Here is a 57,671-nt window from a genome sequence, read left to right on the forward strand (position 1 = left end):
GCTGCGATCTTTTGATTTTGACTTTTAAAAGATCGCAGCCTTCGGCAGCTCCTACACCTCAATCAGATGCAGGTATAACCGATGCAATGAAATGGGCGCCCCTGTAGGAGCTGCCGCAGGCTGCGATCTTTTGACTTTTGCCTTCGACAGCTCCTACACCTCAATCAGATGCTTGAGCGGGTTGTAACTGCTTTTCAGGGTCGCCGCGACATCGAGAATGGCCTTCTCGATGCCATTCAAATGCATGCAGGTCAACTCGATGGCCGCGCTCTGGTTGCCCGCCTCTATGTACTCGATCAACCGCAGGTGTTCATCGTCGCGGCAGGCTTCGTGGCTGTCATCATCGAGCGCGGCGGCATACAGCGAGGCCCGGGAAATCAGCTTCTGGAACCAGTCGAGCAATACCGGGTTGTTCAGGCTGCGGGCCAGTTTGATGTGGAACTCGCCGAGCAGGTGTATCAGCCGTTCGTGATCACCGCTTTGATGCGCTTCATCTTCCAGCAGCAGGTGATCGCGCAGGTCCTGGGTCACCGCCGTATCCCGGCGACGGCACAGTTCACTGACGATACCGATCTCGACCAGGCGCCGGGTTTCGAACAGCGAGCGGATCTCCTCGTCACTGGGCAATGACACCGATGCACCTTTATTGGGCTCGGTGGTGACCAACCCATCGGCCTCCAACTGCTTGAGCGCAGCCCGCACAGACGTGCGGCTGACGTTGAACAGCTCGGCCAGCGAGGCTTCGCCCAGCTTCATCCCCGGACGCAACGAGCGCTTGCTGATCGCCTCGTAAACCCCTTGGTAGACGCGGTCGACCGTGGTTTCCAGTTTCTTTTCCGTCATTCATCAACTCCTTGCGCCCTGTGCAAACGACCCTGGCGAATGATCAGCCATTGAAAAAGGGACTTGCACGAGCAGGTTAATCCGGGTATTTCTAAATTGCATCCAGATTTTGCATACAATAATTAGAGGAATGCACCATTATGGGTCATCCAGTTGCAATTGAAGTGCGAAACGTCTCCAAGCGATATTCCGACGACCCCGGGCTGGCGCCAGCCCTCGACAATGTTTCTGTCGACATCGCCGACAACGAATTCTTCACCCTGCTCGGCCCCTCGGGCTGTGGCAAGACCACCCTGCTGCGCACCATTGCCGGCTTCGAGCACGTCAGCGACGGTGAGATCCGCCTCGCGGGCGAGCCGGTCAACGATTTGCCGCCGTTCAAGCGACGGGTCAACACGGTGTTCCAGAGTTACGCGCTGTTTCCGCACATGAGTGTTGCGCAGAATATCGCCTTCGGCCTCGAGATGCAGGGCCTTGATCGCAAACTGATCCCGCAGCGGGTCGAGGAAATGCTCGCGCTGGTGCAAATGCAGCACCTGGCCAGACGCAAACCGGCCGAACTGTCCGGCGGCCAACAGCAAAGGGTGGCTCTGGCCCGGGCCCTGGCGCCGAAACCGAAAGTGCTGTTGCTCGATGAGCCGCTGTCGGCGCTCGACCTCAAGCTGCGCAAGGAAATGCAGGTCGAACTCAAGCGCGTGCAAAAAGAAGCCGGGATCACCTTTATTTTCGTCACCCACGATCAGGAAGAAGCGCTGACCCTGTCCGATCGCATCGCCGTGATGTCCGCCGGCAAGATCCTGCAAATCGGCACGCCCAACGAGATCTACGAGCGTCCGCAGCACCAGTTCGTCGCGCAATTCATCGGCGACATCAACTTCCTCCCCGGGCACCTCAAGCGCGGCCAGCAGAACGAAAAGCTCTTCGTGCCCAACGGCATGCCCGTGGAAATCCCCTGCCCGGCCCAGGGCTTTGACGGCAGCAAGGTGCAACTGGCGTTCCGCCCCGAGCGCTCGCAACTGGTCGAGCCGTCGCAGCCCCACCACCTGCGCGGCGTGATCGAGGCCGTGCTGTATGTCGGCACGGCCACGCTCTATCAGTGCCGCCTGAACAACGACATCAAGGTCATGCTGCGCGAGAACAACGAAGGCCTGAGCCACGGGCGGGTGGTGGGTGATCGCGTCGCGGTCAACCTGCCTCCCCACGCCTGCCTGCTGATGGAGGCCTGAGATGAGCGTCAGCAGCACTTCCCCGGCCCTCAACCGCGCGCTGTTGCTCAGCCCGGTCGTCCTGACCCTGCTGGCCCTGATCGCCATTCCGCTGGGCATCATGGGCTACATCAGCCTGTTGCCGCGCAACGTCTATGGCGGCGTCGACTGGCAGGCCAACTGGCAATTGCAAAGTTATGTGCAGCTGTTCTTCCAGGAAGGTTTCGACGGCGAACTGGAACTGAACTGGGTCTACGCCCAGGCGTTGTTGCGCTCGGTGTTCCAGGCCGGGGGCACCACGGTCCTGTGTTTCCTGTTCGGCTTCCCGGTGGCGTTGTGGATGTCGAGCCTGACGCCGCGCCGGCGCAACCTGATGGTGTTGCTGATCACCATCCCATTCTGGACCAACCTGCTGATTCGCAACTATGCGTGGCTGATCATCCTGCGCGAACACGGCTGGGTCGCCCAGAGCCTCAACGCGCTGTTCCCCCAGGCCGGCGGCATCACCCTGCTCTACAACGATTTCGCGGTCAGCGTCGGCCTGGTCTACAGCTTCCTGCCGTTCATGATCCTGCCGATCTACTCGACCCTGGAGAAACTCGACTGGCGCCTGGTGGAAGCCGCCTACGACCTGGGCGCCAATCGCTGGCATGCGTTGCGGCGGATCATCTTGCCGCTGTCGATGCCGGGGGTGATTGCCGGTGCCTTGCTGGTGTTCGTGCCGAGCCTGGGTGCCTTCATTACCCCGGCGATCCTCGGTGGCGGCAAGACGCTGATGATCGGCAACCTGATCCAGCAGCAGTTCGGCACCGCGCGCAACTGGCCGCTGGGCAGTTCGCTGTCGTTCCTGCTGCTGGGGATCATGTTGCTGTCCCTGGTGCTCTACGCCCTCTATAGCCGCAATGCCGCCAAGACCCAACGCCCAGGAGCCCAAGCATGATTGCCCTGCACCTGAAGAAGCTGCCGCTGACCCGTGAAGTCAGCCTGTTGATGCTGGCCTATCTGTACCTGCCGATTTTCGTGCTGATCGCCTACAGCTTCAACGCCAACCGTTCGGCGACGGTGTGGACCGAGTTTTCGTTCGCCTGGTACGGACGCATCCTGGCCAACCCGTCGATCCAGACCGCGGCGTTGAACTCGATCATCGTCGCCAGCATCGCCACGGTCTGCGCCACGGCGATTGCCCTGCTCGCGGCGCTGGCGACGTACCGGCCGTTCTATGGACAGAAAATGGTCGAAGGCGGGATCAACCTGCCGCTGATCCTGCCGGAAATCGTCACAGCCGTCGCCACCCTGCTGCTGTTCATGGCGCTGGGAATCAAGCTCGGCCTGCTGACGGTGATCATCGCCCACATCGGCTTTTGCATCCCCTTTGCCTACCTGCCGATCCGCGCGCGCCTCAATGACCTGGACAAGAGCCTGCTGGAGGCGGCGAACGACCTGTACGCCAACCCCTGGCAGGTGTTTCGCCGGGTGACCTTGCCGCTGCTGTGGCCGGCGGTGCTGTCCGGTTCGGTGCTGGCGTTCGTGGTCAGCCTCGACGATTTCATCATGACTTTCTTTGTCGCAGGTCCCGGTTCGACCACCTTGCCGGTGTACATCTTCTCGGCGATCAAGGCCGGCGTGACGCCGGAGATCAATGCGATTTCGACCCTGATGCTGGTGATATCCATCGTGCTGGTGGTGCTGGCCTTCTGGCTGGGACAGCGCGGCAAACAACAATGAGCCTGGAGACTTCTTTATGAGCAAGAAAGTGAAAAGCCCCCGTTTTGCTGCTGCCAGTTTCGCCGTTGCCGGTCTGGCCTTGAGTTGCTTCACCGCGTTCGCTGCGTCCAGCGCCCAGGCCGCCGAGCCCAAGGAGCTGTTCTTCTACAACTGGACCGATTATTACCCGGTCGACCTGCTGGCCAAGTTCGAAAAGGAGACCGGCATCAAGGTCACCATGGACGGCTACGACAGCAACGAAACCCTGCTGGCCAAACTGCAGGCCGGCGGCGCGGCGTACGACGTGATCGTGCCATCGCAATCGATCATGCGCACCCTGATCAACCAGGACCTGCTGCTGGAAATCGACGCCTCGACCCTGCCCAACTTCCAGTACGTCAAACCGGCGTTCCGCGACCCGAGCTTCGACCCGGGCCGCAAGTTCTCGGCACCGTACCTGTGGGGCACCACCGGGTTCTCCTATGACAGCGCCCGGGTGCCCGGCGGCAAGCTCGACGACTCGTGGAAAGAGTTCTTCGAGCCGCGCAAGGAACTGCAAGGCCAGCTCGCCGCCCTCGACACCTCCAGCAGCGTGATCAACGCCGCCAGCCACTACCTGAATGTCGACGAGTGCAGCGAAAACCCGCAGGACGCCAAGCGCATCCTCGAACTGCTGCAAAAACAGAAACCCTTCCTGAAGATGTACAGCTCGGACAACACCGTCGACCGCATGGCCTCCGGCGAAGTGATCATGATGCAGAACTGGAACGGCTCCACTGCCCGCGCCACCCTGCAAAAAAGCACCATCAAGTACGTCTATCCGAAGGAAGGCCTGGCGATGTTCCAGGACAACTTCGCCGTACCCAAGAGCGCGCCACACCCCGGCAACGCGAAGATTTTCATCGACTGGATGATGAAACCGGAAAACGCCGCCGCCGTGTCCAACGCCATCGCCTACGACAACGGCATCCAGAGCGACAAGCTGATCGACGCCAAATGGCGGGTGATGGATGCCATCAACATGCCCGACGAATTCGCCTCGCGCCTGCGTCCTGAAAAGGAATGCAGCAACAAGGCGCGGGAGCTGCAGGACCGGATCTGGGCCAAGCTCAAGGGCTGATTGTTTGACTTGAAACCGAGTCGCGGCCATCGCGAGCAAGCTCGCTCCCACAGTGGATCTTCGGCGTTCACAAAGTCCCTGTGGGAGCGAGCTTGCTCGCGATGAGGCCCGTCCAGACACCATAAAAATCGAGGTTTGCAATGAATCAACCCCGCTGGCTACGCAACGTGCGCCCCTATGGCACCCCCGCCGAAGACCTGCTGATCGAAAACGGCCGGTTCACCCAACGTCGCCCAGCTTCGAACGAAGCCCTGGCCGCCACCGACATCGACGGCGAGAACCAGTTGCTCACCCCCGCCCTGGTGGAAAGCCATGTGCACCTGGACAAAACCCTCTGGGGCCAGCCCTGGCGCCCCAACAGCGCAGGTCCGACCCTCAAGGACTACATCGCCAACGAACGGCGCATCCTGCGCGAAGTCACCACACCGATTGCACAACGGGCCGGCGCCCTGCTGGAAAACTGCATCGCCCGCGGCTCGCTGACCATGCGCTGCCACGTCGACATCGACCCGGAGTTCGGCCTGCGGCATGTCGAGGCCATGCAGCAACTGCGCGAACAATACCGCGACCTGATCGACCTGCAACTGGTGGTGTTCCCGCAAACCGGGCTGATCAGCCGCCCCGGCACCGCCGAACTGATGCGCGAAGCCATGGCCCTGGGCGTGGAGAACGTCGGTGGACTGGACCCGTGTGGCATCGACAACGACCCGATTGCCCAACTGGATTTCGTCTTCAAGCTGGCCAGCGAATTTGACCGTGGCGTCGACATTCACCTGCACGACAAGGGCGAGCTGGGCCTGTGGCAGATCGCGCTCATCGCCGACTACACCGAGCGCTTCGGCCGCCAAGGCCGGGTGATGATCAGCCATGCCTACTGCCTCGGCATGCTGCCATGGAGCCAGGTCAAACCGGTGGCCGAGCGCCTGGCGACACTGGGAGTTTCGCTGATGAGTTCGGCCCCGGCCGATTGCGCGGTGCCGCCGTTCCAGGCCCTGCGCGAAGCCGGCGTGAATCTTTGCCTGGGCTCGGACGGCATTCGTGACGCCTGGTCGCCCATGGGCAACGGCGACATGCTGGAGCGCGCGATGCTGCTGGCGTTCCGCTTCGATTTGAACAAGGACGAAGAACTGGCGGCGGCGTTCGACGCGGCAACTGTCAACGGTGCCCAGGCGCTGGGTCGCGCAGCCAATCGCCTGCAGATCGGCCAGCCAGCGGACTTCCTGCTGATGCCCGTGCAAACGTTGGGTGAAGCGGTGGTTTCGCGACCGCCGCGTCAAGTCTATCGTGCGGGTCGCTTGATCGCTGCGGGCGGTCGTTTGCTGGAAAGCCGTCTGTGAAGCGCATCGGCTTGCGGGCCAGTTGCGTGGTCGGCTTCGACGGCACGCAGCATGTGCTGTGGCGCGACGGCGAAGTGGTGTTCGAAGGCTCGCGCATCGAGTTTGTCGGGCGCGGTTATCCGGGCCCGGTGGATCAGTGGATCGATTACGGCAACGCGTTGATCGGCCCCGGTTTCATCGATCTGGATGCCCTTGGCGATCTTGATTCTACGGTACTGACCCTGGACAACGGTGATGAGCGCAACATGGGTCGGATGTGGTCGGCGCAGTATCTGGCGCGCGGATCCCGGGAAAGTTACAGCCCCGAAGAAGAAGTCTTCAAATACCGCTACGCCTTCACGCAACTGATCCGCAACGGCATCACCACGGCCATGCCGATCACCTCGATGTATTACCGCGAGTGGGCCGAGACCTACGACGAGTTCTCGGCGGTGGCCGGCGTGGCGGCCGAGCTGGGACTGCGCACTTACCTGGGCCCCTGCTACATGAGCGGCATGAGTTACTGGCGCGCCGATAGCACCCTGGCGCACCACTGGGACGAAGCCCGGGGCATGGCCGGCCTCGATGCCGCCGAACGGTTTTTCCGGGATTTCGACGGCGCGAACAACGGCCTGATTCGTGGTGCACTGTTGCCCGATCGCATCCAGACCTGCACCCCGGCGCTGCTGCAACGCACTGCCGCGCTGAGCCGGGAACTGAACGCACCGATGCGTTTGCACTGTTGTCAGGGCCTCGGTGAAGTGGCGATGGTCGAGCAACTGCGCGGCACCTCGCCGCTGGGCTGGTTGCAGCAGCTTGGGCTGCTGACCCCACGCAGCCTGCTGCCCCACGGCATCTACACCCACGGCGATGACGACCTGCAACGTATGGTGGATGGCGGCGCGAGCCTGGTGCATTGCCCGGTGGTGTTTGCCCGGGACGGCGAGGCATTGAACTCGTTTGGCCGCTATCGCGCCAAGGGCGTCAACTTCGCCCTCGGTACCGACACCTGGCCGGCGGACTTGCTCGACAACATGCGCCAGGGCCTGAACATCGCCCGGCTGATGGAGGGCGGCAACTCGCTGACCAGCACACTGGATATGTACAACGCTGCGACCCTTGGCGGCGCCAAGGCTCTGGGGCGTGACGATCTCGGCCGACTGGCACCGGGCTGCAAGGCCGACATCAGCGTGTTCAACCTGCGCGGGATGCACCTGGGGCCTTTGTTCGACCCGCTGAAAAATCTTGTACTGGCCGGTCGCGGCGACGACTGCATCGCCAGCTACATCGATGGTCGCTGCGTGATGCAGGACGGCCAGGTCGAGGGCGTCGACTACCCCGCCCTGCAACGCCAGGCCCAACGCCAATTCGAAAAACTGATGCGCAGCCACAGCGACCGGGCCTTCGGCCAACCGGACTGGAAAAGCCTGTTCCAGCCGGCCATCCCGTTCGCCGATGACTACAGCGCACAGACGCCGCTGAGCGCGATCGAGCCTCTCCTTTAGGAAATTCTGCCTATGCAAAGCTTTGACTTCAGCACACTGAGCCCACGGGACAAATACAAGATTCTGATCGGCAGCGTCGTGCCACGACCGATTGCCCTGGTCACCACCGTCGACGGCGAAGGCCGGATCAACGCGGCGCCGTTCAGCTTTTTCAATGCGCTGTCGGCCGATCCGCCAATCCTCGCCCTTGGCGTGGAAAACTACGGCGACCAAAGCCCCAAGGACACCACCCGCAACATCCAGCTCAATCAGGAATTCACCGTGAACATCGTCAGCGACGCGCTGGTGGAGGCCATGAACGTCTGCGCCGTGCCCTTCGCCCCCGGCTTCGACGAACTGACCGCCGCTGGCCTCACCGCCATCCCCGGCACCACGGTCAAATGCCCGCGCATCGGCGAAGCCCCGGTGGCGCTGGAGTGCCGGCGGATGATGGCGCTGTCCATCGGCCAATCCCGGGAGATCATCTTTGGTGAAGTGCTGATGGCGCATGTGCGTGACGAACTGATCGACCCGAAAACCCTGTACATCGATCAGTTGGGGCTGGATGCGATCGGACGCATGGGCGGGCATGGCTATGCGCGCACGCGGGATTACTTCGATTTGCCGACGCGCTCGCTGCAGGCGTGGACGGATGCCCCGGGCGGTGGCGAGCGGTTTTGGCCACTGGCCAAATAGCAGGCATTAACACAAACCCTGTGGGAGCGAGCTTGCTCGCGATAGCGGTCTGTCAGGCAGCGCAGATGTTGACTGTAAAACCGTCATCGCGAGCAAGCTCGCTCCCACAGGCTTGCGGCGTCAGTGAAAATCCCGGCTACGCACAGTGATGCCATCGAGCAACGCACTCAGGTCACTCAAGCGTCCGGCTATCAGATGCCGGACCTCGCCCTCCTTCTCCCAGCGCCCATCGACCTTGAGCAGCTGCGAGCCGACCAGCACCTGGCGCTGGCGCTCGGCCAGGTCTCGCCACACCACCACGTTGACGTTGCCGAACTCGTCCTCGAGGGTGACGAAGGTCACGCCGCTGGCGGTGGCCGGGCGTTGCCGGCCGGTGACCAGCCCGGCGACGCTGACCGGCCGACCGTGCTCGACGTCCAGCAATTCTTTCGAACTGCGGCAGCGCCGTGCCTTCAACTCACCCCGCAACAGGGCCAGCGGATGCGGCCCGAGGGTGGTGCCGACACTGGCGTAATCGGCTTGCAGGTCCTCACCCACGGTAGGTTTGGGCAGCGCCACCACATCCTCCTCCTGGCTCGGCAGGCTGGCAAACAACCCCAGCTGCTTTTGCACCCCCGCCACTTCCCAGCGCGCCCGGTGGCGGTCGCCGGCCAGGCCACGCAACGCGCCGGCATCGGCCAGTTGCTCCTGGGCGCGGGCATCGAGCCGCGCCCGCCCACCGAGGTCGGCGATGTCGGCGAACGCGCCTTGCGAGCGGGCCGCTTCGATGCGTCGGGCATCGTCCTCGCGAAAGCCCTTGATCATGCGTAGCCCCAAGCGAATCGCCGGTTGCGCACCGCTGATCGGTTCCAGGCTGCAGTCCCAGTCACTGGCGCGCACATCCACCGGGCGAACCTGCAAATGATGACGCCGAACGTCCTGCAGAATCTGGTCCGGGCTGTAGAACCCCATCGGCCAGCTGTTGATCAGCGCACAGGCGAAGGCCGCCGGCTCGTGGCATTTCAACCAGCAACTGGCGTACGTCAGCAAGGCAAAGCTGGCGGCGTGGGACTCGGGGAAACCGTAGCTGCCAAAGCCCTTGATCTGCTCGAAGATCTGCGCGGCGAACTCGGCGGTGTAGCCGTTTTTCTTCATGCCGGCGGCCAGCCGCTCCTTGTGCGGTTCGAGCCCGCCATGACGTTTCCAGGCGGCCATGGAGCGGCGTAGCTGATCGGCCTCGCCGGGGCTGTAGTCGGCGGCGACGATGGCGATCTGCATCACCTGCTCCTGAAACAGCGGCACGCCAAGGGTGCGCTTGAGCACCACTTCCAGTTCCGGCGACGGATACGCCTCCGGCTCTTCCTTGTTCCGTCGCCGCAGGTACGGGTGCACCATGCCGCCCTGGATCGGCCCCGGCCGAACGATGGCAACCTCGATCACCAGATCGTAAAACGTCTTGGGCCTGAGCCTCGGCAACATCGACATCTGCGCCCGGGACTCGATCTGGAACACGCCGATGGTGTCGGCCCGACCGATCATTTCGTAGGTGGCCGCATCCTCGGCCGGGATGGTCGCCAGACTCAGGTCCAGGCCCCGGTGCCGGCGCAGCAGATCGAAGCATCGACGAATCGCGCTGAGCATGCCCAGCGCCAGGATATCGACCTTGAGCAGGCCCACGGCGTCGAGATCATCCTTGTCCCACTGGATGATGGTGCGCTCGGCCATGGCGGCATTTTCCACCGGCACCAGACTGTCCAGCGGCTGCTCGGAAATCACGAAACCGCCGGGGTGCTGGGACAAATGCCGGGGGAAGCCGATCAACTGCCCCGTCAGGCTCAGCACCCGGTGCAGCACCGGGCTCTGCGGGTCAAAACCACCTTCGCGCAGGCGCTCGACGGGGGGCGTTTCATCGCTCCAGTGACCGCAGCAATCGGCCAGGGCGTTGATCTGGTCCGGCGGCAAGCCCAATGCCTTGGCCACATCCCGTACCGCACCGGCGGCGTGGTAAGTGCTGACCACCGCCGTCAGCGCGGCGCGGGCCCGGCCATAACGCTGGAACACGTACTGCAAGACTTCTTCGCGGCGTTCATGTTCGAAATCGACATCGATGTCCGGCGGTTCGTTACGTTCCCTGGACAGAAAGCGCTCGAACAGCAACGTGGTGCGATCCGGATCGATTTCGGTGATCCCCAGGGCGAAGCACACTGCCGAGTTGGCGGCAGAACCCCGACCCTGACAAAGAATCTGTTGCTGGCGGGCAAAGCGGACGATGTCGTGGACCGTCAGGAAATAACTTTCATAGCCCAGCTCCGCGATCAGTTGCAGCTCTTTATCGATCTGCACCAACACTTCGTTTTTCGGCCCTTTTGGCCAGCGCCACTCGATGCCTTCCTCGGTCAAATGACGCAGCCACGAGGTGGCCGAGTGCCCTTGCGGCACCAGTTCGCGGGGGTATTGATAACGAAGCTGGCCGAGGTCGAAGGTGCAGCGCCGGGCAATGACCAGCGTTTGCGCCAGCAAGTCTGGCGGGTAAAGCGCCTGCAGCACATCGAGACTGCGCAGATGGCGCTCGCCGTTGGGGTGCAGGCGCAACCCGGCATCGGCCACCGGCAGGTGGTGACGGATAGCGGTCATGGTGTCCTGCAAGGCCCGGCGCCCGCGTGCGTGCATGTGCACATCGCCACTGGCCACGGCGGGAATTCGCAGTTCCCCAGCCAGTGTGAGCAAATCGTTCAGGCGTTGCCCATCGTCCTGACCGCGATGCAACTGCACCGCCAGCCACAGGCGTTCACCGAAGACCTGCTTGAGCCAGTGGCCCTGTGCAAAGGCATCGACAGCGTCCGGCACCCACAACGCCAACAGCCCCGGCAACGGTTCGCCGAAGTCTTCGCGCAGCACCTGATACTGACCTTTCTGCGTACGGCGCCGGGCACGGGTGATCAATCGGCACAGCGCCTGATAGCCCTCGAGGCTCTCCACCAGCAGCACCAGTTTCGGACCGTTCTCGATGCGTATTTCACTGCCGATGATCAGCGGCAACTCCACGGACTTCGCCGCTTGCCAGGCACGAACGATGCCCGCCAGGGTGCATTCGTCGGTGATCGCCAGGGCTTGGTAACCCTGTTTTTTCGCGCGCTGGAACAGTTCGAGGGCACTGGAGGCACCGCGCTGGAAGCTGAAGTTCGACAGGCAGTGCAATTCGGCATAGTCGCGGCTCATGCGAACCAGCCCTGCAACCACAACGGGCCGTCCTCGCCGACCGCCCGGTAGGCCCAGCCCTGTTGGCCGGCACGGGTTTCGATCAGGTAATAGTCGCGGCGTACGTCGTCACCGTCCCACCAACCCGACTCGATACGCTCCGGCCCCATGAGGATGCGCGCCGACCCCTGATGCACGGCCAGCGGCTCGGTCAGCAGCCAGCCCGGCCGCTTCACGGCGCCCAGCGCTGCGCACGGCTGGCTGTCGGCACTGGCCTGCCACGCGCACTCGGGGCGATGATCGGCCTGGAAGCGCAAGCCATGCACCGCGTCATCCCCCAGCCGTGCCCGCAGGCGTTCGCGCAGTTGCTCCCAGGGCAAGGACTGCTGCGGGCGATCGTCGAACAGCTCCTGATGCTGGGGCACGAAGGTCGGCAAATCCTCGGCACACAAGCGAAAGCCGCGCACCGGCGCCTCGACCTGGACTTGCTCCAACCGCCCCCGGGCCAGTTCGAAGAGCATCGCCGGATCACGCTCGGCGCTGAGCAGGCCGACCTTGATCAGCGTATCCGGCAACCCGGCGTGCTCCAGATGCAGGTCGAAACGCTGTACGCCGCTGTCGCGACCGCAGAGGAACGCCGACAGGTCGCCCGTCAACCGGCGCAACGGAAACAGCAGGGCTTGATGGGACTGCACATCGAAATTGAGCTCGATACGCACATCGAAGCGGTCCGGCGGCAGGTAAAAGGCCAGCGCCAGCCGCCGCGTGCCAAGCAACGCATCCAGATGCTTGAGCACCTGGGCCTCGAAACGCCGGGCCAGGCTATGTCGGGGCAACGCCTGCACCTGGCTCAAGGTGCGCAGGCCCATGCGCGACAAGGCCGTGGCAACCTGTGCTTCGAGGCCGATCCGGTCGACGGGCATCTGCCCCAGGTGATGCTGCAAGGCTTGATCATCCGGTACCACCAGGCCGTCATAGGCGTTGGCCAGCACCCGCGCCGCCACCGGGTTGGGCGCGGCCACGATGCGGTGCCGAAACCCCAGTTCGCCGAGCTCACGGCGCAAAAGCGCTTCGAATTGCGGCCAGGCGCCAAACAGGCCAAGACTGGATTCGATCTCGAACACCACGGCCCGGGGGTAATGCACGCTGACCTGGGAACTGAAGCGATAGGCCCAAGCGGCGAGAAACTGCTGCCAGCGCTCGATTTCACTGGCGTCGTATTCAGCCGTGGCAAACCCCTTGCTCAAGGCCTGTGCCGCGCTCATGGACTGGCCGGGACGCAAACCCAGCGCCCGCGCCGCAGCGTTGACGGCCTGCAGCACCCGACGCTGGGCCGGGCCGGTCAGCAACGCCAGGGGTTCATCAGGATCGGTGCGCTGACGCAATGCCGCGTCCAGCGCCAGTTGCGGGAAAACAATGCAGACCCAGCGCATGGCAACCTCAATGCCCCACGGCGAAGGCAATCGGCGCCGAACGGGCCAGGCCGCCACGGCACTTGAGCACGCGCAGCTGTGCCGGCCGGGCATCGATGGCGATGCGCAGGGCTGCCGGCGAAGGGTTGATCGCTTCACTGAGGGGACGATAGGCGAAGGCCAGGGTCTGGCCGGTTTCCGCCGCCACCTGCAAACGACGCAAGGCGCGGTCATCGGCCTTGTGCGGCCAGCACAGCACCGCGCCGCAACTGCCCGAACGCAGGCATTGCTCCGCGGCCCACAGCGCATCGCGCTCGCTGGCCCGGATGATCGACAGCTGACGCAGATCGACCCCGGCGCCCTGCCACGCCTGGGGATACGGCACATAAGGCGGCGCCACCAGCACGATGCGTTCGCCCGCCGCCGACAGCCGTGCCAGCGTCGGCCACACCAGTTGCAACTCACCCACGCCCTGCCCGGCCAGCAGGATTTCCGTCAGCGCCGCCTCCGGCCAGCCGCCGCTGGGCAATGCCGCGTCCAGTGCCGCATGCCCGGTAGGCTGCGGGCTGGCGGCCGGCGGCGCAGGCCGGCCCCTCCAGACCTGGCCGCCATTGAACAGCGTATCCAGCGCAACGACGGCACCCATCAGCCTTGCCTCACCAGGCCACAGAACACGCCTTCGATGGCCAGGTCCTGATCGGCGTGCACAATGATCGGCTGGTAGGCCGGGTTGCGCGGCAGCAGGCGAACCACATCGCCGACCCGCTCGAAGCGCTTGATGGTGACTTCACCGTCGAGACGCGCCACGACGATCTGGCCGTTGAGCGCCTCGGGGTTGCGGTGCACGCCTACCAGATCGCCGTCGAGAATGCCGTCCTCGATCATCGAATCACCGCGCACCCGCAACATGTAGTCCGGCACCCGCGAGAAGATCGACGGATCGAGCAGCAAGCGGCTATGGATTTGCGCATCGACCCCGATCGGCGCACCAGCCGCCACCCGACCAAGCACCGGGATGTCCAGCAACTCGGGACGCGGCGGCTGCCCGAGCAGGCGAATGCCCCGGGCCTGATGCGGGTTGACCTCGATAAACCCGGCTTCGGTCAGCGCCAGCACATGCTTGCGCGCCACACTGCGGGAGGCGAAACCGAACGCCTCGCTGATCTCGGCGAGGCTCGGAGGCTGACCGTGCTCGGCGATGCGATCGCGGATGAAGGTCAGGATGGCGGTACGGCGGGGAGTCAGAGTCGTCATGGAGTACATTTGTACTCTTTCAGCATTTACCTGGCAAGGACTTGTAGGAACTGTCGAGTGAAACGAGGCTGCGATCTCTTGGGACCATAGCAAAAAGATCGCAGCCTGCGGCAGCTCCTACAGGAGGCCGGTTCAATCAGGGAGTCCACCTGCCGCTCGTCGCCTTTCTGAAAAAATCAGCATTTGAAGAAAATAAAAATCCATACAAAAGTATAAAACGCGCACTGACTCCTACAGAAATACTTTACTCAGAATAGCAAGATCATTTCTGTGTGCCGAAAACTAAAACACCGTTTCAAAAAGGAATTCCACGGATCCACATTTGAACCCGCACCCACTAGAACCATTAAGTTCCCCAATCACATGTAGGAGATATCTTAAAAAGCCATAAGAAACCCCCTACAACATCACTTGCACCCAACGCCAAAATCAACTAATCAATACCCGACAGCAAACCACAAACAAAAACGAACTAAAAAAACAACCTCAGGGCGATACCAGCCAATGACTAAAAACATTTTACCCAGAGTGCTCTCCCTAACCTCCATATTCATCAAAGAACAACTAAAAGAACCCATCGCCTTTTTCTGGATCATGATATCCCCTTGTGCAATGTTCTATTTTTTTGCAACAACCAGGCAAGACCCCAACTATTTCTCCAGCAATTACATTACGATTTCGGCATGGTTTTATGCCTACATCTCTTCAAGTGTCGCACTATTCGGATTCGCCTTTTACATAATTGGAAGAAGGGAAAGCGGATTCACTAGATCATTCATTTACTCCAGGGAATCAAAACTGATTTTTCTTTTATCGCACTTCATTGCCTACTCGCTAATATCAATATCTTATTGCGCAACCTTTTACTTGACGACCAAGCTTCCATTTGGAAACTACGCCCTCAATGAACTACTGAATCTCGCACTACGCTTTTACATCTGCTTTATCATGTTTTGTGCTCTCGGGGCTGCCTTCTCATTGCTACCGATCAATTTCCAGAACTCGAACACTTTGCTTTCCATTTTTTCGTTCTGCATGTTGATCCTCGGTGTAATGAGTGCCAGTAGACCAACCCCCATCACCGACGTATTGAACCTCGCAAACCCACTGACACTTGCAAGCCAAATAATGGAACAAGGCCTTGAATCCAACAAACTCATCACAGCTGCAATAGTTCTTTTGTTTATTTTTGTACTGTACAAAACGTTCAAACACCTAAGAATCAATCCCGTATGGAGCCGGTACTGATGAAAAAATTCACGGCGCAGAACATTGACTTCTCCTATACAGACACGCCCCTCTTGACCCGGGCATCTCTTGAGGTTGCTCAAGGCGACATTGTCGGCATTCTGGGGCCCAACGGATCTGGAAAAACAACTTTTTTCGATATCGTCTGCGACCTTAAAAAAGCAAAATCCGGCTTCATAAAAAACGACTTCAGTCGCTTTTTATACCTTTCCCAAATCATCTCCACGCCCCCACCGCTGCGCATGCGTGACATTTTTAAAATGGTATCTGCGCTGTCATCAAACGAGCCCATGACGCAAGATAAAACCCTGAAAAAACTAAGTACCTGGAGCCCAGCGATAGTTGACCGATACCAGGACATATGGAACAAAAAATCATCGCTATGCAGCTACGGAGAGACACGCTGGTTCTTTACGCTTTCCCTTCTTTCAATTTCTGCAGACTTTGTGATTCTCGACGAACCTACTGCCGGTGTAGATCCCGAATTTCGTCACTATATTTGGCAATGTCTTCACGGCGCTGCCAGGGAGGGCACCGCCATTCTGGTTTCCTCGCACAATGTTGATGAAGTCATTAACCATTGTGATTATTTTTATATGATCAGCCAGCAACGCTTCAATCGCTTTAACAACGGCCGTGAGTTCATGCAAAAGTATGGAGTAAAGACTGTGGACGATGCGTTTATCCGGGCCGTTACTGAACCTGTATTCGCAACATAAACCACTGGAAGCGCACGCGGGGGAGCTGCCGCAGACCGCGACCACTCCCGATGAGGAATGGAATTCGATTCAGTCGGTAAGTCCAGCCAGATACGCCCACGGATAAATCCCCCGCTCATGCCCATCGTTGAAGACCAGTTGCAGGCCATAGCCCTGCGGGTTCAGTTCGATAACGCACACCCGGGCATCCACCAACGGCGCCATCCCCCGCAGCCGAAACGCCCGACACTGCGAACACGGGCACTGCCGGCGCAACTCGGCGTGGTCCAGCAGTTGTTCACGACCATCGGGCCAGTTCAGTCGCAACTGCTGTTTGATACGGGAATTGCCAATCGCCAGCGGATTCATTGCAGTTGACTCAAGGCAATGCGCACGGCCTTGCGCACTTCCGGGTCGCCGTCGTGTTGTGCGGCCTGCAATGGCGCAATGGCCCGTGGGTCGTTCAGTTCGCCGAGGGCCAGCGCGGCTTCCTTGCGCAGGTTGCTGATGCGGTGGCCGAGGGTGTCGATCAGCGCTTCGAGCGCCGGTCCATAACGCAAGCGACCGAGGCTGCGGGTGGCGCGCAGACGCACCTGCCAGTAATCGTCACCCAAGGCGTTGACCAAGGCCGGGCCGGCGTCGGGGTGGCCGACCTTGCCCAGGGTGGTGGCGGCTTCTTCGCGGACTTGCCAGGCAGCGTCCCGCAAGGCCTGGCGCAGGGCTGGCAGCACCTGGGCGTCAGACGCCAGGCCCAGCGCCCCGGTGGCGGCCCGCCGCACGTCGGTGTCCGGGTCGGCGCTGGCCAGTCGCGCCAGTGCCGGCAAGGCATCAAGCTGCTTGAGCCAGCCGAGTACGCCCACCGCCTCGCGGCGCACGCTGGCGCTTTCATCGCCCAATGCAGCGGCAGCCGCTGCGGCGGCATCGGGGCAACGCAACTCGCGCAACGCCCGGAACGCGGCAATGCGTACGCCGCTGTCGGCATGCCCGGTCCACGGCAGAATGACCCGGCCCGCCGCTTCGCTCTTGAGCAGGCTGAGGCTTTGCGCAGCGGCCGCCTGCACCGCCGGGGATGGATCCGTCAGGGCCTGGCACAAGGCTTCGACCACGGGCGCGTCCTCCCAGGCTTCCAGCAACCGGGCGGCTTCAGCGCGGACCTCGGCTATCGGGTCTTCGGCCAGTCGATCGATCAACCACAGCAGGCCGTCCGGCTCCTCGAGATCGGCCAGTTCGATCAGCGCGATCCGGCGTACGCCGGGGTCGTCATCGGTCAGACGTGGTTGCAGGGCCAGAATGTCGTCGTTATCGGTTACATGAAATAGAGAGGTCATAGGGCAAATCGCGGCAGTTTGTTTTCAGGGGGAAGTCCGAGCGGGTTCAGGCGCGGCAGTTGCCGGCCGTCTTCGTGCCGCAGGAGTTCGAGGCAATGGCGCTTCAGATGCGAGAATTCAGGGCGGGTCATCAGCTCCGTGCTGCGCGGCCGGGGGAAGTCCAGGCGCAGGTCTTCGATGATTCGCCCGGGGCGCGAGCTCATGACCAGCAAGCGGTCGGCGAGGAACAGCGCTTCGTCGATGTCATGGGTGACAAACACCACGGTGGTGCGGATGCGCGTCCAGATGTCCAGCAACAGTTCCTGCATGTTCAACCGGGTCAGGGCATCGAGGGCGCCGAAGGGCTCGTCCATCAGCAACAGGCGCGGACGGTTGACCAGCACCCGGGCGATTTCGACCCGCTGCTGCATGCCGCCGGACAGTTGGTCGGGCCAGCGCCCGGCAAACCCTTCGAGGCCCACCAGGGCGAGGATTTCATCCGCCGCCTTGTGCCGTTCGGACCTGCCGATGCCTTGCATTTTCAAGCCGAACGCCACGTTGTCACGCACCGTGCGCCACGGAAACAGCGTGTGCTGCTGGAACACCATGCCCCGTTGTGGCGATGGTCCCGACACCGGCGCGCCATCCACGTTCAAGCTGCCGGTACGCGGTTGCAGGTGGCCGGCCAGCGCCCCGAGCAAGGTGGATTTACCGCAACCGGACGGCCCGAGGATGCACACGAACTGCCCCGGTTCGATCTGGCAGTCGAGGCCCTGCACCGCTTCGAAAGCCCCGTGGCCCTCGCCCAGGCTGATCGACAACCCACGGATATCGATACGTCCTTCCAGGTGTTGAAAAACGCTCATCAGGCTTTTCCTCGCGGTCGGTGCCAAGGCGTGAAGAGCCCGCCCAGGCGTTTGATCAACAGGCTGCTGCCCATGCCGAGCACGCCGATCAGCAACATGCCGACGACGATGTCGGCGTAGTTCTGGATGGTGTAGGACTCCCAGGTGTAATAGCCGATGCCGAATTGGCCGGAGATCATTTCCGCCGTCACCAGGCAGAACCATGAGGTGCCCATGCCGATGGCCAGGCCGGTGATGATGCTCGGCGCCGCGCCTGGCAGAACGACCTCCAGCAGGATGGCCCGGCGCCCTGCCCCGAGGCTTTTCGCCGAGGCGATCAGCCGTGGGTCGACGCCTTCGACGCCATGCACGGTGTTGAGCAGGATCGGGAACAGGGCGCCGGTGAAGGTGATGAACACCATCGACAGTTCCGACGAAGGAAACATCAGGATCGCCAGGGGAATCCAGGCCACGGCCGGAATCGGCCGCAGGACTTCCAGGGGCGGCAGCAACAGATCTTCGGCCCATTTCGAGCGGCCGATGGCCAGGCCCAGGGCCACGCCTATGATCAGCGCCGCGAGGTAGCCGGCGAATACCCGGCCGAGACTGCTGCCCAGGTGCTGGACGAGTTTGCCCGAGTCGCCGAGGCCAAGAGCGGCTTCAATGACCGCCAAGGGTGTCGGGACGTTGGCGAAGGTCACCAGGCCGAGGTTCCAGTGGTGGCTGGCGGCGAGTTGCCAGAACAGCAGGCAGAGCAGCAGTGAAGCGGCTCTGGGGATCCAGCGTAAGAATGATCCGGACATACACATTTCCCGATGGCAATCACAACCCTTGTAGGAGCTGCCGAAGGCTGCGATCTTTTGACGGCTTCACGATTGCCGAAGAGCAAGATCAAAAGATCGCAGCCTTCGGCAGCTCCTACAGGGAACCGTGGTGTTTGGGGGTTAGCGGGCGGCCACGGCCTGGGTCGTGGCATCGGTGAAGTCGAATACCTTCCCGCCCTGGGCGGTGGCGAACTGTTGGGCCTGGCCTTTGAGCAGGAACGCGCTCAGCCGCCCTTTCCCGTCGGTGGCAAACCACGCCTGATCCGCCAGCAACTTGATCCCGCTGTCGCTGGCCTGGGTGTACACCGCGCGGATGTTCTTGCCTTCCTGTTTCAACGCTGTCAGCGCGGTAAATGCCGATTCCGCCGAGGCGTACTGACGGACTTTCGGCTCGCCACGCACCCAGATTTCCGCCACATGGCTGAAGTCGGTGATGGCTTTGCCGCTTGCCGCATCGACGGCCTTGAGCGGCGTCTGCTGGTAATTTCCAAGCTGCGCGCTGTAGTCCAGGTTCGAAGCCTTGAAGGCGGCGCGGATGTACTGGTCGTCGATGAAGGTGTTGAGATCGAGCCCGCGATCGGCCTTCTTCAAGAGCTTGAGGGTATCGATGGCGGTGCCCACGGCCTGGCGGTATTCCGGCTTCCAGCTCAGGTCGCGGGTCTGCACGCCGAGGGGGCCATGGAACAGGTAGTTGACCTCGGCATCGACCCCGGTGACCTTGGCGATCAACTCGCTGTATTTCTCCGGTTCAGCCGCCAGCAACTGGTTGGCTTCGATGCTCGCCCGCAGGTAGGCGACGACGATTTCCGGGTACTTTTTCGCATAGGCCTGATCCACCAGCGCACCGTGGAAGGTCGGCGCATCGGCCTGGGAGCCGTCATAGATCTTGCGGGCGAAACCACGGCTGGGGAACAGCTCGGCGAAGGGTACGAAGTCGGCGTGAGCATCGATCTTGCCGGCCTGCAACGCGGAGCCGGCGACTTCCGGCGGCTGGGCGATGATGTTCACGTCCTTGAGCGGGTCCCAGCCCTGGGCCGCGACAGCGCGCAGCAGCATGCCATGGGCGGTGGAAGCGAACGGCACGGAAATCGTCTTGCCCTTGAGTTCGGCCAGCGACTGCACGCCCGACGCGCTCGGCACCACGATGCCGTTGCCACTGCCCTTGGTGCTGCCCGACAACACGCTGATGAACAGGCTGTGCTTGCCCGCCGTTTCGAAGGCCACGCCGTTGAACGCGCCGGGGAAATCAGCCATGGCGCCGAAGTCGAGTTTGCCGGCGACCATCTCATTGGTCAGCGGTGCGCCGCTGGTGAAGTTTTTCCACTGCACCTCGTATTGGGCGTCTTTGTAAGGGCCGTCGTGGGGCAGGTATTTGTCCAGCAGGCCGAGCTCGCGTATCAACAGGCCGCCGGCGGCGCAGTTGATGGTGGTGTCCTGGGTGCCGATGGCAATGCGGATGGTTTCGGCCGAGGCCGACAGGGTGAAGGAAGCCAGTACCAGACCGGCCAAAGCTGCACGCAACATCATGAGTGTTTCCCCTCGAATCATTTATTGGATGTTCGTCTCCGCCACGATCAGGGCGTGGTGGGAAACGAGGGGTGTTCTGGATCAGGCGTCCGGTGGTTGCCGGATGGCGTTTTGGGTTGTTTGAACTCGATTCACTGTGGGAGCGAGCCTGCTCGCGAAGGCGTCCGATCAGTCATTGAGGTGTCGCCTGTGCCGGCCTCTTCGCGAGCAGGCTCGCTCCCACAGGGACGGTGTTTCAGCGCAGCAGGTACGGGATTTCGACTTTCACCGCCCCGGTCGGGCAGTCCTTTTCACAGGGCATGCAGTACCAGCATTCGTCGAACGCCATGTAGGCCTTTTGCGTGGCCGGGTTGATCGCCAGCAGGTCCATCGGGCAAACGTCGACGCACACGGTGCAGCCTTTGTGGGCGATGCATTTGTCCTCATCGACCGTGACCGGTGCGTTGGAGCGGAAGAAGATTTCCTGGGGTTGGTAAGCCATGTTCGGTCTCTCTTTTGTGGTCGGCATCAAGCCGCATCGGCACCGACCCGCAGCCGGTCGTAAGCCTGCATCTCGTCGGCATCCAGCGGGATGATGTAAGGCTCGACGGCTTTCCTGAAACTGCTCATCAAACCGTTTTCGTCCTTCTTCAGATGGCAATGGCAGAACCAGTCGCGGTCGTTGCGTTGCGGGTGATCGACGCGATGGTGGTAAAGCCCCCAGCGGCTTTCGGCGCGGAACAATGAAGCGCGGGCGGCCATTTCGGCGCAGTCGCGGATCATGCTGACTTCCATGGCGCGCATCAGTTCGTGGGCGTTGTGGGCCTTGATCTGGTCGAGGTCGCGCTGGATATCGCTGAAGCGTTGCAGGCCGATCTGCATCTTCTTCGTCACTTTCGGCGGTTGCAGGTAGTCGTTGACGAAGCGCCGCAGCTTGTACTCGACCTGGGCCGGTGGCAGGCCGTGTTCGCGGTCCAGCGGTGCATAGACCCGCTGTTTTTCGCTTTCGATCTGCGCGGCATCCAGCGCGGAAAACTCACGCCCGGCGACAAAGTCCGCCGCGTTGTTGCCGGCAAACCAGCCATAGGTGAACGCACCGAGCATGTAGTTGTGCGGCACCGCCGCCATGTCACCGGCCGAGTACAAGCCCTTGACCGAGGTCTCGGCCTTCTCGTTGACCCACACCCCCGACGCCGAATGCCCACTGCAAAAGCCGATTTCCGAGATGTGCATCTCAACCATCTGCGTGCGGTAGTCGGTGCCGCGATTGGCATGGAACTGGCCACGGCTCGGACGCTCGTTGCTGTGCAGGATCTCTTCGATGTTCTGGATGGTTTCCTCGGCCAGGTGATCGAGCTTGAGGAACACCGGGCCGTTGCCGCTCTCCAGCTCCTGATGGAACTCCCACATCATCTGCCCGCTCCAGTAGTCGCACTCGATGAAGCGTTCGCCCTTGTTGTTGGCGGTGTAACCACCCAGGGGACCGGTGACGTAGGCGCAGGCCGGGCCGTTGTAATCCTTGATCAGCGGGTTGATCTGAAAGCATTCAAGGTTCGCCAGCTCGGCCCCGGCGTGGTAGGCCATCGAGTAGCCGTCGCCGGCATTGGTCGGGTTTTCGTAGGTGCCCATCAGGTAGCCCGAGGACGGCAGACCCAGGCGTCCGGCGGCACCGCAAGCGAGGATGACCGCCTTGGCCTTGATCACATGGAAGTCCGCCGTGCGGCAATCGAAACCCATCACGCCGTTGACCGCGCCCTCTTCATCCGTCAGCAAACGCGTGCACACCAGTCGATTGGTGATGCTTACCCGAGCGCGCTTCAACTGCCGGTACAGGACTTTCTTGATGTCGTGTCCTTCCGGCATCGGCAACACGTAAGCGCCCATGTGGTGGACCTTTTTCACCGCGTAGTCGCCGGTTTCGTCCTTCTCGAATTTCACGCCCCAGCGGTCCAGCTGCTCGATGGTTTCGAAGCTGTGGGTGGCATAGGCGTACACCGCCGCCTGGTTGACGATGCCGTCGTTGGCGATGGTGATTTCCTTGGTGTATTGCTCCGGTGTCGAGTGGCCGGGAATGATCGCGTTGTTCAGGCCGTCCATACCCATGCTGATCGCGCCGCTGCGCTTGACGTTGGCCTTGTCGATCAACAACACCCGCAGGTCGCGGTTGCGCTCCTTGGCCTTGATCGCCGCCATGGGGCCGGCGGTGCCGCCGCCGATCACGACGATGTCGTATTCCTGCTCCAACGTGCTGCGCGTCATGCCTGATCCCCTTTTTGCCGGTCGATCCGCAGGCGGTACTGGAAGGCATCGCCACGGTAGTAAAGGTGTTCGAAGTCCACTGGCCGGCCTTCGGCGTCGTGGGTCAGACGCTCGATGCGCATGATCGGCGAGCCGGGTTCGACGTTCAGCGCCTGGGTCAGGTCGCTGTCGGCCAGTACCGCATCGATGGCCAGGTCAGCGTGACCGAGCGCCAGGCCGCAGTCGTTTTCCAGGATCAGGAAAATGTCGCGGGTGACCAGGTCGGCTTTTTCCAGGCGCTCACCAACAGCTTTGGGCAGGTAGGTGATTTCCAGGGAAATCGGCTCGCGATTGATCAGGCGCACCCGTTTGATCTGCGCCACGACCTCGCCTTCTTCGACCTGCAAACGCTCGGCGACCAACTTGTCGGCAGCAATGAACTTGAAGCTGCGCAGGCGGTTGATCACCTCATAGCCGCGACCGGTCATGGACTCGGCCAGGCCTTGCAGGGTGCTGACGTTCTGGAAGGTTTTCGGCTTGGCGACGAAAGTGCCCTTGCCGTGGATCTTGAAGATCAGCCCTTCCTTTTGCAGGTCACCCAAGGCCTGGCGCACGGTGATGCGGCTGACCTTGAACAAGGCGCCAAGCTCGCTTTCGGAAGGCATCTGGCTGTCTTGCGGGTATTCGCCGTCGAGGATGCGGGCGCGCAGCACGTCTCGCAGCTGGGTGTGCAGCGGGACGCTGCTCAGGGATAGAACGTTATCGGGCATGGCAGATCACTTGTTATAACGAGTTATGACGTGATCTTAGAGAGGTTATGACACGCTTGAGAAATACCGAATGCGCATAAGGTTAGATTCACCACCGTCCCTGTGGGAGCGAGCCTGCTCGCGAAAGCGGAGTGTCAGCCAACAAAATATTGCCTGACACAATGTCTTCGCGAGCAGGCTCGCTCCCACAGGGGATAGTGTTTGGTCTGAGTTAGTGCCGCTTGAGAATCCGGTCCATCACCCAATCGGTCTTCAGCGCCTCTGCGGCCACCGCCGGATGCTGCGCCTCACCACGAATATGCGCATTCATGCCCAACACGTGGTGCCACTGAATGTGCGCGTGATGCTCGATGGTCAGGCTGAGATCCTCGTCGGCGTGCAGCTCGACCGGGTGCTCGTCGAACACCGAAAAGCTGATCCGGCCTTGACTGCCAATCACTTCGACCCGGTCTACGCGGCGATCGGCGACGAAGTTCCAGCAGCCCATCCCCAGTGCCCCGCTGGCAAACCGCCAAGTGGCGCTGACGGCATCTTCGGCCGCGTACAAACCGGCCTGCCGTGCGGTGAATCCGGCGACTTCGACGATATCGCCGAACAGGTACTGAAACAGGTCCAGGCCATGGCTGGCCAGATCGGCAAAATAGCCACCACCGGCAATCGCCGGATCGGTACGCCAGTTGTTCGCGCCCGCAAGATCCGCTGCCGCCGGGGCTTTGGTGAGGGTCCAGCTCAAGTGCCGGACCTCGCCGATCCGCCCCTCCTCCAGCCATTGCCGCACCTGCCGGAAGCGTGGCAGCGAACGCCGGTAATAGGACACGAACAGATGCAACCCGGCATCGGCAAACACTTGCTGCATCTCGCGACTTTGCCCGGCGTTGAGCGCCATCGGTTTCTCGACGCAGCAATGCTTGCCGGCGGCGGCCACCTGCAAGGCATAGGCGTGATGGCTGTCGGGCGGTGTGGCGATGTATACGGCGTCGACCTCGGGATCGTTGATCAGCGCTTGCGCATCGGTATAAACCCGCGCGATGCCGTGGCGCGCGGCGTAATCGGTGACGGCTTCCAGGCGCCGCCCCATCACCGCCACCAGCGCCGATCCGGGCGCCTTGTAGAAGGCCGGCGCGCTTTTGCGTTCAGCGACACTGCCACAACCGATCATGCCCCAGCGCACCAGGTTCATAGGCTCTCCTTGCCGTTCAGTCGATACGCAATGCGCGCAGGTCCAGTCGACCGTCCTTGAGCGGCGGGCACCAGTAGTAGCCACCGGTGACCGGACGGCTGATGCGGTACAGGCCGTCGGTGATGCCGTCTTCCAGGCCACTCATGCGGCGCAGCTGGGCTTCGAAGGCGTCGAGGGAGAAACCGAAGGCCAGGAACATCAGGCCGGCGCGGTCACCTTCGATCCACGGCATCGAGCGGCGCACCACGAAGGCCTCGGGCGCAAAACTTTCCTGGGCGGTGCGTTTGACGTGGGCGGAAACCGGCGCATCGTCGATCTCTTCGTTATCGCTCAGGCGGCGGCCCATGATGTTGTCTTTCTCATCCGCCGACAGCCCATGGAAACCTTTCAAGTCATGCTGCCACTGCTGGATCGCGGCGAAGCTGCCACCCACCGTGCCGTCCGCGCCTTCAGCCACCAGTGCAGCGGCTACTGCGGCTTCATCGTGCGGGTTTTCGGTGCCATCTTCGTAGCCGGTCAGGTCATGGCCAGTCATGTGGCGGAAGGTTTCGTTCATCTGCACCAGGCGCAACGCCGGGGCCAATGCCGCTGTGATGGCGTTGCTGCGGTTGAGCAACTCGCCACGGTCTTCACCGTGCAGCCAGCACCAGAGCGCGTGTTGGGTCGACGGATTGTCGACGCCGACGCCCGTCAGCGCCGGGAACGGCCGCAGACCTTCGATCTGCCCGTCCAGCGCCTTGACCAGGGACTCGCCGAAGCCGACCACCACCGACTTGCCGTCCACCAGCCCTTGCAGGCTATCGAGCGCGGCCGGTAGTGCAGCGACGGATTCGAGCGCGAAGAACATATGGCGGGCTTGAGGAGGAACGGGGGTGGCGAGAATGCCCGGCTGGTAATGACTCATATGAACTCCTTGAAAAAGAGCATGGAGTTTACCCGGTGTGTGAGGTTTTGTGTGCCGTTGGAGGTCAGGAACCTGTGGCGAAGGGGCTTGCCCTCTCACCACAGAAGCCGCTCACCACAGAAGGATCAAACCACGCCGGGGCTTTCGCTGCGGAACGCACTCGGGCTCATGCCGGTCCAGCGCTTGAACGCCCGGCGAAAGCTGCGTACGTCGCTGTAGCCGACTTCCTCGGTGATGCGTTCGATGGACATGTCCGGGTTGGCCAGCAGGCTCATGGTGCGGGCCTGGCGCACTTGTTCCAGCAGCGCTTCGAACGTCAGCGCGTGTTCGGTGAGGCGGCGACGCAAGGTGCGGCTGCTCATGTTCAGGTCGCTGGCGATTTTCTCGATGTGGCTGCCCTCGGTCAGGTCCCGGGCAATCGCCCGTTCCACCGCCTGGATCAGGTCCATTTTCTGGTGCACCTGCGCGGCTTCCAGTTCGAGAAGCTTCACGGCCTGACGCAGGGCCAGGGAGTGGTGATTGGGTAATTGGACGTCCAGCCAATGCCCATCGATCACCATGCGGTTTTGCAGGCAACCGAAACGCACATCCGGCCCCAGCAGGCGCGAATATTCGCCGAGATAGTCCGGCGCCGCATGGATGAATTGCACGGCCATCGGCTTGAAATCCGCCCCGACCAGGGCCCGGCCGTACACCAGCAGGCTGGCGAAAAACTCCTCGACCGCGAACAACTGCACGTCGGCGAACGGCAAGCGGCATTCGACGTCGACAAACACCCGGTCACCCGCCTCCTCCACACTGGACACGACAATGCCGCCCGAGGTGTGTTGATGGCGAATGCCCAGTTCAAAGGCATCGCGCAGGGTCTTGCACAGCGACAACACATGCCCCAACAGCCCCAGCGTGCCGAGCACGTTCTGCGCGCCGACCCACAGGCCCAGCCCCTGATTGGGCAAGGCCTTGAGCGCACGCTGAATCATGGCCACGGCCTGGCGATAGGAAATACGCTGCGCCGGATCCTGAAGGTCTTCAAAGTCAAACCCCAACCCTCGGCACAGGCTCTGGGGGTCGATGCCTTTGTGCTCGGCGACTTCGGCCAGGGTTTGCAGGAGAAACGGCGACACCAGCGCCAATTCGAAGGTGGGATCGGTCACTTTCATTTGCATGGGGCCATACATTCCGGGACGAGCATCATTCTTATTTTTGTAACCGGTTATGTCGAAGGAAGTTAGCACAGCGTTTGAAGGCTGTCCGCAGAAGTCCCCCTAAATGGCCGCCAATACCCTGCCTTGCAGGGCGCGGACAGCTTATTTCTATGGGGCGGCCCTCGTAGGGATGCCGGACAGCCCGCTAACAATAATAATGAGTACACCCATGATCGCGACTCGCACGACACTTCCCCTGATGGTCATCAGCCTGGCCGGCGTCTGCGCCCTGCAACCGGCCCTGGCCACCGAGGCTGGCGTGGACAACATCGGCCCCGGCACCGACGGCTTTTTCATGTTGCCGCTGTCGCCCGACAGCCTTCCGGACAACATGGTTGCGTTCAACCTCTACTACAACCACTACAAGGCCACGAAGCTGAACATCAGCTCCCTCGGCGGCAAGGTGCCGAACGTCGAAATCGAATCCACGGCCGTCATTCCGCGCCTGGATTACCTCAGCCCGGTGCGGGTGTTTGGCGGCCGGCTGGCCGGCTACATCGCCCAGCCTTGGCTCAAGCAGGAAGTCTCGGTGTTCGGCCTGCCGCAGGACACCCGCGAAGGCATGGGCGACACCACCATCGCGCCGATCATTCTCTGGGACATGGGCCCGAACCTGACCCTCGGCGCCGCCATTGAAGTCACGGTGCCGACCGGCGAATACAGTGTCGATCGCCTGGCCAACACCAGCAACAACTTCTACACCTACAAACCACTGTTCTCCTTCACCTGGCTGCCGACGGACAGAACCGAGGTGTCGATGAAGACCACCTACAGTTTCAACGAGAAAAACAAGGACACCGATTACAAGTCGGGGCAGATTTTCCACATCGACTATTCCGCCAGTTTCAAGATCACCGACGACCTGATGTTCGGGCTGAACGGCTACTACCTCAAGCAAACCACCGATGACAAACAGTTCGGCCACACCGTGCAGTTCAACGGCCAGGACGTGAACGACGGGGTGCGCGGCCAGGTGTTTGCGATTGGTCCGGCGCTGCACTGGACCTTTCTCAAGTACGCCAGCGCGGAGATTCGCTGGGCCAAGGAGTTCGACGTGGAAAACCGGCCTGAAGGGGAAATGCTCTGGGCCAAGGTCAGTATTCCGTATGCGTTTTGACTGAGCTGACGCCTTCGCGAGCAGGCTCGCTCCCACATTTGGAATGCATTTCCCTGTGGGAGCGAGCCTGCTCGCGAAGGCGTCGGAACAATCACCCAACAAATATCAGGAATACACCGGCCAGCTATCCACAATCTTCCCACCCCGAACCGCCAGCAGATCCCCAAACTGCAACAACACCGCCTCCGTCTGGGCAGGCCGCAAGAACACCTGGTCCTCAACACCAAGCCCCACCGCCGCCGAACCATTGACCATCTCCTGATTCGAACTGCGGCCATACACACCATTGCTCTGCAACCCCGGTGGCGATTCGAACTCCGCCATCCAGTTGCCGCCGTAGATAAAAAACGTCTCGAGCTGATTGGTGTCCCACCAGGAAAACAGCCTGGACTTGTCGTCCAGCGCCGGAATGTTCACCGCCCCGGTGCTTTTCAGCACCGGCGTGGCGATGTAAGCGGCCGGCACATGCTCCACCAGTGACGGCAAGTCATAGTGAGTGGGCTTGAGCATCGCCGTCCCCACCGACACTTCGCTGCTGAGCTGCTCTTGCTCATGCATGCGATAACTCGGGCTGCCGGCCGTATTGAGGGTCAATCCTTCTCGCCATAAACCGGGGTATTGCTGACGGGTGAAATCGACGCAGCGCTGGTAGATCACCATCACCTTGGCGAACAGCTCTTCGGGCGAACCCAGAATCCCCGGCACGCCCATGCCCACGAACGGGTCATAGCCCATGAACCCGGCGAACGCCAGGTGCTGCGGGTGCTGGCTGATGAGCGTCAGCATCTGCCCCAGTACGCCCAGGTCGCTGATACCGCCGCGATGCAGCCCGACATCCAGTTCGATGTTCACCCGCACGCGCGTGCCCAGCCCCTGAGCCAGGGCGAGGTATTGCTGCAAACGCTCCGGCGTATCGAGCAGCCATTGCAATTGCTTCGAAGGGTCGAAAAACCCTTTGTGCGACTGATAGAACAACTGCGCCGAACGCACGGGCAGCGGCTTGCCCAACAGAATGTCAGCCTCGGGAAACTGCACGGCGTCATGATTGAGAAAGGGCTGGTGAAACGACATCAGGCGTTGCGTACCGGCGCGCTGGATGATGTAGGCCAGAAGCCCCGGTGCCGGCAGCGATTTTTCCACCAGCCGCAGGTGTTTGCCGCCACGCTTGACCGATTGCATCACCACGTCGACGTTGTGATCCAGCCGATCAAGGTCGATCAGCATCACCGGACGCATCGGCCCGTGGTCCTTGAGCTCGCGGTTGAGCAGGCGGAAATAGTCGCTGTAGGGCGCACCTCGGTCACCCGGCCGCAGCCACGCCCCGACACCCGCCAACAAGGCGCCGACGCCTGCGGCACCCAACATGAAATTACGGCGATTGACGGCCATCAGCTCACCCCCAGGATCGATGACAAATGCGCATTGAGGAATTTGCCGCTGGGGTCGAGTGCCTGCCGCACCTGGATGAACTCCTGCCAGCGCGGGTACAGCGGCTGCAGGTTTTTCGCGTTCAGCGTGTGCAACTTGCCCCAATGCGGCCGGCCGTTGTACTTCCAGAAAATCGGCTCGATGGCGGCGAAGAAGTTGTGATGATCCATCTGGTAGTGCTGGTGGACCGAAATCGAACAGCTGTCGCGGCCTTCGAACATGCTCAAGGGAATGTCATCGGCCTTGACGTAACGGTATTCGATCGGAAACCAGGTGCGCAGGTCTTTGTCCTGGATCAGCTTGAGGATCTCGCGCAAACAGGCCGGGCCGTATTCGGCCGGCACGGAGTATTCCATTTCGTTGAAGCGTACCGTGCGCACGTTGGCGTAGATGTCGAACGAGTCGCCCACCCGGTCATCGAAGCTGGCCAGGTGGCGCAGGTTATTGAGCATCGTGCGGCGCAGGTCCGGGAAGTCGCTGGCGTACTTGTCAATCTTCTCGATCAAGGTGACAAACTCGTTGCCGCCCTCCTCATCCGCCGGGACCGGCGGTGTGGCCGGGTCGGTGGTTTCGTTCAGGGCGATCGACAAGGCGTAGTCGGAATGGGTCACCACGAGCATTTCCCAGTGCTGGTTTTCCCGGGTGTTCTTGTCCAGGTCTTCGAGCAACTCTTCGGTTTTGGCGATCCACTGCCGCTCCCGCAAGCGATACGCCGGGCGGTTTTGCAGGCGCACCCGGGTCGCCACGCCCAACGCCCCCAGGGACACCCTGGCGGCGCTGAACACCTCAGGATGACGATTGGCATCGCAATCCAGCACCTCGCCGTCGGCGGTCACCAATTGCAAGCCGCAGACATGCGCCGAATAGGATTGAAAGTGCTTGCCGGTACCGTGGGTCGAGGTCGAAATCGCGCCGGCGAGGGTCTGGTAATCGATGTCGGCCATGTTTTGCAGGGCCTGGCCGATATCCTTGAGCGGTGTGCCCATGCGCGACATCGGCGTGCCGGCGGCGAACTCGGCTTGCAGGGTTTTCGGATCGTGATCGAGCAACCCCGAGAAATAGCTCAGCGACAGCAAGGTGCCGTCGGTGGGCACCAGCGCGCTGAAGGAATGCGCCGAACCCACCGGTCGGATCTTGCCGGGGGCCTGACGTACCACTTGGGTCAATTCATCCAGGTTCTTGGGCGCCAGCCGCGCCGCCGGCAGGCAATTCTGGCCGCCCGACCAGTTGCGCCAGGGAATCAACCGTGGCGCGCGCAGCAGCTCGGCCAGTGCCGGGGCTGAGCCGAGCGCGGTAAAGGCGCCGATGACGCTCGCCCGTTGCAACAACTGACGCCGTGTCAGGTCCATCGTCATGAATCGCACCCTGCCGTTCTTGTTATTGGATTTGCTGGCCGGACATGAAGGCAATCAGCGCCAGGAACTGTTCCTGCGAACACTGCATGCACATGCCCATTGGCGGCATGCCGTTGTAGCCGTTGATCGCGTGATCGAGCAGCGTGTCGGCGCCCTGCAGCACCCGTGGCGCCCAGGCCTTGATGTCGCCGGTCAGTGGTGCCCCGGCCGCCGGGTTGGCGTGGCAAAGCTTGCAGCTGTTGTCGTAGACCTGGGCCAGCTCGGCGTCGGCGGGCCTCGCGGCACCAGCTTCGCTGCGGGTCGGCTTTTCGGCTCTTCGCCGCACCCCGCCAGCAACGCCGCAAAGACACCCACCGCCAAGGCCAAACAAAGGCTAGGCTTTTCAGTTAATCGGCTTGCCCGCATGGCTGTCCTCTCATGGGCTGCCCGGTTGGCCGGGTGCAGCTTTTTTGTTGTGCTCAAGGAGAGCTCAACACTAAGGCACTCCACCCGGGCGGGTTGAGGGCATTGGGGGCCAACAAGGGGCGCTTCTGAGGCCATGACGGAGGGCGCCGATAAACCCAAGGACGGCAAAAACGCTGAGATGAGTCATGACAAGGGTTGCTGAGGTCTGCTAAAACGATTCATCAGTGCATCACCCAATCCAGAGGGGTAACGACATGACCACAGCCGATATTCTCCAGAACCTGTTCCCGAGCCCCGCCGACATCCCGGAAAAGTACCGCCTCGACGGCCAGACCGAACAGCGTGAGTACCTGGTCGATGGCGTACTGAGAACCTGGAACGGGCCACTGGCCCAGGTCCGCAGCCCGGTGTACCTGACCGGTGCCAATGGCGACGAACAAGTGATACTCGGCAGCACGCCGCTGCTCGATGCCGACACCGCATTGACCGCCCTCGACGCTGCCGTGCGCGCCTACGACCGTGGCCAGGGATTGTGGCCGACCATGCGCGTCGCCGAGCGCATCCAGCACGTCGAAACCTTCCTCGGGCGCATGCGCGAGCAGCGCGACGCCGTGGTCAAGTTGCTGATGTGGGAAATCGGCAAGAACCTCAAGGACTCGGAAAAGGAGTTCGACCGCACCTGCGACTACATTGTCGACACCATCAACGCGCTGAAAGAGCTCGACCGCCGCTCCAGCCGTTTCGAACTGGAACAGGACACCCTCGGCCAGATCCGTCGCGTGCCGCTGGGCGTCGCCCTGTGCATGGGGCCTTACAACTATCCGCTGAACGAAACCTTCACCACGCTGATCCCGGCGTTGATCATGGGCAACACCGTGGTGTTCAAACCGGCGAAACTCGGCGTGCTGCTGATTCGCCCCCTGCTGGAAGCCTTCCGCGACAGTTTCCCGGCCGGGGTGATCAACGTCATCTATGGCAGCGGCCGCGAAACGGTCAGTGCGTTGATGGCCAGCGGCAAGATCGACATCTTTGCCTTCATCGGCACCAACAAGGCCGCCAGCGACCTGAAAAAACTCCATCCCAAACCCCACCGCTTGCGCGCGGCGCTGGGCCTGGATGCGAAGAATCCGGGCATCGTCCTGCCGGAAGTGGACCTGGACAATGCGGTCAGTGAAGCGGTGACCGGGTCGCTGTCCTTCAATGGCCAGCGCTGTACGGCCCTGAAGATCCTGTTTGTCCACGAAGACGTGGTCGAGTCTTTCATCGACAAATTCAATGCCAGGCTCGCCAACCTCAAGCCCGGCATGCCCTGGGAAAGTGGCGTCGCCCTGACGCCCCTGCCGGAATCGGGCAAGGTCGACTACCTGCATGCACTGGTGGCGGATGCCGAGAGCAAAGGCGCCAGGGTGGTCAACCCCAACGGTGGCGAGGCCCGTGCGTCGTTCTTCTACCCGGCGGTGCTGTACCCGGTTACGCCGCAGATGCGCGTTTATCAGGAAGAGCAGTTCGGCCCGGTCATCCCCATCGTGCCGTACCGTCATCTGGATACCGTGATCGACTACGTGCTGGAGTCGGACTTCGGCCAGCAGTTGAGCATCTTCGGCACCAATCCGGTGGCGGTCGGCCGGCTGGTGGACACCTTTGCCAACCAGGTCGGACGCATCAACCTCAATGCCCAATGCCAGCGTGGCCCGGACACCTACCCCTTCAATGGTCGCAAGAACTCGGCCGAAGGCACCCTGTCGGTGCATGACGCACTGCGGGTGTTTTCGATCCGCACGCTGGTGGCCACCAAGTTCCAGGAGACCAACAAGGACCTGATCAGCGAGATCATCAGTGGCCGCAGTTCGAGCTTCCTGACCACCGACTACATCTTCTGAGGAGAGCCAGCCTGAGTACATCCAGAGCCGATCGACTGCCACCGCTGCTGCGCCGATTGCTGCGTCCGTTGCTGGACCCGTACCGACGCTACCGCCATGCCCGGGTGATCCATGCGGTGCGGGTGTCGCTCGGCTTGCTGGCGACGATCCTGCTGACCACCGGGATCAAACTGCCCCACGGTGAATGGGCGTCGGTGACCATGCTGGTGGTGATCGGCGGTTTGCAGCACCACGGCAACATCGGCAAGAAAGCCGCCGAGCGTGCCATCGGCACCTTGATCGGCGCCGGTGTCGGCCTGGCGTTGGTGGCACAACAGGCCTGGCTCGGAATGCCCTGGCTGACCTATTTCGCGATGTCGGTGGTCTGCGGGTTCTTCTCGTATCACGCCATCGGCAAGGGCGGCTACACCGCGCTGCTGTCGGCGATTACCGTGTTCATCGTCGCGGGGCATGGCGACAACCCGGTCACCGATGGCTTGTGGCGCGGGGTGGATATCCTGATCGGCATTGCCTTGGCCCTGGCGTTTTCCTTCGCCCTGCCGCTGTACGCGGTGTATTCCTGGCGCTACAACCTGGCCGATGCCCTGCGTGATTGCGCGAAAGTCTATGGGCGCATCATTGACGGCCAGGCCATCACCGCCGATGAACACCTCAAGCTCATGACGCGCCTGAATGCGGCGATGGTGCAACTGCGCTCACTGATGCCGTCGGTGTCCAAGGAAGTGAAGATTTCCATGACCGAGCTCGATGCCATCCAGCGCAACCTGCGCATGTGCGTCAGCACCCTGGAAATCCTTGGCAATACCCGACCGGACGCCAATGACCCCGAGGCCATGACGCTCCTGCAAACGGCATTGAAAGCCGAACATCGACAGATCCGCGTGCAATTGATCGGCATGGCCCGGGCGTTGAAATCAGGCGCCGCCCAGCGCCTCGATCGGCCCATGGAGGTGCCGCTGGTCAGCCTCGATGCACCGGTCTACAACAGGCTGGATGGCTATCGCCTGCTGACTCAACAACTGGCCGCCAACATCGGCGAGATGCGCCAGCGCCTGGCCAGGAGCGCGCCGCACTGGAACATCTGACGCCGGCGAAGCGGGTTACGGCGTCACCGTGCGCCGAAACTTGAGTGACCAGCCTTGTTGCATACCGGCGGCGGCCAGCAGGATTGCCGCGACGCCGATCCACTGCAGCGGCTCCAGACGATGGCCGAAGGCAAACCAGTCGACGAAAATCGCCGCAATCGGATAGATGAAGGACAGCGCCCCCGTCAGCGCAGTCGGCAGTTTTTGAATGGCGCCGTACAGCAACACATACATCACACCGGTGTGCACCATGCCCAGTGTCACCAGGCTGGCCCATGCGCTCGGCGCCTGCGGCAGTGTCGACAGATTGGCGAATGGCGCGAGCAACAACACGCCGGTGCTGACCTGGATCAGCGCAATCAGGTGCGGTGGCGTCCCCGTCAAACGCTTGATGATCAGCGCGGCAATCGCATAGAGAAACGCCGCGCCCAATGCCAGGGCAATGCCCGTCAGGTAATCGCTGCCGCTCTCGCCCTGGCTGCCATGGGCACTGACGATGGCCAGCATTCCGAGAAACGACACGCCCAGCCAGACCATTTTCTGTGCGGTGATCTTTTCGTTGAGAAACAGCGCCGCCAGCCCGACGAGCATGAACGGCTGAACGTTATAGACGGCGGTACCGATGGCAATCGACGCCCGGGAATAGGACGCGAACAACAACACCCAGTTGCCGACAATCGCCACCCCGCTGAGCACGGCGAGCAAAAACGTGGTGCGGGTCAGAATGCCAGGGCGCAGAAAGCCGAAGGCGGCGCAAATCAGCAGCAAGGTGCCGGCACCGAACAGGCAGCGCCAGAACACCACATCCAGCACCGGTTGCCCGGACACCAGCACGAACCAACCGATGGTGCCGGAGATCAGCATGGCGGCCGTCATTTCAAACGAACCGCGGCGTAGATTTTTGTCCATCATCAGACTCCTCTGTTTGTGGCCAAAGTATGCCAATGCACCACAGCGCCACTCCATAGCAAAAAGCAGGCTAAACTCTGATTCAGCCTTTTTTATGAAGGCAGTTTCGAAAAAATGCCTAACAGAGGGTTTCGCCATGACCGATGACATCGACCAAGTGCTGATCACGGCCCTGATGGAAGACTCGCGACGCTCGCTCAAGGCCCTGGCGCAAATCAGCGGCCTGTCCTCCCCCAGTGTTGCCGAACGCCTGCGCCGCCTGGAAGAACGTGGCGTGCTCAAGGGCTACACCGTTGAAATCGACCCGAAAAGCTTCGGTTATCAACTCCAGGCTATCGTGCGTATTCGCCCGTTGCCGGGCCAGTTGCAAGAGGTGGAACGGCAAATCATGGCCATTCCCGAATTCACCGAGTGCGACAAGGTGACCGGCGACGACTGTTTCATCGCACGCCTGCACGTGCGCTCGATGGAACAACTGGACACCCTGCTCGACCGCCTCAACACCCACGCTGAAACCAACACGGCCATCGTCAAGAAAACCCCGGTCAAGCGCCGGTTGCCGCCCATGGCGTGAGTGATATTTGCTTCAGGCTGAAGTAGATTGATGGTTTCCGGCGAAGGATTGACGGCATGAAAACTCAGACAATGCTACTGATCGCAATGATGCTTGCGGGTTGTGGCACGATTCAGACGGTAGTGCGCAGTGACGAAGTGGCCTCGAAAAGTCTCAAGAAACAAAAGAGCTACTGCGGTGCGGTACCGCGAATCTACAGCGGCGTGACCTACGACTTTTGCATGCTGAACGCGCCCCTCGAAAACGGTCGGGATGCGCAGGTACATGGCCCCGCCCCCGCCATCGTACTGCTCGACGCGGTCGTGTCCGGGGCGATGGATACCTTGCTGCTGCCCTATACCATCTACCGTCAGCAAGCCGACGGCAGCATTGTCATTACCGAGTAATCCTGGATTCCAGGCAATAAAAAACCCGCCTGAGCGGGTTTTTTTACTTCAAGACCGACGATCAATCATCACGGCCCATGATGCCAAACAGCTGCAACAGGCTGACGAACAGGTTGTAGATCGATACATACAGGCTGATGGTAGCCATGATGTAGTTGCGCTCGCCGCCGTGAATGATGGCGCTGGTCTGGAACAGAATGCAGACCGAGGAGAACAGCACGAAACCTGCGCTGATTGCCAGTTGCAGACCGCTGATCTGGAAGAAGAAGCTCGCCAGCGTCGCACCCAGCAGCACAAAGAAGCCTGCCGTGATGAAACCGCCGAGGAAGCTCATGTCCTTGCGGGTGATCAGCACATAGGCCGACAGGCCGCCGAACACCAGCGCGGTCATCGCGAAGGCCGAGCTGACCACTTCAGCGCCGCCCTGCATACCCAGGTAACGGTTGAGGATCGGACCGAGCAGGAAACCCATGAAACCGGTCAGGGCAAATGCCGACACCAGGCCCCAGGCCGAATCACGGAGTTTGTTGGTGAGGAAGAAAAGACCGTAGAAGCCGATCAGCACCACGAAGATATTCGGGTAGCCAACACGCATCTGCTGGGCAACGTAGGCCGTCACACCGCTGAATGCGAGGGTCAGGGCGAGCAAGCCGTATGTGTTGCGCAGGACGCGGCTAACCTCTAGCTGCTCAGCCTGCACGCTGTTATTAACTGCGTAATCCTGTTCGCGCATGGCGACACTCCTGTTGGTTTGAAACGTTCAGTCGCAAAGATCATAACAGACGCTCTGTAACTAGCTATGCAGAGAGTTTGACAGTGTGTTTCATTCAGGTATTATGGCGCCCGCAACGCAAACGGAGGTGTGGCCGAGTGGTTTAAGGCAACGGTCTTGAAAACCGTCGACTGTAACAGGTCCATGAGTTCGAATCCCATCGCCTCCGCCATCTTTATACGACAAAGCCCTGATTATTCAGGGCTTTGTCGTTTCTGGGGTTTGGTAAAGTTTCCCAGCCCACACTTCAGCCCACTCCTTTGCAGCAGCAAACTGGCAGATGCCCAAGCGTATCGATACAAGCGTAGCACCCCTGACTCCACCCAAAAAAAGACGGCCCGAAGGCCGCCAAAGTACTGCATGGAGTTAGTTTGCGGGTGGCTGCTCAGGATGCTTGCCGGCGTGCACCGGCGGTAGCAGCCATGCCGCGAGTGCCGGTAGCAACAGGATGGCGCCCCAGACATTGACCAGGAACATGAACGCCAACAGCACGCCCATGTCGGCCTGGAACTTGAGGGTGGAAAACACCCATGTGGACACGGACACCGTCATTGTCATGGCGGTGAACAACGAGGCAGTGCCACGCTGCTTCAGCGCTTCGACAAACGCCTGACGCAGGTCCGAATGACGTGAATGCATTTCGTGCTTGATCCGCTCGAACAAGTAAATGCCGTAATCCACGCCGACCCCGACGCCCAGGGCCACCACCGGTAGCGTGTTGACCTTGAGACCGATACCCAGCCATGCCATCAACCCGTTGCACAGCACCGTGACCAGCGCCAGCGGAAGGATGATGCACAGGGTGATACGCAGCGAGCGAAAGCTCAGCAGGCAGAGTAAGGTCACCGAGCCGAAAAGCGCGAGATTCACCCACTTGTCCGCCGCCTCGACCGCCTCATTGGTCGCGGCCATTACCCCGACATTGCCACTGGCCAGTTGAAAACGAAGGTCATCGCCGTCGTGGGTTACCTTGAACGCCTTGATCCTTTCGATGATGTTGCTGATAGTCGAGGCCTGGTGATCTTCGGTGTACAGCGAGATCGGCATGGCACTGCAGGTGGAGTTCATCAGTTCATTGCCAAGGCGCGTGGCGAAACCCACGCCTTGGGCAATTTGCGCCTGCTCCTCGGGAATGGTGCGCCATTTGATGAAGGTTTCCGCGTAGCCCTGGGTGATCTGCCCGACATAGCCCGCCAGCCCTCGCACCGTACCGACGCCCGGGGTCTGCTTCATCTCGAATTCGAAATCTTCGACTTTGCCCAGAATGTTGCGATCAACACAGGGCGACTCGTTGCCCTTTGCCTCAACCACCACCTGCAACAGGTCAACGCCGATGGCGAAGTTACGGGTGACCATCGCCACGTCCTGGTTATAACGCGAATCGGCACGCAGCTCCGGGACACCCTGCCCCGTGTCTCCCACCTTCAACTTTCCCGCCTGCCACATGCCGACGCCGAGCAGAACCATCGCAATCAGGATGACCGGCACACTGCCCTTGCGGGTTGCCAATCCCCCCAGGTGCTCCCACAACCAGTCCCCAGAGGTTTCCTTGCCCCGCAGGCGCTCGGCATCCCTGGCCGAAATACGCATGTAAGACAGCAGGATCGGCAACAGCAGTTTGTTGGTGAGGATCATCAGGCTGACCCCCAACGTCGCGGTGATGGCCAGTTCCCGCACCATCTCGATCTGCACGAAGGCGATTACCAGAAACCCCAGTGCATTGGCCAGCAGCGCCATGGCACCTGGAATGAAGAGTTTCTGGAAGCAATTGCGCGAAGCGGTAATGCTGTCGTGACCGCGCAATACCTCCAGTTTCCAGGCGTTGGTCATCTGCACCGCATGGGAGACACCAATGGAGAAAATCAGGAACGGCACCAAAATCGACATGGGGTCGAGTGCCAGTCCCAACAACGGCAGCAGACCCAGTAGCCATACCACCGGGACCATGGCGCAAACCAACGCCCAGGACGTCAGCATCAGCGAGCCGCAATACCAATAAAGCAACAGTGCGGTGATCACGAAGGCCACGGCGAAGAACAGCAGCACCCCGGCGGCACCGTCCGCGATATCCCCGGTCGACTTGGCGAAGCCAATGATGTGCACACTGATGCCATCTTTTTCGTGTTTGGCGCGAATCGCCTCCAGGGACTGGCTGACCGCTTGCAGATCCAGGCGCAAACCGGTCTCCGGGTCCACTTCCTGCAAGTTCGCCACCACCATGGCGGCGCTCAAGTCATTGGAGACGATACGGCCGACCCAATCGGACTTCAGCACATTTTCGCGCACCGCCTTCAGTTGCTCTGGAGTACCGGAGAAGTCGGCCGCAACAATGTTGCCGCCCCTGAAGCCATCTTCTACGACCTCGTTGTAGCGCACATTGGAGGTGAACAACGAAGTGACCGAGCTACGCTCGACGCCCTTGATGTAGAAAACTTCCTCGGTGACCTGATGCAAGCTCTCCATGAATCCGGGGTCGAAGATCTCGCCCTTTTCGTTCTTCAACGCCAGCAATACTTTGTTGGCGCCGCCGAAAACCGACTGATACTTGAGAAAGGACTGCATGTACTCATGCTGCAGCGGGATCATCTTGGAAAAGCCCGCCTCCACACGCAGCCGTGTGGCGGTGAAGGTAAACAGCAGCGTCAATAGAATGAAAAAAATCAGAAGCGGGCGACGCAAGTGAAAAATCCACCAGGACACCCGACCGACCAGACTACGGGAGAAGTGGTGGCGGTCGAGCACCTGAACGTCGCCCACAAGCTCGAGCCCCTGATTGTCGTGGTACTTACTCATAGAAACCTCAATTGGCTGTCGCTTGCGTCAAGCTCAGAGACTGAACACCGGCATCGCCCACGGCCAGGGCTCCGCCGGTCACCGCAACTATCTGCGAGAGCCCGCCACGGGCGGCGTGACTCAACTCAAAGCTTTTGCCATCGTCGTTACTCAGTGCCAGCAACCCGGCATTGCCGACCAGGGCGATACGCCCGTCAGGCAAAACCTGCCCCCCTTGCAGTGCAACCTTGGCGTCCAGGGGAATCAGCTGCCAGGTATCTCCCCGGTCGTTTGAGCGATACAGATTGCCGCGCATGCCGAAAGCCAACAGCGCACCACTTGGCGTCTGCAGTCCGCCAAAAAAAGAACCCTCGTAAGGAGATTGCAACGCTTCCCAGTTCAGCCCCAGGTCACGCGAGCGCAGCAGGGTGCCGGATTCGCCGAAAAGGAACAGGTCACCACCGACCTTCAGCACTTTGGCGATGTGCCGATCAAAGTCCTCCCCCATCACCGTTTTCTTGCTCCAGCTCAAGCCAGCGTCGACGGATTCCAGATAGTGACCGAATGCGCCATAGGCGACGAAATGCTGGCCGCCCAGGTAGGTGACACCGAGCAGCGAATCATGACCGATACCGTCCACCCCTACGGCTGTCCACTGCTGACCGCCATCGGTGGTGCGCAACAGGGTCGCGCCATGTCCAACGGCGATACCCAGTCGGTCGTTGGCGAAAGCAAGCCCGGTCAGGGTTCGATCGGCTGACGTATGAATGCCCTGCCAATGTTGCCCGTCATCCGCGGAACGAAGGATCCAGCCGCGCTCGCCGGCACTGAACAGTTGACTGCCCACGCGCTGGATATCGAGCAGGATGATTCGCTGTGAATTGATCCCGGTCTGGATCGAGCCAGGCGTCTCGGCATGTACAGCAGATGCCGCGATGAGTGCCGCCCACAACACCCTGTGAACGGACTTGCCCAAAATAGCCATTGGCCGCTCCTCTCTTGTATTTGTAATCGACGACCCGCAATCGGGTCGCCTTGAGACTGCCTGAGGGCTTAGTGACCAGCGCGACGCAGAGCATCGGGCTGGAAGTCGGCCTGACGCCCCTTGACGCCGAACTTCCAGGGTTGCTTGACCTCATTGTCCATGCCCGAGACCATGTAGTTGCCGTTGCTCAGGTCATGGAAGATGTTGGCGCGGTACCACGGCACACCGACGTCATAGAACTGGATCATCGGGTGCACGCCAATGCGCCATAGCTGGCCGCGAGTGTCGTAGGCGTCTTCGAGCAACACGGTCCAGCTGTCCTCGTCGAGATACATCACGCGCTTGCCGTAGATATGCTTCTGCCCGGCCTTGAGCGTGCCCTCGACGACCCAGGTACGGTGGAGTTCGTAGCGCATCAGGTCGGCATTGACGGTGCCTTTTTGCAGGATGTTTTCGTATTTCAGCGACTTATCGGACAACTTGTAGTCGTTGTACGGAACATAGATTTCCTGCTTTCCGACCAGTTTCCAGTCATAGCGGTCGGGCGCGCCGTTATAGCCGTCGTACTGGTCGGTCACCCGCATGCTCTCGGTGCCATCGCTGACGTTGTCATACGCCAGATCCGGCGCGCGGCGCACACGACGGGCACCGGCGTTGTAGATCCAGGCCGAGCGCGCTTCCTTGACCTGGTCCACCGGTTCACGCACCAGGTAGACCGTGCCCTGCAACGTGGCCGGTTCGAGGAAGTAGCCCAGGAAGGAAAACAGGTGGTTGTCCATACTGCGATCCATGTTCTGGTCGAACACGCGGTTCTCGCGGAAACCAACCTTGTAGAACTCGCCGCTGCTACGTACCGGGAACCAGTGATAGGTCCGCTCGAAGCCACCGCCCAAGTAGCGAACCAAGTGGTTCCAGATTGCTTCCTGACCATTCTTCGGGATCGGGAACGGTATGTTCGAGCCATTGAGGTTGCTCAGACCGAAACCCTGCAACTCGACCTGAGTGGACTGAGTCTTGGCCTTGGCGGTGACTTCAGCCGGCAGTGCGGCGGTGCGCCGGGTCTGGTAGATCGGCATCTTGAAGTTGTCATACTTCTTCAACAAAGCCAGGGTGCCGGGCGACAGCTTGTCTTTGTATTGATCGGCGTTGGCCGCGGTGATCACCATCTGCGGCTTGTCTTGCGGGAACGGATCAACGTAGCCCTTCTCCGGACTCCAGCCTGCCGGAGGAGCCGTCAGGCCGCCCTGCCAGGCTGGAATGCTGCCATCGGCATTGCCGGCCTTCTCGGCGCCAACCGGAGTGAGGTCGCTACCAAGGCGAGCAGCCTCTGCATCGGTCAATTTGGCGAAAGCGTCGTTCCCGCCAAGCAACAGTGCGATGGCAATAGCCAGGGCACGCGGGGTGTGGCAAGTCTTTATTGTTTTCATGCCTTGTTCCTCATCAGAACTTGTAGCTGTAATTCATCGAGTAGTAGTCCCGGTCACGCAACGGGTCGTACTTGGCGTCGTTGTTGTACGTCACATAGTTGAACTCCAGGCTGTGGGCCTTCAGGTAGTCGAAACGAACGCCGGCACCGACGGTAAACCGGCCTTCGTTGAACTGGCCGTCCATCGAAACCCCTTCCACGTCCTGCCCCAGAAACAAACTCGGGTAAGTGCTGACGCCTACGCCCAACAGGTCCGGGTACTCCAGTTGCCCTCGCAATCTGTAGCCCCAGGCGAAGTCGGTGATGTAACCGTCGTTCTTGCAGCCGTCGGGTTGCGGGTTGGTCGCAGTGCCGCAGAGGTTCCCGCCATAGCTGGGAGCCGAACCCGGGCCAAAGATGAAACCGCGACCGTAACGTATGTCGCTGTCACCCTGAGGGATGTCGTTCCACTGGAAGGCAACTTCGCCGGCCACCTGCAGGCTCGAGGCGCCCAGAACGTTGGGGAACAGGTTGATGCCGTTGATCTGCAGCTGGGTTTTATCGAAGCGGTCATACCCGGTGATATAGGCATTCGGGCCAGCGGCTCGCGCGCCCGCACCTTGCGGCCCCACCCCTTGGGCAGCGGCGGCAAGCAGGTCGTTGCCGTTACGTTGTACCGGCGTGTTTGGCGAGTAGCTCAGTTCCGCACCGACCGACCAACTGGCCAACGTGGTGGCGGCGCTCAGGCCATACAGGTGGATGTCTTCGGGATATTCCCAGAAGGCAGTCGTCGAGGTCGCACCGAACGGCAGATTTTCATGGACCTGCACCGGGTTGAGGAAGGGTGCGCGCGCCCCGGCGGGAATCCGGCCCCAATCGCCGCTTTGGGCGGAAATGATCGGCGTACGCGAGTGGATGGTCATGGCGTAGGCACCGAGCTCGGTGTCGATCGATTCGACCAGATAGTGCAGCGCCACACCCCATTGCCCCGAATCCCGGGCTTCATCGCCAGTGCTCAGCGGGACGTTCATGCCATTGCGAAAGCCGACCGGGTTGCTGACGTTAGGCAGCGACGTGGCCATGGTGCAACCACCCGGATGAGTCGAAATGATGGTTTCGGTGGTCGACCAGTAGTTGCCACAGCCCTCAACGGCAGTAGGCTCCCACTTGAACTGGTAGAACGCATCCAGCGACAGCCCGTCACTCAAACCGAAGCTGCCGGAAATCATCCACACCGGCAGCAACGCTTCCTTGATCTCGGTGCCCGGACGGCGCAGTGAAGGAACGTCGATCGGGTTGATCTGGTTGAGCCCCTGAACAAAGATGCTCTCGCCCCAGTTCAGCACCTGACGACCCAGGCGCACCTGCAGCGGGTGATCGTCCAGGTGGTAGGTGTCGTAGACATAGGCGTCGAGCAGGTAAACGCCTTTGTTCCTTTGCAGGTCGTCAAAGCCGTTATCGGACAATGGCTTTTTCTGGTAACCGTTGGCCTGGTTGCCAAAGTGCACGTCTTCGTCTTCCAGCGCCTGGTCGTACCAGCCCTTCACGCGCAGCATGCCGCCCATGTCGCCGTTGTGCAGGTTCAGTTCGGTGAGGAACTTGCCGATGGTAGAAAACCGGTCGCCGCGATCGTAGTTGAGGTTGCCGCCATCGGTATTGGAACCGCCCAGGCCGTCGGTCTTGCCGATCACCTGTCCGTCGAGTCGACTGTACAACTCGTTATCACGCCCTTCGGCGCGCCAGCTGCTGCCAACGGAAAGTGTGGTGTCGAGGCTCCCCGACCAACCGCTCTCGGTATCAAAATTGAATGCCTGGGCATTGCCGGCGCCCACTCCGAGAATTCCAAGCACGACTGCCTGACCAAGCTGATGCCGGACAAAGCCTGTTTGTGGCGAACTTATTCTTATCATTGTTCACATTCCTAAATAATCCCGACGCTACGGTTCAACCCACCACTCTTTGGCTCCTGGATTTCCCTGTGAAAAAACCTCCCTCCCCAACCACCCGGCCGCCAGAGACTGGCCGGACAAGTAAACATTGACTGCGCAGCGCTTAACCCTCCCGAGATGGGAGGGGGTTGGGAGGGAGGCAGGAAAGGGAGTCACACAGCACTGGCGAATGGGAAATGCAGGCGCACGCCGCTGCCAGCTGTTGCGCACAACAGCCGGAGCGAATCAAGCAGGAAGGGAGAAACAGCCGGGTCGCAAAGGCTGTCCACAAGAGTTCATCGATGACTTGGCAGTTGCCGGCTCAAGTCATCCATGGTCGATTGCGCCCGGAGATGGGTCGCTCAACCAACACGCCGCGAACTGCCCTGCCAGAACGGTTCACGCAGTTCACTCTTGAGCACCTTGCCAGCGCCCGAGAGTGGTAACGCAGCACGGAACTCCACGCTTTTCGGCGCCTTGTAGCCGGCGATTTGACGCTTGCAATGGGCGATCAATTCTTCGCCATTCGGTTCGGTGCCAGGCTTGAGTACCACCACGGCATGCACCGCCTCGCCCCATTGCTCGCTAGGGATCCCGATCACCGCGCACATGGCGATATCCGGGTGGCTGCACAAGGCATTCTCGACCTCCGCCGAGAACACGTTTTCGCCACCGGTGACGATCATGTCCTTGAGGCGGTCGACAATGAAGATGTAGCCATTTTCGTCCATCCTGGCCCCGTCCCCCGTACGCAACCAGCCATCGCCAGGCAGAGCCGACAGGGTTTGCTCGGGTTTATTCAGGTACCCGCTCATTGCATTCGGGCCCCGAACGACGATTTCACCGATGCTGCCACGTGGCACCTCACGGCCATCGTCGTCGACGATCTTGACTTCCACCGCCCGGGTGGCACGACCACAGGAGCGCAACATGCCGGCAGCAGCGGCCTCCGCGGTGTGCTGAGCCGGGCCGAGCAGAGAAACGATGGGCGACATCTCCGTCTGGCCATAAGCCTGGAACAGCTGCAGTTGCGGCAGCATGGCCTGCAGGCTCCACAGCGTCTGCTCCTGAATGGGCGAAGCGCCATACACCAGGTGCTGCAACGAGGACAGGTCGTAATCGTCCACCTCGGGATGATTGATCAACAACTGAATCATGGTCGGCACCAGCATGGCCACCTGAATGCCGTGACGCTGAATCGCCGCCATCGCTTCGGCCGGCTGGAACGCCGGCAGTATGACGTGAGTCGCGCCTTCGAGCACACCGACATAACCGGTGGACATGTCCGCCAGATGGAACATCGGTGCTGCGCGCAGCATGACCGAATCAGGCGGTACCAGGCCCTCGACATCCAGCGCAATCTGGCTGCTCCAGAAGGCCGTATGACTGATCATCACGCCCTTGGGGAAACCCGTGGTGCCGCCGGTATAGAACACACCAAGGAGTGAATCGCCGCCACGTCGGGCATCCTCCATGGGCGAGGCCCGGGCAATCAGCGTTTCGTAATCCAGCATCCCATCCGGCGTGGTGCCGTCACCGACGTAGATGACATGACGCAACGAAGGAACCTGCCTGGATAACCGCAGACCGATGTCCTTGAAGGTCTCGTCAACCAACAGTACCGAGGTTTGCGAATCGGTCAGCGCATACGCGTTCTCCTCCGCACTCCAGCGTGTGTTGCAAAGATTGAGAACGGCATCGGCCCAGGGTACGGCGAAGCAATATTCGAGGTAACGATCAGAGTTCAAACCCAGCATGGCGACGCAATCGCCGCTCTGTACGCCAAGCTCACGCAACGCCCCGGCCAGTCTCGCAACACGCTCGACAAACTGGCGCAGAGTGCGACTGCGATCGCCGTAGATCGTCATTAATCGCTCGGGCGCGCACTGTAGATTACGGTGCAAGGGCTGAGTGAAGTACATGGTCTCTCCTGAAGTTGCAGCTATTGTTATTGTCCGTGCCTTGACGGCAGGAGACGGCAATGCCGGGCGCTCACCGCTTGGGGGCAGGAGCATTGCAGGTCTGGAGCCATCAGCGCTCACATGAACCCTGCATGCACGGTTTCACCACCGTTACCCGGCACCCTACCCCAAGGTGAAAACTGGCAACCCTCCCATCTAGGGAGGGGTGGTGGCGCGGTTCAACGGTTCAATACCTGGACTTTTGCGAGGATGCCAAGGCGATACTGCGTTAGTTAAGCAACCCGACTTGCCGCGCCTTGCTCACTGCATCCTCGCGAGAAAAGGCACCCAACTTGCCGAAGATATTCTTCAGGTGCCACTTGATGGTTCCAGGCGAAAGATCGAGGGCCTTGGCGATGCTCTTGGTTGACAGCCCACGGGCCAGATGTTCGACCACTTCAAGCTCACGGGGCGAGAGGATATCGCTGCCGGGCGCAGGTGCCCGACCACCCTCACCTGTCCCGCTCGAGAGGCTCTGCGAATCGGCGCCGTGCATCAGACAGTGTTGAATGTAGTCACGCTCCAGCGCTGTCAGTGCATCGACACTAAGCGATTGCAGCAGGCGCAGCCCCACCGTTCCTTCATCAAGAAACACCCGGAACATCCCGTATTCGCAGGCATTGCGCAGTGCCGTGGACATGTGGCGCTGGGCCTCTTGTGGTTCATGGAGCGCTGTCCTGGCAATAGCGACACGGATTCGCAGCACGGTAGCTGGTTGTAACTGCCCCCACTCCTGACAGACCAGTGCCCAGCTTTCCCCTACCTCGATCGCGCATCGATAGTCGCCTTCGGCCAGGGCCAAGGCCGTGTGTGCCATTGCGCAGGCCAGGGGGATCTCCGCCCAGGCACAACCGCGCTTGTCCAGGTAAGGCATGGCCAGCGCGCGCAGTCTGCGAAACAGCTCGCGCGCGCGGGCCAGATCATGCTGATGGCAGGCAATACGTATCTGCTCGGCAAAACGCCACGCCTGCAGGCGATCAAGGCCAATGCTTTCGGCGATCTCGCCCAATCGATCGAGGGTGGCGTGGGCCGCCTCCAGCCTGCCCGCAGCACACTGCAAATGCGCCTGGGCAAGGTAGGTATACAAAATGCAGTCAGAGGTCCCCAGGACCTCGGCGACCCCGAAGCAGCCTTCAACGTAGTCCTCGGCGGCTTCCAGGCTGTTCAAGTGATAGCAGGTCAAGGCCAGGGTAGACTTGATGAAGATGGCGACATCCTGCGCCAGTGACTCGTTGCGCGTCACTTGCACCAGGACACCTTCGAGATCGCGCCGGGCCTGGTTCATATCGCCCTGGACAAAAAAACTGAGGCCACACAGCGCATCGAAAAACGGTCGGGCCCGAGGGCCTTGCGCGCGCCGGAGCAGACCCCGCGTGCTGTAGACCAGATCCCGTACAAACACTGTTCGACCCGCCTTGAGCAATGCCACGCCACCAAGGGTATAGAGCATCAGCAGGTGAAAGTTGCGCTGGCTGGGCGGCTGCGCCATCAAGGGCTCGAGCAGCGCCAGTACAGCTGTCGTATCGTCCCTCCTGAGCAGGTACATAGCCCTCAGCAATTGCAACTCAGTGTCTATTTCCGGCCGGCTGACTTCCGGGTGAGCTTCGATCGAGGCGAGTGTGAGCTCGAATCTCTCCATGCGATTGCAGGTGAGTTCTGCCCAGGCAACCGCCAGGAGCAGGTCAATCTGCTTGGACCAGGCTTCACGCGGCAACTCGTCGGCCAACTGCAGCAGTTGTGCAAAATGCGCGTCACCGATCAACGACCTCGCCGCCCGTGCCAGCAACTGCACGCTGCCCTCAAGATCCCGGGCTGCCTGAGCATGACGAATCGCCTCGACGTACAAACCGTGGTCGGCAAACCATTGGCTGGCGGCATGATTGACCCGAATCACCTCCACAACCGGCAGCTCATTGCGGCGCCGTTGCAGATACCCGGAAAACATCTGGTGGAAACGGAACCACTGCAGGCGACCCTCAAGGTCGATCGGCAACAGGAACAGATTCTGCTCGAGCAATATGTCAAGCACCGCCGCGTTTTCCGGGCTGCCCGTCAATGCGACGCACAGCTCGCGATTGAATCGTCGACAGGTCGAAACCTGGACCATGGCAGCGATTTGCCCGGCAGAAAGCACACGACTGATGCAGTCATCCAGGTAGGCATCGAGACCTGATTCATCGATCGCCATGACCATGCCGCCACAGGCTCGCAGGCTCTGTTCAAAATTACCGCTGTGGCGAAGTGACAGGACACCGATCTGCAGGCCCGCGGCCCAACCGTCCGTCAGCTCATAAAGACGTTGTTGCTGCTCGCCGGACAGGTTTTCTAGACCGTTGAGCTCAAGCAGACTGAACTGTTCCTCGGCCGTCAGGCGCAAGTCGGCAAAATCAATCTGGGTCAACTGCCCCTTGATGCCGATCGCCAACAGATTGAGCGCCGGACGCTGGCGTGTGGTGATCACCAGATGGAAGTTGTCCGGCGCCAGATCGATCAGGCGCTGGATCATCGCCAATGCCGGCTGCGCAGTGAGGAAATGCAGGTCTTCGAGGAATAGATAAATCGATCGAGGATGCTCGTAGAGCGCGTTGACCAGCAGCGACAGCAACACCTCCAGCGAACGCTGGTCAGTGCGCTCGCTCAGGCCAATGATGTCGTCGCCGACAGCCAGGCCCGCGGCCCCCAGGCTGGCGACCAGATACGCCGCCCAGAGCGTCTCGTCGTCGGCCCCCAGGTTGAACCAGGCGACGTCCAGCCCCGCACCGATCAAGCGCTGGCGCCATTGCGCCGCCAGTGTGCTCTTGCCACTGCCCGCAGGCCCCAGGATCAAGGTCAACTTGCGCTCGCGCCCTGCCTCGATCAGTTCCAGCAGACGCTCACGCGGCAGCGACCGGGGATCGATTCGGGGCGGCGACCATTTGGTGCGGATGAGTATCGTGTTGGAGGATTTCATAAGGCTAGCGAACCAATGAACTGCTCATGTCACGCTTGATGAATTCTAGCTCGCTGGAGTTCCTGCGCGAGGAAGGACGAGATGATCGGTGCAACGGTTTGCGCCCGGGCCACCAGGAACAGATGGCCATCGCCGATCACATGCAACTGCGAATTGGGAATGCGCCTGGCCAACAGGCGCATGTTGGGCAGCGGAATGATCGGGTCGTCATCGCCGGCCAGAATCAGGGTCGGCTGATGGATCCGATGCAGCCAGTGAATGCTGGTCCAGCCCAGGCCCGCCAACAGTTGCAGGTAGTAACCGCGCCTGCCGCCGGAACGCACCTTGCTGGCGAACGCTTGTGCCAGTGCCGGGTCATGGCGAAAAGCACCGCCATAGATGTCCGGCGCGATCCGCGCGCCGTAGGACGGCTGAATGTAACGGCGCGGAGTGGCCATCCTCCACAGCACTTTGGGTTTGGCTGGCAGCATGGCCATGCCCGCACACGTGGCGGCCAGGATCAGTTTCTTGCAACGCTGCGGAAAATCGTGGGCGAACTGTTGTGCCAGCGCTCCGCCCCAGGACACGCCGATCACGTTGACCTGGCCAACGTCCAGATAATCGAGCATGCGCGAAACCCGTTTCGCCAGGTCAGAAAACCGGTAAGGCAAGCTCGGCAGGGAGGAGCCGCCGACGCCGGGCACGTCGAAGGCGATCACTTCCATGTCCGGATCAAGCGCCCGGACGAATGGAAACAAAAGCTCCAGGTTGGCGCCAATGCCATTGAAGACTAGCAACGGCGGCAGATCGGCCTTGCCTGGACGAATGGCAACGCGCAGATGCCCGCCATCCAGTTCGATGGTGCGATAGACAAAGGGCTGTGACATGTTACGGAGGTTCCTTCTGCGGCGCCGGGCCAAGGGATCTGGAACGTGGACAGGACGGGACGCAAGCGCCCGTCCGGCTACAGCGAGTCAGCGCACGTGCACGTAGGTGCCAGGAGCCGCTTCAGCCGCGACGTAAGCCTTGTTGCCAAGCTTGACGGGGGCCTTCCTGCTCTGACCGGAGCGTGCTTGCAACCAGGCCAGCCAGTGAGTCCACCAGGAGCCGGTCTCTTTACTGGAACCTTCCAGCCAATCCTGGGCATCAACCGGCAGGCTGCTGCCGGTCATGAAGCGGGCCTTGGGGTTACCCGGCGGGTTGAGGATGCTCTGGATATGCCCGCTGTTGGACACCACGAACTCACCCTGGCCGCCGAACAGGTGCATCGAGCGGTAGCACGCATCCCATGGGGTGATGTGGTCGGTCAGGCCCGCCATGCAATAGAAATCGCTGGTGACCTGCTTGAGATCTATTGGAGTGCCGCAGACCTCCAGGGCGCCAGCACGGGCCAACGGGTTGGTCTGGTACATCTCGATGAATTCGCCGTGCAGCGCGGCCGGCAGGTTGGTGGTGTCGTTGTTCCAGTAGAGGACATCGAATGCAGGCGGCTCGTTACCGAGCAGGTAGTTGTTGATCCAGTAGCTCCAGATCAGGTCATTGGGGCGCATCCAGGCGAAGACTTTTGCCAGCTCACGACCTTCCAGCACACCCGCTTGATAAGAACGGCGCTTGGCCGCCTCCAGGGTTTTCTCATCAGCGAACAGCGAGACCTGGGTGTCGGGGCGAATATCGAGCATGCTGACCACCAGGGTGAAGGCATTCACCTTGCTCTCGCCCAGTGCCGCGTAGTGGCCCAAAAGCGATGACATGGTGCTGCCTCCGGAGCACGCGCCAAAGGTGTTCAAATCAGTGCTGCCGGTAATCGCCAGCACTGCGTCGACCGCCTCTTTCAGGGCTTCGACATAGGTGGACAAGCCCCACTCGCGCTGCGCCTTGCCCGGATTGCGCCAACTGACGGCAAAGGTCTGGATGCCACTGTCGAGAAGAAAACCAATCAGGCTCTTCTGCGGCGCCAAATCAAACAGGTAGAACTTGTTGATCTGGGGCGGCACCACCAGTAACGGGCGCTCCAGCACCTGCTCGCTTCGAGGTTTGTACTGAATCAGCTCCAGCACCTCGTTTCGAAACACCACCGCGCCAGGCGTCGTACCCAGATTGCCGCCCACCTCGAAAGCCGTCTTGTCCACCTGGCTGGGCATGCCACCGTTTTCAATCAGATCGCGGGTCAAGTGCGCGAATCCATCCAGAATGCTCTTGCCACCGGTTTCGAAGAAACGCTTGAGGGCCGCAGGGTTGGCCAGGGTGTTGGTCGGCGCCATCGCCTCGGCCAGCAGGTTGATGACGAACTGGCCACGGCTGGCATCCTGATCGCTGAGGTTGCTGCTACTGATCCAGTCGTTCATTTCCCGGCACCAGGCCAGATAGGCTCGCATATAGCGACGATACAGCGGGTTGCCCTGCCAGGCTGGCTCATCGAAACGCTTGTCCCCCGCCGCCGGCTTGAGATCCGAACGGTCGAGCAGGATGTTTTTCAGTTCCATGCCGAACGCCGCCATGTGTCGGGCGCTGTGCACGGGTTGCTTCAACACTTGTTGCAGGACCATGCGAGCGCTGCTGAGTATGTCGCGCCCGCGAGGGCCGAATGCTGGATTCAGGCTAAGCGTGTGCTTGGCGGCTTGCAGGGAGAGCTCTTTATCATTTTTGTCCATTGTGACACCCCATGCTTGACACTAGGCCCCTTGGTGGATCGGGGCCTTGATCGCTTCGTGGAAGTAACTCGAATCACAGACAGGCTCACAGGGGACGCGCGTCTTCCTTGAGCATGGCGGCAGCCTTTTCACCGATCATGATGGTCGGCGCGTTGGTATTGCCCCCGGGAATGGTCGGCATGATCGAGGCGTCGGCAATCCGCAGGCCTTCGACACCGCGCACTCGCAGACGCGCATCGACCACGGCCAGCGGGTCACTGTCAGGGCCCATCTTGCAGCTGCCTACCGGGTGATACTGGGTATCCGCGCGACGGCGTATGTCCTGCTCGATCTGCCGGTCGTCATTCCAGTCGACGGGATAGATCAGTTGCGGCCCGAAACGGGCGAAATGGGTGGACTCGAGGATCCGGGCCTGGGTCTTCGCCGCCTGTATCAGCAACTCGATGTCTTCCCGTCGATCGAAAAAGCGTGGATCGATGACCGGCGCGTCGAGCGGATTGCGGCTGCGCAGGGTCACGGTGCCTGTGCTTTTCGGGCGCAGTACCTCGATATGGCAGCTGTAGCCATAACCCCAATGCAAGTGACGACCATGGTCGTCGACCACGGCGGTGACGAAGACCATCTGCAGGTCCGGTTTGTCCAGCGCCGGATCGGAACGCAGGAAGGCGCCGGCCTCGGCGAAATTGGTGGTCAGCATGCCGCTGCGCTTGCTCGCCCACTCCACGGCAGCCGCCGCCAGCTTGACGCTGGAACCCACGGTGAGGCCCAGGCAACCCTCCGGATGACTGACCTTGTACGGCACCGTGTAGTCGATATGATCCTGCAGGTTCTGGCCTACGCCTGGCAGGTCCACCAGCACCGGGATACCCAGCCGCGTCAACTCCTCGGCCGGCCCGATGCCCGACAGCATCAAGGCCTGTGGAGTACCAAAGGCGCCAGCGGCGAGAATCACTTCACGGCGGGCACGCACTTCCTGCACATCCTTGCCGTTGTGGTAACGCACACCCACGCAGCGCTTGCCCTCGAAGATCAGGCTGTGGAACGGAGCGTTGAGGTAAAGCTGAAGATTTTTCCGATCAAGGATCGGCCACAGGTAGCCCTTGGCCGCGCTGCAGCGTTCTCCGTCCTTCTGGGTCACCTGGTAGCGGAAACAACCGTCCTGCTGGCGACCGTTGTAGTCGTCAGTACGCTCGATGCCCTGCTCCTCGGCGGCGTTCATGAAGACTTCGCACAGCGGGCTCGGCGACTTCAGTTCAGCGACATTCAGCGGGCCGCCAGCGCCATGGAACTCGGTCTCGCCAAAGCGCTCGTTGTGTTCCGACTTCTTGAAGTACGGAAGAACCTCCTCATAACTCCAGCCGGGGTTGCCGAGGTTCTCCCAATGGTCATAGTCCCAGCGATGGCCGCGGACGTAGACCATGCCGTTGATCGAACTGGACCCGCCCAACGCCTTGCCACGCGGCTGGTAACCCTTGCGCCCGTTGAGCCCCGGCTGGGGCACGGTTTCGTAGGACCAGTTATGGAAGCCTTCGCGCATCATCACCACTACGCCCGGTGGTGCCTGAATCAACACTTTCTTGTCACTGCCACCGGCCTCGAGCAGGCAAACACTGACCTGAGGATCTTCACTGAGGCGCGCCGCCACCGGACAGCCACCCGAGCCGCCACCCACCACCACGTAATCGAACACATTCTGACTCATATCAATCTTCCTCAAGACTTCACATCCGCATCCGGCTTGCCCAGGTAAAACGCCAGCGCCAGGCTCTGCAGCCGGCCGCCAAAGGGTGGATGGAAGAGATGGGTGGGAAACCAGGTACGCCTCTTGAACACGGTGCGCGCGTGACTGAGCTCGCGAAACCCTTCTTCTGCGTGATAGTTGCCCATACCGGAATTACCCGTGCCACCGAAAGGAGCACCGTGGTTGAAAGCGTGCCAGCCCCAATCGTTGATGGTCACGCCGCCGGAATGGGTCCGTTTGAGCAATCGATCGATGCTCGTCGTGTCAGTTGAAAAAATGTACAGCGCCAGGGGACGTTGTCCGCTGTTGATGTGGGCCACCACACCGGTGAGGCTGTCATAACCCAATACCGGCAGCAGCGGGCCGAAAATCTCTTCCTGCATCACCCGCATTTCCGGCGTCACACCCGTCAGGATGTGCAACGGCATCCTGCGCCCCGGGGCAACCTCGCCACAGACAATGATCCGGGCGCCCTTGGCCCGCGCATCTTCAAGCAGGCCCTGGAGACGCTGAAACTGACGATCATCGATGATCGAACTGTAGTCATCGTTAGCGGCCGGCTGCGCGCCGTACAGCGCCTGAAACTGACCGCGGACTTCGCCGACGAAGCGCTCGATATCGTCCTGGGGAACCAGGGCGTAGTCCGGTGCGATGCAGATCTGCCCGCCATTGGTGCCCTTGCCGTGAACGATACGTCGCGCGGCATCGCTCAGGTTGTAGTCAGCCAGCACCACCGCAGGCGACTTGCCACCCAACTCCAGTGTCACCGGCGTCAGGTTGGCTGCGGCGGCACGCATGACCAGACGCCCGACCCCGGGGGACCCGGTGAAGATGATGTGGTCGAATGGCAGCGAAGAGAAAAAGCCCGGGTCTTCAAGCTCACCACCGACCAGGGCCACTTGCGAGTCGTCGAACACCTCTGCCAGCAGACGCTTGAGGACCTCGTTGGTGTGCGGGTTGAACTCGGACATCTTGAGCATCACCCGGTTGCCTGCGGCGAGCGCACTGACCAGACCCGCAATGGCGATGTAAACCGGAAAATTCCATGCCGATATGACCCCCACCACGCCTTTCGCCTGATACTCCACCCACAACTGATTGCCCTTGAACAGCAGCTCTGTGGGGCGTCGGCTTGGCTTCATCCAGCTCCCCAGATGCTTGAGGGTGTGATTGATGTGCAAGATGCAACCCATCAGGTCCAGGAACTTGGTGTCGACGGCGGAGCGATGGCCAAAATCGGCGCTCATCGCCGCGACAATGGCGTCCTGGTAACGCCGAAGCTGGGTGCGCAGTGCGATCAGATTGGCCTGGCGCTCAGCCAGCGAGGAATGAGGTTGAGCACGGAAAGCCTCACGCTGGGTATTGAACACGCGGGCCACTCGCTGAACCGCCATTTCCTGGATCATGCCTTGATTCCTCTGAACTGAAGACCACCAACACCCACTGTCGCGTTCAACCATGCAGGTATCGCTGCGTGAACAGAGGGTATGGCCGTCACTGTGGACTTCAAATAGCCGAAGACATCAAAGCTATTGCACTTGACCTCAGTTGCTGGCCGCCTTGCCTGGCACGACACTCGGGTGAAATCTTCGTCGCGCCAATAAAAATGCCACCCGGAGGTGGCATTGATGGGTTACTGCTGCTTCTGCTGCCGCGCGTTCTCTTCGATCTGCGCATCCACCCGCTTGCGTACCTGGTCGATACTGAAGCTGGCCGGTTTCTGGCTGGGCGGGTACTCGACGAAAGTTTGCAGGAACTTCGCGGCTTTCATCGTGGCCACACCAAGCAGGTAAGCGTTCTTGATTATCCAGTCGTAGTACTGATTGGAAACAACGTCCGCCCTTTCATAAGGGTCCATGCGCAAGTTGAAGATCTTCGGCGCCCGCAGACAGACGAAAGGTTCGCTCCAGACCTCGAAACCTCCTGGCTTGCGTTGCTCGCAGAACACCGCCTTCCAGTCACCGAAACGCGACGCGACCAGCACGCCGTCGTCGTTGAAGTAGTAGAACTCCTTGCGCGCACCGCTCTTGGCCTTGCCGGTCAAATAGTCGAGCTGGTTGTAGCCGTCCAGGTGCACCTTGAAGTTCTTGCCCGCAAAATTCGCCCCCTTGAGCAGGCGCTCCTTGACGTCGGTATCACCCGCTACCGCCAGCAAGGTCGGGAACCAGTCGAGACCGGAGAACATTTCAGTGGACACTTCACCCGCCTTGATCTTGCCCGGCCAACGAACCATCGCCGGCACACGGAACCCGCCTTCCCAGTTGGAGTTTTTTTCGTTGCGGAACGGTGTGGTTGCCGCGTCCGGCCAGGAAAACTGATTCGGACCATTGTCGGTGGTGTAGACGACAATGGTGTTGTCGGCGATCTTCAGGTCGTCGAGGGTTTTCAGCAGTTTGCCGACGTCACCATCGTGCTCGATCATGCCGTCCGCGTACTCGTTGCCGGGCATGCCACTCTGGCCTTTCATCGAGTCGCGCACATGGGTAAACAGGTGCATGCGGGTGGTGTTCATCCACACGAAAAACGGTTTGTCTGCCTTGACTTGTCTCTCCATGAACGCTTGAGCAGCGGCGGTGGTTTCGTCGTCGATGGTTTCCATGCGCTTGGCGGTCAATGCGCCGGTGTCTTCAATCTTGCCATCGGCATAGGAATGGATGACCCCACGCGGTGTCGCTGCCTTGACAAAGTCCGGATCATCTTTAGGCCAATTGGCACGCTCGGGTTCTTCTTCGGCGTTGAGGTGGTACAGGTTGCCGAAGAACTCGTCAAAACCGTGATTGCTCGGCAGGAATTCATCGCGATCGCCCAGGTGGTTCTTGCCGAACTGACCGGTCGAATAGCCCCGAGCCTTGAGTGCCTGAGCAATGGTAATGTCGCGCGCCTGCAGGCCGACTGGCGCACCGGGCATTCCGACTTTGGTCAGGCCCGTACGCAACGGCGTCTGGCCGGTGATGAACGAAGAGCGTCCTGCGGTGCAACTGTTCTCCGCGTAGTAGTCGGTGAACATCATGCCTTCGTTGGCAATGCGATCGATGTTCGGTGTCTTGTAGCCGACCACGCCATGGCTATAGGCACTGATGTTGGTCTGGCCGATATCGTCGCCGAAGATCACCAGAATGTTGGGTTTATCCGCTGCCCCGGCTGTCGCCGAAAGGCCTATCAACGAGACGCCCACCAGGGCCATCCGCGACAACCACGCGCGCTTGTCTTTCATGATTTGTCCTTGTTGTTTTGACTGAATGCTTCGGATTGTCCGGACAGCGGTGGCGCTTAAATTCCGGTCAGACCGCCGCTACAGATCAACGTCTGGCCACTGACATAGTCGGACTCGGGGATGCAGAACATGTACACCGAGCCGGCAGCTTCTTGCGGGGTGCCGGCACGCCCCAACGGAATGCTGCGCTCTAGCATGGTCATCAGGTCAGGGTTGATACCGACCTTGATCTCGCGACCTTCGATCTCGGCGGTGGCGTTACCGTCGGCAGTGGCTTCGGTCAGACGAGTCTTGATAAAGCCGTAGGCCACGCAGTTGACGGTGGTGTTCAGGCGCCCCCACTCCTTGGCCAGCGTCATGGTCATGCCGGTGATACCGGCCTTGGCGGTGGAATAGTTGGCCTGACCGGCATTACCGAACAGCCCGGCAACAGAGGAAATGTTCACCACTTTGCGAATGTTACGCAGGCCGGCGTCCTGTTCAGCCTTGACCAGGTTGCGGATGACCGGCTGCGCCGCGCGCAGGATGCGAAATGGCGCGGTAAGGTGCACATCGAGCATGGCGTACCACTGCTCGTCAGTCATCTTCTGGATCACGCTGTCCCAGGTGTAGCCCGCGTTGTTGACGATGATGTCCAGCCCCTTGTAATGCTCGACCGCGGTGCCGACGAAGCGCTCGGCGAAGTCGGGCGCCGAAACGCTGCCGATACAGGCGACGGCTTCACCGCCCATGGCCTTGATGGCCTCGACCACTTCCTGAGCCGGCTCGGCGTCAAGGTCATTGACCACCACGCGGGCACCATCGGCTGCCAGCTTCAAGGCGATGGCGCGGCCGATGCCACGACCGGAACCGGTAATCAGGGCAACTTTACCTTCGAGTTTCTTGCTCATCTGTTTCTTCCGCAAAAGGTTGAAAAAAGGGGTTAGCCAATGGCGATGGCGATCAATGCGTCGCCGACGATCTTGACTTGGCCGTATTGGTTGACCGTGGCCACCTCGACCCTGGCGCAACGTTCGCCGTTGACCTCGACGATCTCGGTTACCTGGCCCTTGCAGGTGATGACGTGCCCCAGGTGAGTGATGCCCTGGAAGCGCACGCCAAAGCTGCGCAGCCGGCTTTGCGGTACCCACTGGGTCAGCAGGCGACCCAGCCAGGCCATACTCAACATGCCGTGGGCAAACACGTCCGGCATGCCGGCCTTGCGGGCGAAATCCACGTCGATGTGAATCGGGTTGAGG

47 protein-coding genes, 1 tRNA gene and 1 pseudogene (1 of these 49 running past the window's edge) are annotated in these 57,671 nt (G+C 61.0%); 14 read left to right on the forward strand and 35 right to left on the reverse strand.

The genetic code is table 11. The features are described from left to right. Positions 1-153: 153 nt before the first annotated feature. Positions 154-843: a GntR family transcriptional regulator gene (locus PMI26_RS19040; RefSeq protein WP_007973313.1), complete on the reverse strand. Its 690-nt coding sequence runs from the start codon at positions 841-843 to the stop codon at positions 154-156. Between the two features lie 140 nt (positions 844-983). On the opposite strand from PMI26_RS19040, the gene PMI26_RS19035 reads away from it, so the two are divergent. The 7 genes from PMI26_RS19035 to PMI26_RS19005 all read left to right on the forward strand — a co-directional run bounded on the left by PMI26_RS19035 (position 984) and on the right by PMI26_RS19005 (position 8,368). Further along, positions 984-2,069 (forward strand): ABC transporter ATP-binding protein, encoded by a 1,086-nt coding sequence (locus tag PMI26_RS19035; RefSeq protein WP_007973315.1) that lies wholly within the window; start codon positions 984-986, stop codon positions 2,067-2,069. A gap of 1 nt (position 2,070) precedes the next feature. Continuing rightward, complete coding sequence (locus tag PMI26_RS19030) at positions 2,071-2,988, forward strand: ABC transporter permease (protein WP_007973317.1); 918 nt, start codon at positions 2,071-2,073, stop codon at positions 2,986-2,988. Next, complete coding sequence (locus tag PMI26_RS19025) at positions 2,985-3,773, forward strand: ABC transporter permease (protein ID WP_007973320.1); 789 nt, start codon at positions 2,985-2,987, stop codon at positions 3,771-3,773. The genes PMI26_RS19030 and PMI26_RS19025 overlap by 4 nt, the downstream gene beginning before the upstream one ends. A 16-nt stretch (positions 3,774-3,789) precedes the next feature. After that, positions 3,790-4,872, forward strand: a complete 1,083-nt coding sequence (locus PMI26_RS19020; protein WP_007973321.1) for an extracellular solute-binding protein — start codon at positions 3,790-3,792, stop codon at positions 4,870-4,872. 140 nt (positions 4,873-5,012) lie between these two features. Next, entirely contained in the window at positions 5,013-6,209 is a 1,197-nt protein-coding gene (locus tag PMI26_RS19015) for an amidohydrolase family protein (RefSeq protein WP_007973322.1), read from the forward strand. After that, positions 6,206-7,693, forward strand: coding sequence for an amidohydrolase family protein (locus PMI26_RS19010; RefSeq protein WP_007973323.1), 1,488 nt, complete (start codon positions 6,206-6,208; stop codon positions 7,691-7,693). Before PMI26_RS19015 ends, PMI26_RS19010 begins: the two co-directional genes overlap by 4 nt. Positions 7,694-7,705: 12 nt before the next feature. Further along, a complete protein-coding gene (locus PMI26_RS19005; protein WP_007973324.1) occupies positions 7,706-8,368 on the forward strand; it encodes a flavin reductase family protein in 663 nt (220 codons plus the stop codon). A gap of 120 nt (positions 8,369-8,488) precedes the next feature. Here PMI26_RS19005 and PMI26_RS19000 read toward each other — a convergent pair whose 3' ends face one another. From PMI26_RS19000 to PMI26_RS31355, 5 genes are all read right to left on the reverse strand, one after another. Then, complete coding sequence (locus PMI26_RS19000; RefSeq protein WP_162130274.1) at positions 8,489-11,587, reverse strand: error-prone DNA polymerase; 3,099 nt, start codon at positions 11,585-11,587, stop codon at positions 8,489-8,491. After that, the gene (locus tag PMI26_RS18995) at positions 11,563-12,978 is read right to left on the reverse strand and encodes a Y-family DNA polymerase (RefSeq protein WP_007973326.1); all 1,416 of its coding nucleotides are present in this window, start codon (positions 12,976-12,978) and stop codon (positions 11,563-11,565) included. The genes PMI26_RS19000 and PMI26_RS18995 overlap by 25 nt, the downstream gene beginning before the upstream one ends. 7 nt (positions 12,979-12,985) lie before the next feature. Then, positions 12,986-13,603 (reverse strand): translesion DNA synthesis-associated protein ImuA, encoded by a 618-nt coding sequence (gene imuA, locus PMI26_RS18990; RefSeq protein ID WP_007973327.1) that lies wholly within the window; start codon positions 13,601-13,603, stop codon positions 12,986-12,988. Continuing rightward, positions 13,603-14,220 (reverse strand): transcriptional repressor LexA, encoded by a 618-nt coding sequence (lexA, locus tag PMI26_RS18985; protein WP_007973328.1) that lies wholly within the window; start codon positions 14,218-14,220, stop codon positions 13,603-13,605. Before lexA ends, imuA begins: the two co-directional genes overlap by 1 nt. 428 nt (positions 14,221-14,648) lie before the next feature. Then, positions 14,649-14,807 (reverse strand): hypothetical protein, encoded by a 159-nt coding sequence (locus PMI26_RS31355; protein WP_157222261.1) that lies wholly within the window; start codon positions 14,805-14,807, stop codon positions 14,649-14,651. A gap of 651 nt (positions 14,808-15,458) precedes the next feature. Between PMI26_RS31355 and PMI26_RS18980 the strand changes: the two genes are divergently transcribed. Further along, positions 15,459-16,178, forward strand: coding sequence for an AAA family ATPase (locus PMI26_RS18980; protein WP_007973330.1), 720 nt, complete (start codon positions 15,459-15,461; stop codon positions 16,176-16,178). A 69-nt stretch (positions 16,179-16,247) separates the two neighbouring features. Here PMI26_RS18980 and PMI26_RS18975 read toward each other — a convergent pair whose 3' ends face one another. The 11 genes from PMI26_RS18975 to PMI26_RS18925 form a co-directional block, all read right to left on the reverse strand. Beyond that, positions 16,248-16,526: a DUF971 domain-containing protein gene (locus tag PMI26_RS18975; protein WP_007973331.1), complete on the reverse strand. Its 279-nt coding sequence runs from the start codon at positions 16,524-16,526 to the stop codon at positions 16,248-16,250. Then, positions 16,523-17,485, reverse strand: coding sequence for a HEAT repeat domain-containing protein (locus PMI26_RS18970; RefSeq protein WP_007973332.1), 963 nt, complete (start codon positions 17,483-17,485; stop codon positions 16,523-16,525). The genes PMI26_RS18975 and PMI26_RS18970 overlap by 4 nt, the downstream gene beginning before the upstream one ends. Continuing rightward, positions 17,482-18,330, reverse strand: a complete 849-nt coding sequence (locus tag PMI26_RS18965) for an ABC transporter ATP-binding protein (protein ID WP_007973334.1) — start codon at positions 18,328-18,330, stop codon at positions 17,482-17,484. The genes PMI26_RS18970 and PMI26_RS18965 overlap by 4 nt, the downstream gene beginning before the upstream one ends. Further along, positions 18,330-19,112: an ABC transporter permease gene (locus PMI26_RS18960; protein ID WP_007973336.1), complete on the reverse strand. Its 783-nt coding sequence runs from the start codon at positions 19,110-19,112 to the stop codon at positions 18,330-18,332. The genes PMI26_RS18965 and PMI26_RS18960 overlap by 1 nt, the downstream gene beginning before the upstream one ends. A 141-nt stretch (positions 19,113-19,253) precedes the next feature. Beyond that, positions 19,254-20,660 carry an ABC transporter substrate-binding protein gene (locus tag PMI26_RS18955; RefSeq protein ID WP_007973337.1) on the reverse strand — a complete coding sequence of 469 codons (1,407 nt, stop codon included), beginning with the start codon at positions 20,658-20,660 and terminating at the stop codon, positions 19,254-19,256. A 235-nt stretch (positions 20,661-20,895) separates the two neighbouring features. Then, complete coding sequence (locus PMI26_RS18950) at positions 20,896-21,141, reverse strand: 4Fe-4S dicluster domain-containing protein (protein WP_003180418.1); 246 nt, start codon at positions 21,139-21,141, stop codon at positions 20,896-20,898. Between the two features lie 26 nt (positions 21,142-21,167). Continuing rightward, positions 21,168-22,898, reverse strand: coding sequence for a fumarate reductase/succinate dehydrogenase flavoprotein subunit (locus PMI26_RS18945; RefSeq protein ID WP_007973338.1), 1,731 nt, complete (start codon positions 22,896-22,898; stop codon positions 21,168-21,170). Then, positions 22,895-23,647, reverse strand: coding sequence for a GntR family transcriptional regulator (locus PMI26_RS18940; RefSeq protein ID WP_007973339.1), 753 nt, complete (start codon positions 23,645-23,647; stop codon positions 22,895-22,897). The genes PMI26_RS18945 and PMI26_RS18940 overlap by 4 nt, the downstream gene beginning before the upstream one ends. 211 nt (positions 23,648-23,858) lie before the next feature. Next, on the reverse strand, positions 23,859-24,827 hold the full coding sequence (locus PMI26_RS18935) for a Gfo/Idh/MocA family protein (protein WP_007973340.1): 969 nt from the start codon (positions 24,825-24,827) through the stop codon (positions 23,859-23,861). 16 nt (positions 24,828-24,843) lie between these two features. Then, a complete protein-coding gene (locus PMI26_RS18930) occupies positions 24,844-25,731 on the reverse strand; it encodes a Dyp-type peroxidase (protein ID WP_007973341.1) in 888 nt (295 codons plus the stop codon). A 125-nt stretch (positions 25,732-25,856) separates the two neighbouring features. After that, the gene (locus tag PMI26_RS18925) at positions 25,857-26,897 is read right to left on the reverse strand and encodes an AraC family transcriptional regulator (RefSeq protein ID WP_007973342.1); all 1,041 of its coding nucleotides are present in this window, start codon (positions 26,895-26,897) and stop codon (positions 25,857-25,859) included. 238 nt (positions 26,898-27,135) lie between these two features. Between PMI26_RS18925 and PMI26_RS18920 the strand changes: the two genes are divergently transcribed. Further along, positions 27,136-28,053 carry a SphA family protein gene (locus PMI26_RS18920; RefSeq protein ID WP_238540807.1) on the forward strand — a complete coding sequence of 306 codons (918 nt, stop codon included), beginning with the start codon at positions 27,136-27,138 and terminating at the stop codon, positions 28,051-28,053. Positions 28,054-28,158: 105 nt separating this feature from the next. Here the strand turns inward: PMI26_RS18920 and PMI26_RS18915 are convergent, their stop codons facing one another. The 3 genes and pseudogenes from PMI26_RS18915 to PMI26_RS18905 form a co-directional block, all read right to left on the reverse strand. After that, positions 28,159-29,367, reverse strand: coding sequence for a DSD1 family PLP-dependent enzyme (locus tag PMI26_RS18915; protein WP_162130275.1), 1,209 nt, complete (start codon positions 29,365-29,367; stop codon positions 28,159-28,161). A 74-nt stretch (positions 29,368-29,441) separates the two neighbouring features. After that, positions 29,442-30,836, reverse strand: a complete 1,395-nt coding sequence (locus tag PMI26_RS18910; protein ID WP_007973346.1) for a D-arabinono-1,4-lactone oxidase — start codon at positions 30,834-30,836, stop codon at positions 29,442-29,444. Between the two features lie 22 nt (positions 30,837-30,858). Next, positions 30,859-31,241, reverse strand: a pseudogene (locus PMI26_RS18905) (c-type cytochrome). A 254-nt stretch (positions 31,242-31,495) separates the two neighbouring features. Here PMI26_RS18905 and PMI26_RS18900 point away from each other — a divergent pair. Both PMI26_RS18900 and PMI26_RS18895 read left to right on the forward strand, forming a co-directional pair. Continuing rightward, complete coding sequence (locus PMI26_RS18900) at positions 31,496-33,121, forward strand: NADP-dependent glyceraldehyde-3-phosphate dehydrogenase (RefSeq protein ID WP_007973351.1); 1,626 nt, start codon at positions 31,496-31,498, stop codon at positions 33,119-33,121. A gap of 44 nt (positions 33,122-33,165) precedes the next feature. Beyond that, entirely contained in the window at positions 33,166-34,206 is a 1,041-nt protein-coding gene (locus PMI26_RS18895; RefSeq protein WP_033047715.1) for an FUSC family protein, read from the forward strand. 15 nt (positions 34,207-34,221) lie between these two features. Here PMI26_RS18895 and PMI26_RS18890 read toward each other — a convergent pair whose 3' ends face one another. Further along, on the reverse strand, positions 34,222-35,115 hold the full coding sequence (locus PMI26_RS18890) for a DMT family transporter (RefSeq protein ID WP_007973354.1): 894 nt from the start codon (positions 35,113-35,115) through the stop codon (positions 34,222-34,224). A 136-nt stretch (positions 35,116-35,251) separates the two neighbouring features. Between PMI26_RS18890 and PMI26_RS18885 the strand changes: the two genes are divergently transcribed. After that, positions 35,252-35,689: an Lrp/AsnC family transcriptional regulator gene (locus tag PMI26_RS18885; protein ID WP_007973356.1), complete on the forward strand. Its 438-nt coding sequence runs from the start codon at positions 35,252-35,254 to the stop codon at positions 35,687-35,689. A 56-nt stretch (positions 35,690-35,745) separates the two neighbouring features. Beyond that, positions 35,746-36,075 (forward strand): YceK/YidQ family lipoprotein, encoded by a 330-nt coding sequence (locus PMI26_RS18880; RefSeq protein ID WP_007973357.1) that lies wholly within the window; start codon positions 35,746-35,748, stop codon positions 36,073-36,075. A 61-nt stretch (positions 36,076-36,136) separates the two neighbouring features. Here the strand turns inward: PMI26_RS18880 and PMI26_RS18875 are convergent, their stop codons facing one another. Continuing rightward, a complete protein-coding gene (locus tag PMI26_RS18875; RefSeq protein ID WP_007973359.1) occupies positions 36,137-36,808 on the reverse strand; it encodes a Bax inhibitor-1/YccA family protein in 672 nt (223 codons plus the stop codon). Positions 36,809-36,931: 123 nt separating this feature from the next. Here PMI26_RS18875 and PMI26_RS18870 point away from each other — a divergent pair. Then, positions 36,932-37,019, forward strand: a tRNA-Ser gene (locus PMI26_RS18870). 194 nt (positions 37,020-37,213) lie between these two features. On the opposite strand, the gene PMI26_RS18865 is transcribed toward PMI26_RS18870, so the two are convergent. From PMI26_RS18865 to PMI26_RS18805, 13 genes are all read right to left on the reverse strand, one after another. After that, positions 37,214-39,640: an efflux RND transporter permease subunit gene (locus PMI26_RS18865; protein ID WP_007973361.1), complete on the reverse strand. Its 2,427-nt coding sequence runs from the start codon at positions 39,638-39,640 to the stop codon at positions 37,214-37,216. Between the two features lie 7 nt (positions 39,641-39,647). Further along, positions 39,648-40,604, reverse strand: a complete 957-nt coding sequence (locus PMI26_RS18860; RefSeq protein ID WP_007973362.1) for a WD40/YVTN/BNR-like repeat-containing protein — start codon at positions 40,602-40,604, stop codon at positions 39,648-39,650. Positions 40,605-40,672: 68 nt separating this feature from the next. Beyond that, complete coding sequence (locus PMI26_RS18855) at positions 40,673-42,031, reverse strand: DUF1329 domain-containing protein (RefSeq protein ID WP_007973364.1); 1,359 nt, start codon at positions 42,029-42,031, stop codon at positions 40,673-40,675. A 13-nt stretch (positions 42,032-42,044) separates the two neighbouring features. Then, a complete protein-coding gene (locus tag PMI26_RS18850) occupies positions 42,045-43,859 on the reverse strand; it encodes a DUF1302 domain-containing protein (protein WP_238540806.1) in 1,815 nt (604 codons plus the stop codon). Between the two features lie 440 nt (positions 43,860-44,299). Next, a complete protein-coding gene (locus tag PMI26_RS18845; RefSeq protein ID WP_007973369.1) occupies positions 44,300-45,859 on the reverse strand; it encodes an acyl-CoA synthetase in 1,560 nt (519 codons plus the stop codon). 268 nt (positions 45,860-46,127) lie between these two features. Beyond that, positions 46,128-48,848, reverse strand: coding sequence for a LuxR C-terminal-related transcriptional regulator (locus PMI26_RS18840; RefSeq protein WP_007973372.1), 2,721 nt, complete (start codon positions 48,846-48,848; stop codon positions 46,128-46,130). 29 nt (positions 48,849-48,877) lie between these two features. Beyond that, a complete protein-coding gene (phaZ, locus tag PMI26_RS18835) occupies positions 48,878-49,714 on the reverse strand; it encodes a poly(3-hydroxyalkanoate) depolymerase (RefSeq protein WP_007973373.1) in 837 nt (278 codons plus the stop codon). A gap of 87 nt (positions 49,715-49,801) precedes the next feature. Beyond that, positions 49,802-51,478 (reverse strand): class II poly(R)-hydroxyalkanoic acid synthase, encoded by a 1,677-nt coding sequence (gene phaC, locus PMI26_RS18830; RefSeq protein ID WP_007973374.1) that lies wholly within the window; start codon positions 51,476-51,478, stop codon positions 49,802-49,804. Between the two features lie 85 nt (positions 51,479-51,563). Beyond that, complete coding sequence (locus PMI26_RS18825; RefSeq protein WP_007973375.1) at positions 51,564-53,180, reverse strand: GMC family oxidoreductase; 1,617 nt, start codon at positions 53,178-53,180, stop codon at positions 51,564-51,566. A gap of 11 nt (positions 53,181-53,191) precedes the next feature. Continuing rightward, positions 53,192-54,625: a coniferyl aldehyde dehydrogenase gene (locus PMI26_RS18820; protein ID WP_007973376.1), complete on the reverse strand. Its 1,434-nt coding sequence runs from the start codon at positions 54,623-54,625 to the stop codon at positions 53,192-53,194. A gap of 227 nt (positions 54,626-54,852) precedes the next feature. Then, a complete protein-coding gene (locus PMI26_RS18815; protein WP_007973377.1) occupies positions 54,853-56,433 on the reverse strand; it encodes an arylsulfatase in 1,581 nt (526 codons plus the stop codon). A 56-nt stretch (positions 56,434-56,489) separates the two neighbouring features. Beyond that, positions 56,490-57,323, reverse strand: a complete 834-nt coding sequence (locus PMI26_RS18810; protein ID WP_007973378.1) for an SDR family NAD(P)-dependent oxidoreductase — start codon at positions 57,321-57,323, stop codon at positions 56,490-56,492. 32 nt (positions 57,324-57,355) lie between these two features. Then, positions 57,356-57,671: the 3' portion of a MaoC family dehydratase gene (locus PMI26_RS18805; protein ID WP_007973379.1), read on the reverse strand. The gene runs 107 nt beyond the window's last position; the window shows 316 of its 423 coding nt (coding positions 108-423); its start codon lies off the right edge, out of view; the stop codon is at positions 57,356-57,358.

It is taken from the genome of Pseudomonas sp. GM33 (assembly GCF_000282295.1).
Taxonomy (GTDB): domain Bacteria; phylum Pseudomonadota; class Gammaproteobacteria; order Pseudomonadales; family Pseudomonadaceae; genus Aquipseudomonas; species Aquipseudomonas laurylsulfatiphila.

Excerpts from the sequence above, each read along its gene's own strand:
- PMI26_RS19040 (WP_007973313.1), bottom strand. The coding sequence starts at position 843 with ATGACGGAAAAGAAACTGGAAACCACGGTCGACCGCGTCTACCAAGGG.
- PMI26_RS19035 (WP_007973315.1), top strand. The coding sequence starts at position 984 with ATGGGTCATCCAGTTGCAATTGAAGTGCGAAACGTCTCCAAGCGATAT.
- PMI26_RS19030 (WP_007973317.1), top strand. The coding sequence starts at position 2,071 with ATGAGCGTCAGCAGCACTTCCCCGGCCCTCAACCGCGCGCTGTTGCTC.
- PMI26_RS19025 (WP_007973320.1), top strand. The coding sequence starts at position 2,985 with ATGATTGCCCTGCACCTGAAGAAGCTGCCGCTGACCCGTGAAGTCAGC.
- PMI26_RS19020 (WP_007973321.1), top strand. The coding sequence starts at position 3,790 with ATGAGCAAGAAAGTGAAAAGCCCCCGTTTTGCTGCTGCCAGTTTCGCC.
- PMI26_RS19015 (WP_007973322.1), top strand. The coding sequence starts at position 5,013 with ATGAATCAACCCCGCTGGCTACGCAACGTGCGCCCCTATGGCACCCCC.
- PMI26_RS19005 (WP_007973324.1), top strand. The coding sequence starts at position 7,706 with ATGCAAAGCTTTGACTTCAGCACACTGAGCCCACGGGACAAATACAAG.
- PMI26_RS18995 (WP_007973326.1), bottom strand. The coding sequence starts at position 12,978 with ATGCGCTGGGTCTGCATTGTTTTCCCGCAACTGGCGCTGGACGCGGCA.
- imuA (WP_007973327.1), bottom strand. The coding sequence starts at position 13,603 with ATGGGTGCCGTCGTTGCGCTGGATACGCTGTTCAATGGCGGCCAGGTC.
- lexA (WP_007973328.1), bottom strand. The coding sequence starts at position 14,220 with ATGTACTCCATGACGACTCTGACTCCCCGCCGTACCGCCATCCTGACC.
- PMI26_RS31355 (WP_157222261.1), bottom strand. The coding sequence starts at position 14,807 with ATGATCCAGAAAAAGGCGATGGGTTCTTTTAGTTGTTCTTTGATGAAT.
- PMI26_RS18980 (WP_007973330.1), top strand. The coding sequence starts at position 15,459 with ATGAAAAAATTCACGGCGCAGAACATTGACTTCTCCTATACAGACACG.
- PMI26_RS18975 (WP_007973331.1), bottom strand. The coding sequence starts at position 16,526 with ATGAATCCGCTGGCGATTGGCAATTCCCGTATCAAACAGCAGTTGCGA.
- PMI26_RS18970 (WP_007973332.1), bottom strand. The coding sequence starts at position 17,485 with ATGACCTCTCTATTTCATGTAACCGATAACGACGACATTCTGGCCCTG.
- PMI26_RS18965 (WP_007973334.1), bottom strand. The coding sequence starts at position 18,330 with ATGAGCGTTTTTCAACACCTGGAAGGACGTATCGATATCCGTGGGTTG.
- PMI26_RS18960 (WP_007973336.1), bottom strand. The coding sequence starts at position 19,112 with ATGTCCGGATCATTCTTACGCTGGATCCCCAGAGCCGCTTCACTGCTG.
- PMI26_RS18955 (WP_007973337.1), bottom strand. The coding sequence starts at position 20,660 with ATGATGTTGCGTGCAGCTTTGGCCGGTCTGGTACTGGCTTCCTTCACC.
- PMI26_RS18950 (WP_003180418.1), bottom strand. The coding sequence starts at position 21,141 with ATGGCTTACCAACCCCAGGAAATCTTCTTCCGCTCCAACGCACCGGTC.
- PMI26_RS18945 (WP_007973338.1), bottom strand. The coding sequence starts at position 22,898 with ATGACGCGCAGCACGTTGGAGCAGGAATACGACATCGTCGTGATCGGC.
- PMI26_RS18940 (WP_007973339.1), bottom strand. The coding sequence starts at position 23,647 with ATGCCCGATAACGTTCTATCCCTGAGCAGCGTCCCGCTGCACACCCAG.
- PMI26_RS18935 (WP_007973340.1), bottom strand. The coding sequence starts at position 24,827 with ATGAACCTGGTGCGCTGGGGCATGATCGGTTGTGGCAGTGTCGCTGAA.
- PMI26_RS18930 (WP_007973341.1), bottom strand. The coding sequence starts at position 25,731 with ATGAGTCATTACCAGCCGGGCATTCTCGCCACCCCCGTTCCTCCTCAA.
- PMI26_RS18925 (WP_007973342.1), bottom strand. The coding sequence starts at position 26,897 with ATGCAAATGAAAGTGACCGATCCCACCTTCGAATTGGCGCTGGTGTCG.
- PMI26_RS18920 (WP_238540807.1), top strand. The coding sequence starts at position 27,136 with ATGGTCATCAGCCTGGCCGGCGTCTGCGCCCTGCAACCGGCCCTGGCC.
- PMI26_RS18910 (WP_007973346.1), bottom strand. The coding sequence starts at position 30,836 with ATGACGATGGACCTGACACGGCGTCAGTTGTTGCAACGGGCGAGCGTC.
- PMI26_RS18900 (WP_007973351.1), top strand. The coding sequence starts at position 31,496 with ATGACCACAGCCGATATTCTCCAGAACCTGTTCCCGAGCCCCGCCGAC.
- PMI26_RS18890 (WP_007973354.1), bottom strand. The coding sequence starts at position 35,115 with ATGGACAAAAATCTACGCCGCGGTTCGTTTGAAATGACGGCCGCCATG.
- PMI26_RS18885 (WP_007973356.1), top strand. The coding sequence starts at position 35,252 with ATGACCGATGACATCGACCAAGTGCTGATCACGGCCCTGATGGAAGAC.
- PMI26_RS18880 (WP_007973357.1), top strand. The coding sequence starts at position 35,746 with ATGAAAACTCAGACAATGCTACTGATCGCAATGATGCTTGCGGGTTGT.
- PMI26_RS18875 (WP_007973359.1), bottom strand. The coding sequence starts at position 36,808 with ATGCGCGAACAGGATTACGCAGTTAATAACAGCGTGCAGGCTGAGCAG.
- PMI26_RS18865 (WP_007973361.1), bottom strand. The coding sequence starts at position 39,640 with ATGAGTAAGTACCACGACAATCAGGGGCTCGAGCTTGTGGGCGACGTT.
- PMI26_RS18860 (WP_007973362.1), bottom strand. The coding sequence starts at position 40,604 with ATGGCTATTTTGGGCAAGTCCGTTCACAGGGTGTTGTGGGCGGCACTC.
- PMI26_RS18855 (WP_007973364.1), bottom strand. The coding sequence starts at position 42,031 with ATGAAAACAATAAAGACTTGCCACACCCCGCGTGCCCTGGCTATTGCC.
- PMI26_RS18845 (WP_007973369.1), bottom strand. The coding sequence starts at position 45,859 with ATGTACTTCACTCAGCCCTTGCACCGTAATCTACAGTGCGCGCCCGAG.
- PMI26_RS18840 (WP_007973372.1), bottom strand. The coding sequence starts at position 48,848 with ATGAAATCCTCCAACACGATACTCATCCGCACCAAATGGTCGCCGCCC.
- phaZ (WP_007973373.1), bottom strand. The coding sequence starts at position 49,714 with ATGTCACAGCCCTTTGTCTATCGCACCATCGAACTGGATGGCGGGCAT.
- phaC (WP_007973374.1), bottom strand. The coding sequence starts at position 51,478 with ATGGACAAAAATGATAAAGAGCTCTCCCTGCAAGCCGCCAAGCACACG.
- PMI26_RS18825 (WP_007973375.1), bottom strand. The coding sequence starts at position 53,180 with ATGAGTCAGAATGTGTTCGATTACGTGGTGGTGGGTGGCGGCTCGGGT.
- PMI26_RS18820 (WP_007973376.1), bottom strand. The coding sequence starts at position 54,625 with ATGATCCAGGAAATGGCGGTTCAGCGAGTGGCCCGCGTGTTCAATACC.
- PMI26_RS18815 (WP_007973377.1), bottom strand. The coding sequence starts at position 56,433 with ATGAAAGACAAGCGCGCGTGGTTGTCGCGGATGGCCCTGGTGGGCGTC.
- PMI26_RS18810 (WP_007973378.1), bottom strand. The coding sequence starts at position 57,323 with ATGAGCAAGAAACTCGAAGGTAAAGTTGCCCTGATTACCGGTTCCGGT.